We start from the raw sequence: 57,139 nt of genomic DNA, 5'->3' as shown, positions 1-57,139 counted from the left end.
TGACTCATGATGAACCCTGTTCCATGGCTCCAGATGACAAACATGATCTCATATCAGGGACTTGTTCGCACCTTCCTTAGGTGAGAGGGGTGCGCTTTATCTATATATATAAAAACAATCCCTCTCAGCTGTGCACCTCAGCTCTAGTGCCACCAAAACACCTTCAACGAATGGTCCAATGGAAACCACGGGTAGATAACTGGATCACATGCACCACGACCAGTGGTGCAACCTAGAAAAAATGGCTACTGAGCTATCCTGCCTGGGGGGCGAGTACCGACAGATCTATGAACAATCCTCGCTACGCGAGAATGATAGCCATAGCTATTCACCTTTTCAGGTGAGAGGGATACGCTTTATCTATATATATATAAAAACAATCCCTCTCAGCTACGCAACTCAGTTACCCTGCTGGACCTCAGAGTTTCTCTCGCTCCTGAGCGGTTGGCTGCTCACGTTCGGCCATGAAGTCGGTGCTCATACAANCTGGACCTCAGAGTTTCTCTCGCTCCTGAGCGGTTGGCTGCTCACGTTCGGCCATGAAGTCGGTGCTCATACAAGGCTCATCAAACCACCTATCCCAGGACTCACCTACAGGTGTGATTATGCGAGTACGACCAACCACGACGATCTCAACATGCGTGACCTCATCTGGCAGGGCCACTGCCTCGGGCAGGTAAACCCCCTGGCCACGACCACACTTAAAAACTGTTGATTCCATCACGCGTCCTATGAAGCCAGATACCTTACTAATTATCTTTTAAAAATGCAGCTCTTCTATCCGACACGGTTTTCCGTATAAATAGCCTTGATAGGTGTGACACCCCATACTCTGCAATAACGCGCGCTGGGCTTCTGTTTCAACACCCTCAGCTATGACTTGCAGTTCCATTGAGTCGGCTAATGTTATAACTGCCTGAGCGATGGCCCTATCATTACTGCTATTGATAATATCTCGAACAAACCCTTGGTCAATTTTCAACTGATTTATAGGCAATTGTTTTAAGTAGGATAAGGATGAATAGCCTGTACCAAAATCATCGATTGAAAAAGTCACGCCGTGCTGCTGCAACTCTTTCATCTTAGCTTTAACATCAGGAATGTTATTTGCGAGCAACGTTTCCGTAATTTCCAGCTTTAGCAACTGTGGATTTGCACCTGAGGTTTTCAATGCATTTAAAACAGTCTGAACAAAATTATCTTTGCTAAATTGAACTACGCTTATGTTAACCGCAATGCTTAGGTGTTGTTTTTCGGATTCTAAAGACCATTTTGCCAGAGTGGCGCAAGCTTCCTCTAGCACCCATTTGCTAATGGGCACAATCAGACCTGTTTCCTCCGCTAATGGGATAAATTGCAGTGGTGACACCATTCCTTTTTCTGGGTGTATCCAGCGTAATAGCACTTCAACACCAATACACTGCTCCAAGTGATTGACCTGTTTTTGATAGAAAAGTACAAATTGCTGGCTTTGTATTGCAGAGTATAAGTCGCTAATAATTGCTGCTCTTGAGCTTACTGCAACTTGCATTTGCGGGTCAAAAAACTGCACACCATTTCGACCAGCATATTTAGCCTTGTACATAGCCATATCAGCTTGCTTTAACAAATCTACTCTTGACAGATTTTCACTGTTAAAAAGTGTTACACCAATGCTTGCCGAACTATTGTAAGTTAGACCGTTAAGATTATATTCCCTTGTTAAATTACTCACGATTTTTTGTGCAAGTCTCTCAGCCTGGTTCGCTGCTAATGTTGGTTCATGACTTAAATCTGATGCAATAATAATAAACTCATCGCCGCCTAAACGCGCTACGGTATCACCTTGTCTCACTGAGTTGACAAGACGCTCAGCGACCTGGCACAACAGCAAATCACCTTTGTTATGACCAGCACTATCATTAAGGTTTTTAAAGTTATCTAAATCAAGAAAAAATAATGCTGAGAAGTTCCTTGTACGAACGCTATGATTTATAGCTCCCTTCAATCTGTCCAACAACAGACGTCGATTAGGTAGCAATGTTAATGAGTCATAAAATGCTAACTGGTGAATTTCATTTTCACGTTGTTTACGCTCAGTGATATCCCTGACAACACCGATAAAGTTAACTTCACCAGCCATTTGAACTTCAACTACACGAAGCTCGATTGGAAACATAGAACCATCTTTGCGCAAGGCCTCAAGCTCACGAATACGACCAGTAATGTCACTGACACCGCGTTCTATATAATTTGATAAGTAGCTATCGTGATGCTCTCGATGAGGTGACCCCATCAACATGCTAATATTTTTGCCAAGCGTTTCATCTTCCGTATAGCCGAAGATTTCCTGTGCGGCTTGGTTAAATGTCAGAATTTTACCACGACCATCAATAGTAATAATGCCATCATGCAACCTTTCAATAACAGCTTCCATCTGCCTTGACTTATCACTAAGCGCTTTTTCTGCAATTATTTGGTCATTGATATCAAAGTGTGTACCCAATAACCATAGAGCTTTGCCATCATATGTCCTTGAAGAAATACGCCCTCTGGTGTTTATCCATATCCATTCACCATTTTTGTGTTTCATACGAAGATTGGCTTCATATATGGGTATTAGGCCTAACACGTGCTTTTCAAGAATAGTTGCACAATAAGCCAGGTCATCAGGATGCGTTAACCTCTCCCACGTGCTTCTGTTTGCAGGTAATAACTCAGAAAGTGTGTAACCCAGTAATGCGGCCCATTTATCATTGATAATCAACTCGCCTGTTTGAATATTAAAATGCCATGTGCCTATATTGTTAGCGTCTATTACGGCCTTAAGTAAATTCTGACTGTTCCTTATGAGCTCTTCATCCTGTTTCTCTTTTGTAATATCTGTTTCAATTGCAATATAGCCGCTCAAACTACCACTTTCACTAAACAGCGGGTTACAAGCTATTCTCACCCAGTAGGAATTTTGCGCTTTTGAATAATTTACAACATCAACATTAAAGCCGTTCTGTTGAGCAAGCGCATCTCTCATTATTGCAACAGTGGCAGGATCAGTGTCGGGCCCTTGTAATAACTCCCCAGGCTTTTTACCCTGCATTTCTTCAATGCCATATCCTGTAAGAAAGGAGAAGGCTTCATTAATCCATATAACTCGACCTTTGACATCAGTTATTACCACACCATTAGTTGTCTGCCTTGCAACTTCAGAAAGGCGTCTTATTTCTGACTGCGCTTCAACTTGTGCCGTGGTATTGCGTATGACGACCAATACCTGATTATCATCAATCTTTTTATATCGCGCTTCGAACGATTGATTTGACTTTTCAAACGTGTAGTTATGATGAATCACATCGTTGTTACAAAAGGCTTGCTTGAGGCACTCTACGAGTTGATGACCTAGCTCATTGGGTAGTATCTCATGAACGGTACGCCCCAAAATCGCTTGTTGAGGTTTAAGTAAGTCAGGATGCTCTTTGCAAACCAAAAAATGAAAGTTTCGGTCAATAACAAATACCATATCAGGCAGTGTTGCCAGTATTGAGGTTTTTCTTGCCATGCCTTTTAAAAACTGCTCTTGAAGTCGAGCGTGATATTCTTTGGCAATTTCATACTCAACCATGTCTGCAAATTCGCGCAGTTCTTGCTGCTCTTTTGCTGAAAAGTCTCTGGCCACGGAGTCAATGAGACATAGACTGCCGATGGGTTGCCCACTTGTCTCTCGCAGCGGTGCACCCGCATAAAAACGAATATGCGGCGCGTCGGTTACTAAAGGATTTGACGAAAAGCGCTCATCTTTTGTTGCATCTGAAACAATTAAAATATCCTCATGCAATATCGCATGGCCACAAAATGAGATATCACGGCCTGTTTCACAAGCGTCAAGACCCACTTTAGATTTAAACCATTGCCGGTCACTATCCACCAAAGAGATAAGGCATATTGGCACTTTAAATACAGACGCTGCTAATCTTGTAATGCGGTCAAAGCGCTTCTCTGCTGGCGTATCCAGCAAATTAGTTCGCTGTAATGCAAGTAAACGAGAAGCTTCATCAACAGGGAGTTCAGGTGCGTTCAAAACGTTACTCCAATAATTTGCTGCTTAATCGATTATTATCAATTGTACTGCAAGAATACACTGTACCACTACATGAGCCTTCTTCTCGCTGATTTTCTCCAGCAGGGCTGACGCATCAGTGTTTATACTTTGAACAACCCCATACATTCGAACAAATATTGTTCATTCAGACAGCAGAGCCTGCGCTTGTTGGCCATGCTTAGATTACGTGATTTGTTTTGCTTCAGCATGTTCAGTATCCACTGCCTGATGACCGCTAAGTTTTCCCCAGCGAAGCCCGCTCTGGCCTGAAGTTGATCCTCTCCGAACGCAATATCTAAAGTCCAGTGCAGCAGATTTTCTACCGACCAGTGCGCTCGGGTTGCCTTCAGCGCTGAGGTGGCATCCAACGCTCGGCTACTTATATAAAATCTCACGAAATCATAGCCTTTGCCATTTTCAATTCGCTCAGCCTGCACGGCTATGATCGTCTTCGCTTTCCACTGCTGGCAAACTGGCATGCTTTCATCAACCATCAGAACCCAACAACGTCGATGCTCTTTTCGCCCATGTTCTGAGTCAAATTGTTCAGTAAAGCCGTGCCCCGAAACATCGGTTTCATTCTTATCCCAATACGCTTGGAACTGTTCTTTTACTTCAGTATTGAGGCTAGGTTGGTTGTCTTTCACTGCAAGCAGGTAATCACCCGACTTTTTGAGGATGGTGTCGGCGATTTTTACCTGTGTACCCATCGCATCAATACTGACTAAACACCCTTTTAATTCAAGAAGTTGGAGTAGCTCAGGTATTGCCGTGATCTCGTTAGATTTGTCAGCGACTTGTTGCTGGCCAACACACATCCCCAGCTCAGTTGACCAGACATTGACCATATGAACAGCGTTGGCACCTCGCCCTTTAGCGGTAGCACGAAGAGCTTTACCATCAACCGCTAAATAGCTGTTCCGAATAGTAGATCACCGGAGGAAGGGAACTCAGTCCAGTTTGTGCGATCTGATTAGTCGCTAAACAAAACAAGCCACACCCAAAGGACTGAGTTGATGCCTATCCTACCACCTCTGCCACGACCACAACGGCGCCGCATTCACAAAATCATCCATGCCACCCGTGATAAAGGACATGCTCGTCGCTTGATGGCCATCTTGCTGTTACATGAAGGACGCACGATCACCGATGTTCATCACCTTACCGGCGCTGCGCGCTCGACCATCGGTCGTTGGCTTCGGTGGTATCGAGATGAAGGCATAGATGCGCTAGAAGCCTTACCGGCTGGCCGTGCCCCAGTCTTACCTATCGCCAAGATTGTCACCTTACTGGTGCTGCTCATGCAGTTTTCTCCGCAAGATTTTGGTTATCAGCGCAGCCGTTGGTGTACTGAACTATTGGCTATAAAAATCCATCGGTTAACAGGGCTCAATGTGGCAGCCTCCACGCTCCGCCGATGGTTACCTCGTATGGGCATTGTCTGGCGCAGGCCCGTGCCGACCTTGCGGATAAAAGACCCAGCCTATCAGGAAAAAATGGCGAATATCGACGCCGCGCTGGCCCGCTGTGATGCCGATAATCCGGTGTTTTATGAGGATGAAGTCGATATAGACCTCAATCCCAAATTAGGAGCCGACTGGATGTTCAGAGCGCAGCAAAAGCGGGTTGTCACACCGGGGCAGAATGCCAAGCATTATCTGGCAGGCGTTCTCCACGCAGGCAACGGAAGGGTACTTTACGTCAGCGGGATCAAGAAAAACTCATCGCTGTTTATTGCCATGCTGGAAAAGCTGCGCCACCACTACCGACGAGCCAAAACCATCACGTTGATCCTCGATAACTACATCATTCACAAAAGCAAACAGACCGAGCGATGGTTGAAGAAGAATCCCAAGTTCTGCCTGGTGTTCCAGCCAGTTTACAGCCCTTGGGTTAATCACATAGAACGGCTATGGCACAAGTTACATGAAACCATCACGCGCAATCATCAATGCAGAGGGATGGCAAACCTGCTGGCCCGAGTGAAACACTTCATGGATACCGTGTCTCCTTTCCCGGGGAATGGCTATGGCACAGCGAAGGTGTAGCACTATTGGGATCAGTTATTTAGTTCAGCCCACACCCTTATGACGACTCTCAACATCCCTCAAGATCCACTGAGTGCACATCTCTGGATCGTAGCTGGCGTAGCTCCTGGCATCATTCATCGACTAGCTGAATTGATGAACACAGATTCAGGTTTGATATGCCGCTTAGCAGGCATTAGCCGGAGCACTGTTGCTCGCAAGCTGAGGATTGAGGCTCCCCTATCAATCTCGCAGGGTGCCAGGGTATACGGCGTTGTACAGGCACTCGAAGCTGTTCTCTTCCTCCACAGAAACAATACCGCCAGAGCATTGTCATGGTTACATCGCCCAGCTTGGGGCTTAGGTGGTAAACGGCCAGCAGAGGTGCTGTCGACAGCTTTAGGGGCTCAGGCAGTAATAGTACTTGTAGGACGAATCCAACATGGGGTGTGCACCTAGAGCGAGGTAGCTGATAGGCTAACCCCCCCTTAAGAACGCTTCAAAAATAACCAACCTCATCTTTTTTCGAACTTTTTTCATTTACCCCACTTGAAAAAATCGAAAAACTGTCCATTTACTATTATTGAGAACAATTAAAAAATTTAAGAATTTCAACATTCCGCTGCTTCGCAGCGAAGATAATCCAGATTTTTAATTCCTTCGAGCTAGCTTTCCTTAAAGTAAGAAAATTGCACTTACAATAAGAAATTACTAAAATATAGTGTGTCAACACTCATTTTTTGAGTGAATTATCTTTTGTTAAAGTAATTAGCACACCTAACTCAGCAAAATCTAAATGTAGTGCGTGAGAGGCAATGATTATTTTCACGTTTTAACACGCCTCTCACACTGTCGACAGCTGTCGATTACAAATAAAAACTCAACACAAAAGATAAAGAATATCTTTTCTAGTTAATCCCGCCTTAGTCATATGAGCCGTGATATTCAAATACGATTCAATCATCAAAATGTTCTTGACATAGCTTATCTACGACTCGCTGAGCCTTGTGATGCAAGACCATATCTAGGATTGGTAATGTCAGTGCAGGAAAAGACTGCCCTTGAATTATGAATGTATTCTTGTCACTACCCGCAAATACATCATAAGTTGTCGATGTATCGACCTCATTCAGTAGGTCATACCCAATACACTCTGCAAGAAGTACCCATATCCAACAACGATATAAGTCCTCTTTTTCATAGTTGCTAATCAACTTGTGCATTGCATTGATAGACCCTTTTAATGCGGCTCTAATCCACCAGTAATGTGCATGCTGCATATTTCCAGCATCTTCGCATTTGACTGCTACAGTTTCATGATACGTGTAGTCTTTTAATACAATCATATATAAAGAAACATCAAGCCGATGGGTTGACAGTAACTCTATAGCCTCTATGTCAAACCTCATAGCTGATTTTTTCAAGTGCTGGAGCCAAAGCGAGTATCGTTCTCTATCATTATCAACTAATCCGCCTACATCTGTATCATTAAACTCACCAGCCAGTTTATAAAATTCTTGATGAAGCTCGTATTGTGGGAACGATGAAGCATTTCGGTCTGCAAATGCACTTAACTGGACCAATCCCTGGTGTACTAATGGCGAATTAAATTCATTCTGTTTAAACATATTCATTAATTCCCCAGCATAATGGTCTGAGGAGCTAAAGCGGCTAGCAGTAGTCGAATTAGGAGGAAGTTGACCATGCTTAGTCATGTCATCGTCGTTAACACGACGCCTTAAAATCTCTCTTACACGTAGGCTTATAATACCCGCCTGCACTAACGATGTGGCCAACTTCTGAGCGATAAGCTCAGGAATACTAATACCCAGAATATTAGCTCTAGCCTCAATTGCACTTACATCCAACGCAACCTGCCATTTCGTATTACTGAGCAGAATCGCATCAGCTTGCAATGACGCGTAAGTACTGTAGCCATAGGCCGCAGCAATCATCTCGTAGATATGACTACGTTTGAGGGAGATGCCTAGTACATCTTTGAGCTCAAGTTGGGTTGTGTGGACGAACGCTTTGATGGTCATGATCCAATCTCCTAGTCCTACCCTGGGGTATACATCGCACGTTTAATCCATCCAAGGTGAGGATTTGAGGTTGAGATCATGTTGCTTGAGAGTAGTAACCATTTTGACTCGTGCGAAAGTCTGGCCGGTCAGCCGAGACAAATCATAACCTAGTAAGTGGCACTGTCCAAGAGTCCATTCTCGCCCCGAGCCTCTCCGACACCCAGTAGACCAGCCCTGTGAGTTGTGGAATGAGCCGAATGAGGGCTATTATCGGTTCATACCGTGAGCCGAATAAGGTGTCAATTCGGCTCATTTGTGGCATTGCACTGCTTGCCCGCGACACAGAATCAACGAGGTTATCGATGGCAACAGACTGGAGCAACTGGTGAAAACCTTAATCCAGAACATTTCAAGGCTCACCCAAGCCAGATCCACTTGAGGCAAACCCTCACGAACCCCACGAAATGTGGGGTTCTTTATCTCCTCAAAATCTCACGTCTTCACTGTCATTTTTCGGCACTGTCTGTAGTGGTCTAATCATCCCGGACACCATTTTAGGTGGTACAGTCGCCACCCAACAGGTCAAAATCAAATGCCTATCCGCCTCGCACCAAACGGACATGATAATAGTGAAACCTAACGTCGAGGTAGACGCTACCACTTTTGAAGTCAACGCTCCACGATGTGTGACCATAGTCGGAACTGTGCGAAGACGACCAATATCCACTAGGTGACGTATTGGGAAATATTTGGCTATTAATTGCAGGGTGATGACAGCGGTATTCAATAATTGAAGCCAGTTCATTTTTATTAGGCAAACGCCAATCACTATAGCCTGCAAATAGATTATCTCTCGCTTGCGGGGCAGACGCTGGCCAATTGTAAGTCGTTGCATCATCCACACAATAACTGCCATCCCACGTTTGCCCCAAACTGCAACGCTGCCAGATTAGTCCAGTGGTTAGATGGGTGACAGTGCCATCGCCGTTATCGGTAAAATCACTGCTCGGTGTAGTCGCTTGAATAGCCGAGTTTTCAATACCAGAACAGAGTTCGCTAGCATAGACTTGCGTTTCCACAACAAGCAAAAACATCCAAATCAATAACTTATTAAAGTTGAGCATTAACATGTTTCCTTAAACAAAAGCATCCTGTTTTAGCACTACTACGAAGCTAGATACGTTATGATACCTTTTCCACTTGCTGTAACCTTTTGACAAATAACATCTATGTTACTTACAGCACGCTCAAATAAAATCCATTAATATTTACTGCTCGTTACGAACTAGCCGTACAAAATTGTTACCACTGCGATACATTGCGACACCACCATAAGAAAACATGACCATCCATGAATCTCCTGCGTTTGGAGCATTGCGTACTGAGGTCCAATATGAATCAAACGGTGTGGTGTTAGGGAAATTAGGGAAGTAATCTAAATCAATTGCAGGATTTGCTATTCCATTATGAACAATACTCATCAATTCTTTGACCGTTGGTATACGCCAATCGCTGACACCACATAGCCCTTGGCTATTGACCATATTGACAAAAGCATAGGTATCACAAGCGCTGCCGTGGCAGGTGCCACCGTTTTGCGTGCCAGCATGACCACCATTTGTGCTGTTATCGGGGTTATACCAGCTGTAGGTATGGTTAGCATCGCGCAGGCCGCCACTGCCAGCGGGTTGTTTCACTTCCCAAATTAGGCCGGTGTGGTTATCGAGCACGCAGCTCCATTCGCTGGCGCTTTCGGGTAATGGGTTACCGCTGTTATCGAGCTTGGTAAAATCAAAGCCTGCCGCACCACCACCCACTTTTTGCAACTGGCCGCTGCGCGCAAGCACATCGCGGCCATGCTCGGCATCTTGGCCCTCATAACCTTGTACAGGGCAATCCAAGTAGTTATTGCTGCCATCTGCGCACCAATCGATACCAGTATCATTAAGTTTGCCAGTGGGCTGGGCGACTTTGCGGGTAACGAGTTGCGCTTGATTACTTAAGGGGCTTTCTTTATGTGCGCCTTGGGTGGTGGCCACCATAAAATACTCGGTATCCGCCGTTAACCCAGTAAAGCGGTACTCAAATGCGCCTTTTACCGATGTGCGCCTTGCACCTTTTAAACTGGCGTAGTTGGCAATATCGTTTAAGTCGGTAAAGCTTTCTTCGGCGAGATACAGATTGACTGTGCTGCCCTGTTCAATATTGCGCCAATTGAGGGTAATGCTGGCGCTGCCATCGGTTTCAATTTGATAACGTGGTTGCTCAAGCATTGGTGTACGTAGGCGCTCACCCACCGCAACTGTTTGGCTAACCGTGGTTTCAATGCCCGCTTGGGTGACAACGGTTAAGGTAACGGTAAAGCTACCTTCGGCGTAGATATGTTCGACCAGGGTTGAACTGGTTTCTAACACAGCTGAGCCATCACCAAAGTCCCAACGATAGGTGACAATCGGGTCAAGGTTTGACTGCACTATTTGAGAGACATCAAACCCAATCACATAGCCACCGTTATCCACGGGCAGTTGTACAGTACCAAAACCGACATTGCTTACGGCTGGCACAAAACTAATTTTGTGGGTAATTGCGTTAGTTGAGTGGCCATCAATTAGAACCAATACGGGTTTATCCCCTTCGTTATAGCTGTGGCGATAATTCACAATAGAAGTGGCACTGGCCAAATCGGGTTTTAGCCGCAGCGCCTCAGGCAATACATCATTATTTTCGTAAAGGGTTGACCCTGCTTTGCTGCCATTAAACCATTCTTTAGCATATCGCTCGCCCGCACCACAACGGTTTTCATGGGCATCGGCGGTGGATGTACTGCTGATGTTGTAATCGACATACTCCAAGTCATTGAATAAGGTTCGGGTACATAAAAACCGAGTGGCGTACCCGCGATCATTGGTATCGAGGACCTTGGCTTCATAGAGCGGCTGAGGTGGTATATTGCCACTCATCAACCAGGGTGAGCGCGTTTCATCAAACATGTTGCTTCGTGATAACGCGACTTCGATGTCTAACTGGTCTAAATGATCAAGAGCCAGCACCGTGTCTTTAAGAACATCAGTGCTGCTTAGTTGCTTGAGCAGTTCACGTGAACCATCTTGCGCCACGCGATAGACATCCACCCGAGTTTGCATTGCCCCTAGCGGGTTAAGCTTTCCTTCAACCAAAGAAATGGACATTTTTCCCGGCGCCCAAGCCAAATCCCATATGAATGGCAGTAATTTATTGGCAATGCTGTTACCGATGGAGACGCCTTTTTCCCCTATTTCGGTATACTTGCCCATTTTTCGGATCAGGTGGAACGAACTGCGTCTACCATCCAGTCCTGTCAAACGTTGCCAAGTATATTTCGCCAACACCGTGGCATCAGCAGGATCTTCAAATAAATTTTCAATAACTAGAGCACCGGCCTGAATGCCCATTTCGATGATAGTTCCAACAAACTTTTCGGGTTCGGACTTAAGGTCTTGATATAGGTTCTGACCATTCAACACTATTGAAGACATCAAAATGACAGCTCGAGCTTGGTTTAAATGTTTAAGCTGCGATTCTAATGATTTGTACGCTGCTGCCGGCTGATCATCTGCTCTGGCCTTAACAATTTTTCGGCGTAAGTCTTGCTTATAAGCTGCCAACGCTTGATTTAATGGCTCCATGATGTATTTGGCAATAATAATTTCTTTTGCCTCAGCATCAGCCCCGTCTAACTCCTTCTTGAGCTTTTCTGCGGCAAATTTAATTAAAACATCAAAAGAATCATCAACGACCCTACCAGCCTCAATATCAGTTTTAAACAATCGTTTGTATTGTTCTTTTATCATTCCCTTTAATTTATTTTGGACATTCAATGGCTCAAAAGAAGTCACACTTTGCAGTTTTTCTATTGAGGAAAAAACTATTTCCGTATCATTAATAAAAAACTCAAGCCAAGGAAAATCAGCAGGATTTACATTGGCTACCTCAACAATATTGTTAAGAACCTCACGTTGTAATTTTATCATGTCAATAAATAATGCATGCTTGTTCCAAAATTTTTGGTCGTGCACTTCTCTTATCGAAATTGCAAATTCAGCAAACCTATCCAGTGCTTTAATCTTTCCACTTAGAGCCCTATCTCCGGGCTTTTCATCAGGTTCCAGGGAATACCAAGAAGGTTCCTCACCTGTCACAGTATTAGCGGCGATATCAACCACCACAAGGGTATTGAGCGCAAACAAGGCGAGCATATCGGCAAAGTCTTCACCGGCCATCTTTTCGCTGTCAGTAAATTCCGTGGCTAAACCGACCAGGCTTGTGCCCCTTAGGTTTAAATCTACATTTTGCCAACCTATTTGCGTTGGCACTGCCTCTGTTAACGCAAGCTCGGTGGCTTCATACTTGCGCTGCGGCAGTTTAAAGTCCGCTTTAGGTAAAAAACCATCCAATTCTATATCGGCAACATCGAAGTCGATACTTTGGCTAGAGGCATTGACTAAATGCCGTCCCGTTTGATATCCGGTTTTAGGATCGTAACCGCGCAATAAATAGTAGGTGAGATAGCCGCTATTTACAGTCAAATTACCTGAAGAATCTAAGCTAAAGTTAATATCATCGTTTAATCGATAATGGCTTTGAGCTTGGACATTGAGCGCCGCCAAGCTGACGGTCAAGGCACAGAGACTGGCCACGAATTTTGGTTTGATTCCTTTCATGAGCATTACCCTGCAACCAGCAAATCATCAACACTCAGTGAGCTAGCGATACGCTCAGCAATAATGGCAGCTACTGCACTACAACTGCTGTCCATCGGGCAAGGATTGCCATTTTTTAACTGCTCACCTAACTCACTCACCAATAGCGGAAACTTGTCATGCGCTTCAATGCGGCGGCTGAGTTCAGCACGGTCATTGAAGTTTGCGCCATAAAATTGGTTGCTGCGTAAGACAAATACCACTGCACTGCTCTCTAAGGTAACTTCGACGTTTGATTGATTGGCCAGTTTTAACCCCATTAATAACGGCTCACCAGTTTCGTCGGTTAGGGATAACAACTGATTTTCTGTTGGCTCTACCGCCATGCTGATGTCGGTCTGTTTGTCTAAAGGTTTGGCGTACTCACTATTGACTAAAAACAGTGGCTGCACTTGCAACTCTGCGCTGAGCACTTGGGTAGAAACATGGATATTCGTAATATTTTTTGCCACAGCAAAAAATGCTCTTATTGCACAGGTTTGGGTTGGTTTATTGACCAAATAAACATTACCATTTAACTCACCACCACAACCGCTTACAGTATCAATCTGATACCCGCTATCCGCGGTAATGATAAATGTGACCGATTCGCCCTTTTCGACAGTGACCTTTTGTGGGGTGATGGCACCACCTTTGTTATTAGATGTAGAGATGGTTATCTTTGTCTGATCTTGAGTACTACTTGACTCACTATTTCCCTCTACGCTGGCATTGCTTCCTCTCGTCTCTACAGTGCCTTCACCACAACCACCTAATAAAAAGAGAAGTAGCGAGCCCAAAATGAAGAGAATAAAGTCTCTATTAAATTTAAACACTTTATATTCCTTTTGATTTGCCATGCCGGAATTCCGCTTTGTGTGAAAAAAAATAAAGGATGTGTACCATGATGACAACCCGCTTGGCGTAAGAGTGCAAAAGATTGGCGCATAAGTACGAGTTAGTAGTACGTTGATTATTTAGGTGATAGCAGCAAGGGCGGGCAATAGACTCATTACTGACTACGTGTTGCATGGATAGTCCCCATTGAGGTGATGATGCTCATGAACGCGGCGACACAAGGACTCATTCAGGAATGCATGAGTGCACCTGGAATGTAGCTTTACGTGTGGTAGGGAACGTCAGGACCTAATGACTGGTTTCGGCAACAACAGCCGCGCAGACCAGACGGCGCCGGGGAGTATCATCACATCATTAAAATTTATGGTTACAATTACTACATTGATGGAGCGCATAACTAATGCGGTGGGGTATCAATTTTTTATTTATATTTATTTTATTCTTGTTTGGTTAAAGTTAACATATGTTTAGCATGGCAACTCAATTTACTCTAGGAGTGAGTGTGCGTTAGATTGAGTAGCTTGTGATTAAAATATGGGTTACGGTATAGTCAAAGGCGTAAAATATGCTCTCCAATCTTAGTATATTTAGTTGGTTGTTACTTATTATTTCCGCTGGATGCATTATCCTGGCTGGGGCCGCACTGAGAATTCGTTATCAAGATGTAACGATATGGTTTGTTGGAATACTGCTAGCGTACGCAGTACAAGCTTTTGGCTATGCTTTTGAGCTAACAAGCGATGAACTAAACTCAGTTAAATTCTGGCTAAATATTGAGTTTATTGGCGCTTGCTTCATTCCTACATGTGTAGTCTTATTTGCTGTGAGTTATAAGACCCGATTACCCCCACCTTTGTGGTTAGCTAGCAGTACGCTTTTAATCAGTTTTTTGGTTTTATTTGGTCAGTTAACTAACGATTTTCATGGATTGGGTTTTAACATTACAGGATTAAAGAAAATAGATGGAATCACTGTTACTGTAAATCATTATGGCATCTTGTATTTAGCCTATTCATTATATGTGCACCTTGCAGCGATTGTTAGTATCATCATTTTTTATCGCAGCATGAAAAACACCCACGCGGTCTTAAAAACTCAGATTTTATTAATTTTAGTTGGAATTACGCTAACTTGGCTCAATTATATTTGGACCCTTTTCGGTTACACCCCTTATGGCCTCGATATGGGGACGTTTGGTTTTGTTTTTTGTACTATAGCTTTTGCAGTAAGTGTATTCCGTTATGATTTAATTAAGCTTACTCCCATTGCAAGAGATCAGATTTTCAATCAAGTTGAACACGGCTACATCGTAACCGATACAGAGTTTCGATTAATTGACTATAATCCAAAAGCAAAAGTTTTCTTCCCCGATTTGTCGACAGAACAAATTGGAAAAATCATTTATAACTTTATTGACCCCACTCTATTTGTTTATGATAAGACTAATGTAGTAAAACTTGGCAATGGAAAAAGAGTTCAAGTACAGTGTTCTCTAATAGGGAAGAATATAACAATGGCTATAGGTAGTGTGATTATGCTATCTGATGTCACGGAAAAGGAGTTGCTATTTGAAGAAATGGAAAGAGTAGCCAATACAGATGTTTTAACTGGCTGCTATAACCGTTATGCATTACATAACCAACTTAAGCAACAGATTATTGAAAGTCGCCTTAACTCAAAGCCTCTTTCGCTCCTTACTCTGGATGTACAAAAGTTTCGTAAACTTAATGAACTCCATGGTTATACTATTGGCGATATGAGACTGAAACAGCTAAGTCATATCCTCGGATATCATCTACCAATTAATGCTTTATTGAGTCGCTATATTGGCGACATATTTGTTGTTATCTTACCAAGTTACCACTTAGAGAGCGCAAGCCAAGTTGCAGAACAACTGGTAGATAAAGTCAAGCAATTAACTACACTTTCTATCAATACTTATTGCATCCAACATCTGTCAGAAGAAAGCGATCGGCAACTGATTGATCGTCTGTTGAACGAAGCGATGTTAGTAAAAAAAGTTAGGTCTGATATGGAGGTTTAGTTAACACATCTTTTTTGAATTGGCTGGGTGTAATACCATATTCTGTTCTAAAAACGCGGCCAAAGTAATTTTGACTTGAAAAACCAGCATAGTACGCAGCCTGTTTAATTGTATGTCCAGATACCAAAGCATCTTTGGCTATTTGTAACTGGGTATTTTTTAAATATTGGGTGTATGGTATACCAAACATAGCTTGTATACGCCGCTGTAATGAACGACTACTAGTATTTAATTGCTTCGCGACAAAATCAACAGTTAACTCTTGTGAGGTAATGTTATTGTCGATAACCAACCTTAGTTTTTTGGAGAATTGTTCATCAGGGGTATCATGCGCGATCACGGATGACGTTGGTGATGATAATTGCAATGTATTTTTCACCAATGAAGGCGACAACATCTTTTTTTGTACTAGACGTCGATTTTCTATTAATGCATTTAATCTCATTTTAAGAAGTGCAGGAAGTGTGTTCTTACTTATACAATCATCAACATAACTCTGCCAGGCTTGTAAATATTCATTTGGTTCATTATTAGTGGTTAACATTACAAAAGGAATTGTTGCATACTCAGGCTGTTGCCTTAGTCTTGATAACCACTTTATAGGACTATCATCACTTAATTGTGCATTACATAGAATTAGTTCAACAGATTGTTCATCTAAGTCATATTGTGCCCCCTTGCATGTTTGGCACAGTGTTATGCGAAAGTCAGATGACAGCTGATAGTATAGCCAGTCCATATATTCGGGATCGCTTTCAACAATAATGATTCTTGCCTTGGTTTCATCGGCAATGTTAATATTGCCATGACGTGGTTTGAATTTAGGAAATTCATGAAATTTCGCAGGCAGAAATAAATCAAACTTTGTTATTATTTTTGAACTGAGTTGACAACATAGTGCCCCTCCATTTTTTTCAATTTGCTTTTTTAAAAGAAAGTAACTTGTTTCGGTGCATTCATCACCACCTAGGCTTGAGGCTGACTCACAAGTTAAAGAGAAATGCAATCCTTGCTTACACTCAACTCGGAGACTATAAGAACAGTCAGAACCAGATAATTTAATATAACTTAAGAAATTATCAAAAGCCTTTTCTAATAGGTCGATATCGGCGTGCACAATTGAATTTGGTATTTCACTAACATGGATGCTGAATGACTTTTTGGTTTTCCCTCTCTCTATAAACAACTTATTTTTTAACCAGGGTTGTAAAAGTATTGGGGTGTGCGAAGAAACTCGAGATGGTTCGCAGCATACTTTTGCATTTTCTAACAATTGGCCAATTCGTTTCAGTAATATATGGATATCTTCACCGTATACGCTTGGAGTGACTATGTACGTTGATAGCCAAGATATATCCTGCTCTATTTGGTTAATAATTCGTCCATATACCGTCTGTTCGAGCGAATATCTTGTTGAAAGTTCGCATCTTAAACGAGACTCAATCTCAACCTTTTCATTAAGCTGTTTGACTTTGTACGTATTATTAACATACAAGACTGTCAATACAGCCAAAGATAAAAACATACTAGCAATCAATACTAATACAAACAACAGTGTCTCCCCCCATAGTCTGCAAGATGCAAGTTTGGCTAAACTACTATTATGCGTAATGATTAAAACATGCCAAACATATTTATGTTGCACTATGTCACAGAACATTATGAAAGTTATGTCCAGTTAACCTGTAACCACCACCTGCATGCATGGATCAAGCAGTAGGCAGTCTCTGCTGAATAACAGCACGAAGAGTCAGTCTTTACAAGCCGAGATCCGATGCCTGAAACCAGTCACCGTAGAGGTAACTGATTTACGAAATTAGCCAATCAATCCCAGTCTAACAATCGTGTTCCCAGCCAGTTGTCAATCAGCCCTGTGAGTTGTGGAATGAGCCGAATGATGGCTATTATCGGCTCATACTGTGAGCCGAATAAGGTGTCAATTCGGCTCATTTGTGGCATTGCACTGCTTGCCCGCGACACAAAATCAGCGAGATTATCGATGACCGTAGACTGGATCTGGCAACACGATGAGTGGCCCAATTTTTGCTGGCAAGACCGGCAGTTACTGCCAAGGCTACGTCTGGCGCACCGCAATCTGGGACTACTCCAGGGCCTTCATTTATCAGCTCACAGCACAACACTGGCGCATCAGACACATGCCCTAGATACGCTGCTGGTCAATATCGTCGCGTCCTCGGCTATCGAGAATCAGCAACTGAACGCGCAGTCGTTACGTGCATCTCTGGCATGTCGCCTCGGGATACTGGAGCAGTCCCCCTACCCGACCTCAGTTAGATCCGAGGGACTGGCCGCGATGATTGTGGATGCAATTAGCAGCGATGAGCAGTTGACGCTTGAACGCCTGCTACAATGGCATCGCTGGCTTTTTCCCGCAGATGACCGGAGATCGCATCAGATACGTGTTGGCCAGCTGCGTGGTGATGAGCCGATGCAGGTGATATCCGGAGCACGAGATCGACTGACCGTGCATTTCGAGGCACCACCACGAGAGGGGCTGGAGGAGGCATTGGCGACATTTGTCGACTGGTTCAGAAGCAGTCTCGATGAGCCCTGCCTAGATCCATTACTGCGAGCCGCCATCTGCCACATATGGTTTGTCACTTTGCATCCGTTTGATGACGGTAACGGACGGATTGCCCGAGCCCTCACCGATCTTGCACTCTCTCAGGCCGACAACCAGAGCATCAGTCTGTATGCAATGTCGACCGTGATTTTCGAGCGTCGAGCTGATTACTATCGCGCTCTGGAGCAGACCCAGAGAGGTGGTCTGGATATCACCCCTTGGCTGGTTTGGTTTTTGGACACACTCAACGTCACGCTGGAACAGGCACAACAATCATGCACCCAAACTCTGGCCCGGCAACGTTTCTGGCAGCAACACGCTAATGACCAATTGTGCCCTGAACAGGTAATGATCCTGAACTATTTGATAGGCAGTGATGATGATCGCTGTTTGCAGAGCATTAGTGCCAGTCAGTATCAAATTATTGCTCAGGTGAGCAAATCTACAGCCACGCGCCATCTTACTGATCTACTGGAAAAAAACTGCCTAGAAAAAGAGCCTGGTGGAGGCAGAAACACACGATATCGGCTCAAATTGACACCTGAAAAGTAAGCCAATTTATAATATGAGGTGGGTGATTACTGGATTTGCCCCATAGAGCCAGACACTTGCACCTTGTCCATGAATGCTAACTTGTAGGGGGGAGTGCCGATCGGATTCTCGCCTTCTCAGTTAGTTCCATCCCGAAGCATCGATTTGGGCAAGAACGCCCCGCATCTTTATTCATCACACCGAAAGAGCAAGCAGAGTTCGCTCTATTTTGCAAGATCACTCGAGCACATGATGAAAATACTTCTCATTTTGCTGTTCAAGCTATCCTAAGGGTCCCGTAAGAAATCACTAATCTATCCTCACAGAGTGAACATCTTCAGGTGATAGAACCTTTACTCGTGTATACGTGAACTTTATCATTAGGCACATCACACTTTAAGGTAGCTATTTAATTTAGTGATTTTACTTAGCTGAAGCATTACTGTTGGAGAGAATAAATGGCAAGGAAAAGGCGGACATCAAAGAAACTTGGAGATTTTTATCTAATTATACTTGCCATCGTCATCTTTATTACTATCAAGATAATTGAAGCTATTAAAGCGGTTCCTTGGCAATTTTGGGTGGGTGCATTCTGCGTTTTATTTCTTTTTTTCACATACCGTTACAAAAAAACCACCGACAAACCAGAAAAACCAACAGTTACAGCCACACCTCATCCAACTAAGCACACTTCACCAGTGCATCGAGAGCCGCCGAGGGCAGCTTTCACGCCATCACATGCCCCCAGTCATTCGAAAGCTATAGCCAACGCGGATACAAAGATGCAACCAGAGGCGTTACCACACCAACAACCGAATCCAAACACTGAAGATCTGATCAAGGTATCGGCCTCTGACCTCATGATTTCTGGAGTATCAACCCCTTTTGAGCCCACGACCTTGGATGCAAACTCTTTTGCCAAGACAAAGCCAGATCCAGCTATTGATGCGCCACCAGCCTCCCTTGATTTTGATGACGATGTTTTTACTGTTTTGTCCCTGACAGATAACGATACGGAACTACCCGCGCCCGAGTTCAGCATATCTTTTTCATTCAGAGAACGCAGCCCATCCGTTGTGCCTTCTGAGCAAAACGTACTCTTCACCTCTTCTGAGCTAATGCCTGCGGGGCCCTGCATGGTTGGCCGCTGGATGTCCCCAGGTGAAGAGATCACTCTTGCTGGTCTCAAAATTAGCGGCGGTATGTTTTATGTCGGCAACACCAGGCTGGATGGAGGCCTCTTTGAAGAGCCATCACTTATCGATCCACAAGCCCTTGTTACCATCAAAGATGCGCCCTCAGATCTTCCTCTGCATGGATATTATCCGAGCTATAAAAATCTCACTGCCGACGCCAAGAAAAGATATTTGCAATGGATGGCGAATGGGCGCAAAGACCCCGACGTCGCAATTGGGTTTGTTTTCATCTTTTTCTATGGCCTTGAGCGCCGGTATTTTATTGATGCCAAAAGAGGCGAGCTAGCCAAAAGAGAGATGCCATTTATTCTTGCCGAAATAGCCAGATTGGTGACCATCTATTCGGCGCACCCCTCTTTCACAAGATATGCCACCAATTTTCTCGAATATGGGATGGCGAAGAACATCAGCAAGGAATATTACCTTTTCCCCGCACAAGAGGCCGATCCGCTCAGCTACCACGTCCCTATTTCGCTGAAAATCTGCCTCGGGCAACTGGTTAGAGACGGCAAGCCGGTTCCTGCCGATTGGGCTTTGCTCTGGGCGACCTGTACCCCGACAATTTCCTTACGGACCCCCGCGCAGCGCTGCTTTGATATCTTCAAGGCTATGTTCATCGACACCTATAAACGGGAGTATGGCGATGGCATCAAACTGAAAGAGCTCAAATCCCGTGTCGAGGTTTCCTATGCGCCGTCTTCTTATGCCGTCAGCCAATTCATTGAGCGCTGCGTCACCAATCTATCTGATGTCTCCTTCTCGCAGCCATACATCAAAAAGCTGAGTAAGGTTGTTGACCTTTGCACCTCCTTGCTTGAGCCATATAGCCGGTATCTAGGGAGAAATGTTGGGGCAGAAAACACCTTGGAAGCTTTGCTTCATCTGCCATATCAGTATTGGCCAACAGCCATGAAACAAACGTTCGTGACGCTGGCAGAGGTTGTTGGTGTTGATGCCATGCTCCTGCCTTGGTCTGACCTTGCAGCGCGTATCAACATCAACAGCACGGGAGGCCTCAATAAAGCGCAGTATGAAGGTTTGGCTAACATCTTGGCTCACCACCATATGAGCATCGAGCCTCACCCAGAGGGAAGCAATAAGCGCCCGAAGGGAGACGAGCCTGTTGTCATCTATCCGATAAATCCGCAAGAGACGCTGAACAAAAATCAGAGCAGTGTGGATACTGTGTCCGCATTTGTAGATCTGGCCTGTGTTGTCCTGAATACCGACGAAGATAAATCGGAAGTCACGATCGCTTTCCTCAAGGAGCAGATCGGTTCAATGAACTTCCTGACCCACTCTCAATCAGTTCGACTGATCGCAAAAGCGCTACTGGGCACTCAGGCACCTCCTACCCTGTCGATCGTAAAGAAAGCCATCGATGCCTTGGATGGTGAACAAAAGGCATTAGTCGGCAAGCTGCTCGTCGCCTTTGTGAAAGCTGACAACTCGATCACCCCAGCCAAAGTGAAGGTACTGGAGCAGCTGTATAAGCTGATCTCTTTGGATGTGAAACAGGTCTACTCAGACCTCCATTCAAATGAGGCCAGGATCGTATCAACGAGCAAATCTGGCAGCGTGACCAAGGCTACTGGCAGTGCCTCCAGTTTGGATATGGCTCGGGTGGCACAGCTCAAACAGGAGACCTCTCAAGTCACTGCAATGCTTGCATCCGTGTTTACAGAGAATGATGGTGAACATGATGATATCTACCAGCCACAACAGGCCAAGACAGAAGCGTCATCAGATCAAGCGGACGAGCCGACAACCCTTGGGGACACTCGTTCTCTATTTGGCCTTGATGATGACCTAAGCCAATTCCTCAGGGCTCTGCTTGCCCGTCCGGAATGGGCTCGTGATGATTTGTCTGCACTTGCCAACACCATGGGCCTGATGCTCGATGGTGCACTTGAACAAATTAATGAAGCCATGCTCGATCACTTTGATGAAATGCTGATCGAGGGTGATGACACCATTGAATTGAACACTGACCTTCTGGAGCAAATTCCTCATGAGTAAAATCAGGCCAAAAGAGCGTGACGCCGTCATCCAATCCTTAAGAGCGGGTGTCGTGCCCAAGGTGGGTCAGCATCTCATCCAAGTTGGCCGCAAAAACGAAATTGACGCCTTCATGACAGACATCAATCGCGTTGCCGATACAGGTTCATCATTCAGGATCGTTGTCGGGGAGTATGGTGCCGGTAAAACCTTCCTTCTCAACCTTGTGCGAGCAATCGCGCTTGAGAAGCAGCTTGTTACCGTTCACGCCGATCTCAATCCCGATCGCCGACTGCATGCCAGCGGCGGCCAAGCGCGTTCCCTCTATTCTGAGCTCGCCAAGAATATGTCCACCCGCACGAAACCTGATGGCGGTGCACTTGCGGGTGTAGTGGAGAAGTTCATCGCTCAGGCGAAAAATGAAGCCAAGGCGAATGGCTCACAACCTGAAGCGGTCATCCGGAAGAAGCTGGAAGATCTAGCCGAGATGGTCAATGGCTATGACTTTGCCGAGGTGATTGCCGCCTACTGCAAAGGGTTCCAAGATGGAAATGACCAGCTGAAGCATGACGCCATCAGATGGCTTCGGGGCGAATTCTCAACCAAGACCGATGCCCGCATAGCGCTGGGTGTCCGGACCATCGTTGATGATGCCACCATGTATGATCAGCTCAAGCTGATGGCCCGTTTCGTTCAGCTGGCAGGCTATTCAGGCTTGCTGGTATGCCTTGATGAGATGGTGAACCTCTATAAGCTTGCCAACACCCAGGCTCGCAACTCCAACTACGAACAAATCCTGCGGATCCTCAATGACTCCTTGCAAGGGACGTCGGTCGGGCTCGGGTTCATCCTTGGCGGCACTCCCGAGTTTTTGATGGACACCCGACGCGGCCTCTTCAGCTATTCAGCCCTGCAATCCCGTTTGGCCGAGAACAGCTTTGCTCAGGATGGGCTGGTGGATTACTCAGGGCCAGTACTGCGCCTCTCAAGCCTGACCCCTGAGGATTTCTACGTTCTCCTTGAGAAGTTGCGGCATGTCTATGCCTGTGGTGATGAAACCCGTTACACATTGCCAGACGAAGCGTTACCGGCATTTATGGCCCATTGTGAGAGCCGGTTGGGGGAAAGCTATTTCAGAACCCCCAGAACGACGATCACCGCCTTTGTGAACCTGCTGGCCGTCCTAGAGCAGAACCCTGATGCAAACTGGAAAGAGCTCATTGGCTTTACTGACATCAAATCTGATCAGGGAGCGGAGTTAGAATTGGCAGTGGAGCCCGATGATGAATTCACCTCGTTCCAGCTCTGACTCCCGACATTTTGAACGGCTGGATGAGCGGATCCGGCGCTGGGTGTGGCAAAAGGGGTGGACCTCTCTTCGTGATGCGCAAGAGCGGGCGATACCGGCATTATTGGGGGCAGATACAGACGTGATCATCGCTGCTGCCACTGCTGCGGGTAAAACTGAAGCTGCCTTCTTGCCGATATTCACGGTGCTACTGAACAGCCCCGAGCCCGCTACGGTTCTATACATCAGTCCTCTCAAAGCGCTGATTAATGATCAATGGGGACGGCTCAACGAGCTCTGTGACTCGTTGGAGATCCCTGTTACTGGCTGGCATGGTGATATCGCCTACAGCAAGAAGCAGAAGTTCTTGAAGAGTCCCAATGGGGTGTTGTTGATCACCCCTGAATCCCTGGAGGCCCTCTTTGTGAATCGGGGGTCATCCATCCCTGGGATGATGGCCAACATCAAGTACATCGTGATTGATGAGCTGCATGCCTTCATCGGCTTTGAGCGAGGAAAACAGATCCAATCCCTGATGCATCGTGTTGAGCTGGCCATCGGTCGTCAGGTCCCCCGCGTTGGGCTCTCTGCTACTCTCGGGGATATGTCGCTCGCGGCAAAATTCTTGCGCCCTTCCCTACCTGATAGCGTCCAGCTCATCGAGTCAAAGGATGGTGGCCAGGAGCTAAAGGTCCTCATCAAAGGCTATCTCGAAGGTAAAACGGAACCAGACGAAGAACGAGATGAAGACGACCCAACATCTCCCTATGTAGCCATCAGTAACGACTTGTATCGTGTACTCCGCGGGTCAAACAACCTGGTATTTCCCAACTCCAGATCGAACGTTGAAAAGTACACAGACCGTTTACGTCGCCTTTGCGAACAAGATAAGGTCCCAAACCAGTTCTGGGCACACCACGGCAGTTTGTCGAAAACATATCGTGAAGAAACGGAACAGGCTTTGAAGTCGGGTGATGTGCCAGCGACAGCGATTTGCACCAGTACGTTGGAGCTCGGGATCGACATTGGCTCCGTTAAAAGTATTTGCCAAATCGGTCGACCACCTGCGGTGTCATCATTGCGGCAACGTCTTGGTAGGTCCGGACGCCGTAAGGGAGAGTCCGCAATCCTTCGCGGCTACATCATCGAGCGCGAACTCTCCCCCAATACAAGTATCTCAGATTCACTACGTGAGGACCTGATCCAAACTATCGCCATGGTCAGGCTACTGATCGGTGGTTGGTTTGAGCCTCCCCTTGCTGGTGGCTTGCACGCCTCAACTCTAGTTCAACAGATCCTTTCTGTTATCAGTGAGCGCGGCGGCATCATGGCCAGAGACCTTTGGCATAGTCTGCTCTCCCCTGGTGCGCCTTTTGAAGGATTCACACCTGATGACTTTATTGGGCTTCTCAAGCAGATGGGCCGCTTGAAATTGATACAACAGGACTCATCAGGTTTGCTGCTGCACGGTGAAGTAGGCGAAAAACTCGTTAACAATCACGAATTCTACGCATCATTTGTCAGTGATGAGGAATACCGGCTGATCTGCGCCTCTACTCAGGTTGGGTTGATCCCGATAAGCAGGCCTCTGATTACAGGCCAGAAGATCATTTTTGCCGGTCGCCGCTGGCAAGTTCTCGAAGTGAATGAAGAAAAGAAATTTATACTTGTGGCCCCCTCAAAAGGAGGGACTCCTCCTGTCTTCGATAACTGCTTGGCCACTGTTCACGAAATAGTCAGGGTTGAAATGCGCAATGTGCTTGCTGGTGGCTTTGATGTTCCATTTCTTGATACCAGAGCAAAAGAGCTACTGTCCGAAGCAAGAGAAAACTTTAAACGCTTTGACCTTGACTCGACTACATTGATTGAATTGGGCGATAATTCCGTACAGCTGTTCCCGTGGTCCAGTGATATTGCACATGATGCGTTTGTTCTGTTGATGCAAAAAAATGATATTGATGCTGTTAATGAAGGCATTTACATCTTAATTAATTGCAGCAAAGAAAAAATGCTGAATGTTATCGTCAGCATTAAAGACTCACATGTACTATCGACAGACCTACTGGACGGAGTCCGAAACTTAAATCGAGAAAAGTGGGATTGGGCACTTCCTGATAGAATTTTGCGTAAGTCATTCTCCTCACTTAGGTTGGATCTGGAAGGTGCATTAGGAATATGTAAGAAGGTCATACTCATGCATGGAAAATAATTTTTCTACTAAACTGGCTAAATAGCTATTCCGAATAGTAGATCACTGTACTCGTACCGCTTCTACAGGTGACATGGAGCACACATCGTCGATGAGCCTTGTCACTTCAGGTGTTGCATGTTAACCAGAATATGCCAGCGGTGTGACTGTGGATCGTTTGCCGTTGAATAACGGCAATTAAAAATAATTGGTTAATCATTGTTTAAGCCACCTAATCAACCTAAACCCCACATTCGTAGGTTTATTTTCGCTAATGGTTAGATGGTTAATTAGGTTCGCTATAAAGCGATAAGTATATTGACAGCGTTGAATTATACTCATCCATACCTCACAATATTATTTTCATTGAAATTACTTAACCACCTAACCATAACTATCACTCAATCAGTAATAATGTGGCTTACGGATGGTTAGCAACATCATAATGCTCACTTAACCAGAATATAATACATTAACCATTAGTCGCATCTTTTGATAAAAACACCCGACTCAGTGGCGGGTGTTTTTTTACTTTATTACTTTATTACTTTATTACTTTATTACTTTATCTATCCTATTTGTTCCAATCACTGGCAAACAGTATAGAGTTTGATTAGATCGGCCTTTTTTGCTCTTTATTTTCCCCTCGCTCGCAAGCATCCTGAGTGCCTTACCACAAGATGTTGCCATATTGACCTTCTCTCCATGTAGCTTGCACAATTCACTCGCAACAACCCATTTAGTATCATTATATTCCCCTGACAGATAATTATGGCAAATAATATCGTACCAAGCCCCCTTATCAGTGTGAGCATCGTTTACAGACGCAGCTTGAATGACTGTCGTTTCATCCAGATACCAAGAGCCCCCATCATCATATTTTGCCTTTACCTCCAACCAAAACTGACGTAATTTCTCGGGTTCGGTGTGACGCACTCGCCCCTCATCCCAACTCCAACCAAGAATTTCATTAAGAACATCCATATTTGCTGGTGACGCCAACTCGATCACCGCAAACCGCGAACTCCCAGTAGCATCTTTCAGGAAACCAGTGCCGTTAACCGTGCCAATAAAACTAGTTTGACGCCGCTTAACAGTGAAATTACGCCCATACGGCACTCGAAAACGGTCATGATCTCTCGTTAAAAACGCTTTCAGGCTGCCAGCCTCATGCCTGGTGGTACTCTCAAGTTCGGCCAATTCTACCACCCACGCGGAAACTGCGCGTCTCACATCATCAGGCACATCGGGATTGATGGAGCAATCCAGTGTTGACCCAGGTACCACAGTGGCAATATGGCGTATCCATGCAGATTTTTTGAATGATTGGCCACCCGCGAGGACCGGAACCAATTTTGATATCCAATTGGGTTCATATAATGCAGCAACACATCCAATCAACCATGGATTTATTACCTGAGCGGCATAACCTGGGTTGACCGCACCTAGGGTGGCTATCACCTTATCCACTCGTAATTGACCATCCCACGGCATCCCGTCCTCCAGCCAACTACGTACAGGATGATAACTATGCTGTTCACAAATCGCTGTCAAATGATCATCAATTGCCCTGTCTGACAGATGTGCATGCTGGCAGGCATCAACCAGCGCAGATCGCTGACCTGCATCAGAGAGACCTAGGCGCTGATTATCAGAATTAGCGACCTCTGGTTCAGCCGTCATCTGGTTGAAACGCGGGATCCAGTTTTTGTGTAAAATAATAGCATGCAGATTACGGCTAGTCCTCATCGGTCGGCTATTTGGCAAAAGGTCCGGCAACGTCAATTGCTTGCTGTTGTCCATGACTTTCGCGAAAACTACATTTTTTTCCTGCTGCTCATTATTTTTCTGATCTTGCTGGTCGTACGTCAAGAGTTCACACCCAAATATTTTTTCATTGCTTTGCTTCATTGTTATTATCCTCGGCCTTATAGGCCTGATTTTTATATATACTATGCATTACCACTTGGATTTCATTTTAATTATAACCAAAATTAGCCTGTTATAAATCACGCGTGAAATATCAAAAGATGCTTTACCTTTAGTTTATTCCAATGAGACCAGACATGCTTAAACTGTGCTTCGTGTACAATGTCACTTGTAACGACCATATGAGTATAGTGCACAGGAATTCAGAGATAACATTTCAACAAAACCAGTAGATTACGTTATATCTACATAGGCCAACCAGTCTATGTGCCGATGAAGATATGACTATTTCCATCAAAGATCAATAGGACGAAAAAAATAAATTGACATTTTGTGAAATTTATTTATTGAGCCTAATAATTGCACCTAGAATTACAACAAATATATATAAACACTAATTCCTAGTGACGAAACATGGCTATTTAAACTACCAGGTTATCGATAAATTTCCGAACGTCGCAGTAGTTATGGCCGCACAGCTAGAGCAGTTCTCGGCATGTCGCATACTGTCCAAAATTGCAGCGGCTGAAACCACTACAGAGGAGAGACCAATCGCCAGCATTGTAGATACAGAACTGGATCACATGCACCACGACCGGTGGTGCAACCTAGAAAAAATGGCTACTGAGCTATCCTGCCTGGGGGGCGAGTACCGACAGCTCTATGAACAATCCTCGCTACGCGAGAATGATGGCCATAGCTATTCACTTTTCAGGTGAGAGGGAAGCGCTTTATCTATATATATAAAAACAATCCCTCTCAGCTTCGCAACTCAGTTACCCTGCTGGACCTCAGAGTTTCTCTCGCTCCTGGGCGGTTGGCTGCTCACGTTCGGCCATGAAGTCGGTGCTCATAGAGGGCTCATCAAACCACCTATCCCAGGACTCACCTACAGGTGTGATTATGCGAGTACGACCAACCACGACGATCTCAACATGCGTGACCTCATCTGGCAGGGCCACTGCCTCGGGCAGGTAAACCCCCTGGCCACGACCACACTTAAAAACTGTTGATTCCATCACGCGTCCTATGAAGCCAGATACCATGTGAACCGAACATAGCTAATGGGCCCGGTATGTCAACTGACAACGGATGCACACGTTATGCAATACGGCTATACTGTATATAAAAACAGTAACCAGTGAGCCACCATGTTCGCCATCCCACATCCAACCCCGGACGCTCTAGAGCTGCCGCTTTTTCTGTCCCCTGTAGTTTGCGGCTTTCCTAGCCCAGCACAGGACTATATTGAGCAAACCATAGATCTGAACCAGATCTGCATTGAGCACCCCGCAGCAACGTACTATGTCAGGGCCAGTGGCCAAAGCATGGTGGAAAAGGGCATCAATGACGGGGATCTTTTGATCGTCGATAGAGCGCTCAAGGCCCGCCACGGCGCTATCGTTCTAGCCTGCCTTGATGGAGAATTCACTGTCAAACAGCTGCAAGAACGCCCGTTCCCTGCCCTGCTACCCGCCAATCCAGATTTCCAGCCCATCCATCTATTGGACGGGCAAGAACTAGAGATTTTTGGCGTCGTAACCTATGTACTCCACAAGACCAAACTGGGGTAAACCATGCCCAACGCCATTGCCCTCGTCGATGTGAACAACTTCTATGCGTCCTGCGAGCGCCTGTTTAGGCCAGACCTCAAGGGGCGCCCGATCGTGGTGCTATCGAACAACGACGGCTGCGTTGTGGCTCGCTCGGCAGAAGCCAAGGCGCTTGGCATCAAGATGGGTGTTCCCTACTTCCAGATCCGTCAGTTCTTCGAGGCCGTAGGCGGTGTTTGGTTCTCGAGCAACTACGCCCTCTATGGTGATATGTCACAGCGCGTAATGACCACGCTGGAAGGCATGGTGCCAACTGTCGAGGTGTACAGTGTTGATGAAGCGTTTGTTGAACTGAACGAATCCTGGGCGGGAGACCTAACAGCATATGGTCGTCAGATCCGTGAACGAATACAGCAATGGACTGGACTCACAGTCGGCGTCGGGATCGGGCCAACCAAAACACTCGCCAAGCTGGCAAACTACGCCGCGAAGAAGTGGCCTGCGACTGGTGGAGTGGTTGATTTGCGTGATGAGGCACGTCGAGCGCGTTTGATGGCTATCACTCCGGTCGGGGAAATATGGGGAATAGGTAGAAAACTGACCACCAGGCTCGAAGCGCACGGGATCAATAGTGTGGCGGACCTAGTCGCTGTCGATGGTAAAAACCTACGGCATCGTTATGGGGTCGTTGTTGAGCGAACCGTGCTAGAGCTACGCGGCTACCCATGCGCCAGCCTGGAGCAGGACACACAAGCCAAACAGCAGATCATCTGCTCCCGATCATTCGGTGAACGGATCACACACATGAATTCCATGCATCAAGCACTCGCAGGATATATGGAACGTGCAGCTGAAAAACTCCGGGCAGAGGGAATGTGCTGTCGCCATGCCACTCTATTCATTCGCACCAGCCCCTTCAATGACAAAGAGCCCTACTACGGCAACCAGGTGAGCACCAAGTTGGCTGTACCTACTAACGATACTAGGGCGCTGCTGGGACTGATCCACTCACTGCTCTCTCATATCTGGCGGGATGGGCACCGCTACCAAAAAGGGGGCGTGATGCTAGCCGACTTCACTCCTATCGGCAGCCAGCAGGGAGATTTGTTCGACCATCATCAACATAAGCCCCGCAGTCAGGACCTAATGCAGATGATCGACCGAATCAACCAGGGACGATTAGGAAAAATTCATTTTGGATCTTGTGGGAGAGACAACAGTGATTGGATGATGAAGCGTGAAAAACTCAGTCCCCGCTATACCACGGCATTAGACGAATTACCCATTGCAAAGTGACAACCCGGATTTGCACTCAGCAAGGCGCTCTTGCGCCATCATCAATTCGCAACCGGTGATTCGGTCAACGCCTTTCACGTCACGCATTGGTGGTTTAATCACATGTCCGTTGAGCATTCCAGTTAGCATCCACTGCCGCAGTTGGCCCAATGAGAGCCCCAATTGCCTGGCAGCATCCAGCATTCGCCATGACTGCTTAAATTGCAGATCGTCGGACACAGGGTCAAAGTTTCCAGCCTGCAATTTTAACAAAGCCCGGTGAGCAAGGGTCTCTGCCATTGATCCAAACCGCGCTTCGCTATGGGACTTTCTGCCCTAAGTAGCTTGCCTGCCACAGGCCACGAGATGGTTGAACTGTAACGCTACCGGAACTAAATGGTTTACTCATTACACACTCTATCCTCTATAAAGGCCCAGTATGAGCGACTCGGATTGTCTCAAGCCCCTATCCGAGTCGCTCAGTATATACATTTCAAATTCTGCATAAAGACTATGCCCATCCGGCTCGACTTGGAGCTAGTCCGATGCCATATCGGCTCTTGAAGCTGGCTGAGGGTCATGGAAAAGGTTAGTTTATGTTGTTTTCTCGGTAGAATACAATTAATCTGTACGATTAATGGACTAAAAACGGTCGTTTTTTGGGGGGGGATGTGAACATTGTAGATGCTCTTGTTCTTAAGAAGTTAATGAGCGTTGGTGATGAAACGGTTCTGTCGATCTTAAAGTTTTCAGCGTATAGCGGAGTGTCAACGCTCGAAGAACTGGTACACCATTCCTCCAATCTAAAAATCTCAAATGTTAAATCTCGAGCAGCTCTCGAAAGTTTCTTCAACGCTGCGAACTTCCAGGCTCTCAGGGACGAAGTACAAGCTGAGATTGATTCGTTCAAAAATAAAGGAGTTGAGATTGTTCTCTTCGGTTCGAAAACCTATCCAATCTCGTTATACAATCTCCCGAAACCTCCTCCCTTTCTTTACTGCAAAGGCAATCTGAAACTCTTAGAGAATAGGCTTTCTATAGCTGTTGTAGGAACTCGTGAAAACACCCCCAAGGGTGAAACCATAACGATTAAAACTATTCAAAAGTTTGCGACTTATGGTTTCACGATAGTCAGTGGACTTGCACTGGGTATCGATACAATTGCTCATCGCGCTGCATTAGACGCCAAAACCTCAACGATTTCTGTTCTTGTCGATGTGGATTCTATTTCTCCCACAAGTAATCGAGAACTCGCTCAGGAAATTTTGGATACGGATGGACTTCTAGTTGCGGAGAATGCTCCAGGAACCAAAGCAATACCTGCGTTCTTTGCTAAGCGAGACAGGATACAAGCAGGTTTATCTACTGCCGTCTTTGCTATTGAAACTTCGATAGATGGTGGGACGATGCACGCAGTCAAATCTGCTCTCTCTATGGAGCGTCCTGTCTTCGTTCCTGACGCACAGAAAGCTAGGTATCCAGATCTTACTATCAAGGCAATTTCAGGAACGCAACATCTAGTTAACGAAGGAAAGGCGATACCCTACACGAGCGAATCTTATGAAGATATTCAGCTTCAATTAAAAGACATCGCGAGTTCATTTAGATCGTTGAAATCAAACGGTGGCCTGCTGTGATAAAGGTCATCGTCCTCGATCTTGATGACACGCTTATTGATACATCAAGCCTCGAACCATTTCGGTCAGCTGGCCGATGGAGAGACATACACAGGTACTTTAATGGTTGTGCCGTTTATCAGGGCGTTGTCGGCCTTGTTACAACGGCTCGGTCAGTTGGAATCAAGGTTGCTATCTTCTCGAATGCGCCTTCGAATTACGTTCAGGGTCTACTCAAACACTTCAGTATCTCTGTTGATTATGTAGTAGCCTACCATGATGTAACGCAGCATAAGCCGAGCCATGAGGGCGTTACTCGTATTCTCGAGTATTTCGGTGTTAGCGCCGACGAGTCAATTTATTTAGGAGATAGCAACCTAGATCGAGACGCTGCTTTCAATGCAGGAGTTGAGTTTTTCTCAGTAGATTGGGGTTCTGCCTCGGAGATCGATTCGTCACATAAGGGAGTAAGCAATCTCTCCGAGCTTATTGGAAAAAACTCGACACCGAGTTCCGCAACAACGGGACGTTCTGAGTTAATACAATCTGGAAATAAACTTCATCTGGGATTCTATTTAGATGGTGTCAAACAGGAAGTTTGGTCTTTCAAAGATAACAAGAATCCTTCTGTACGCCGCTGGGTTAACAAGACTGTTGAGCTAGCTCCTTCATTTCCAGTTATAGATATTGTTGTTCGAGCGTTAGGTCACGCTGAGCTTAGGGCTGAAGATGGCGATAAAGCATTAGATACCTTGGGCAAGTCGCTGGCTGTTGCTTTAGGGGCTACTTACCAACCTAAGATATTAGAGAAAAAGCACGTATTAGTTAAATCGACTAATTGCAGTGCAGTACAAAGACGACAGCAGGTCGGAGGGGCCTATAAAGCCGAAGTTGATTCAATAGAAGCGAATTCAAATCCGACATTTCTTATCGTTGACGACGTATTAACTTCGGGGGCTACAACTGATGAGATAACACGCTGTCTATCTCAAGCTTTCCCGAATTCAAGTATTTACATTTTTACGTTGGTCAAAACTCTCTATAGATTAGAGCTAAGTACTGACAGCATTGAACAACAGCACAATAACCAACTATTTTCAGATTTGTACAACCCAATCATCGACTCGCTGGCGGATGAAAGTGAACTATCTGGATATGTCAGGCCGAAGTCTAGTCGTAGGCTTGTAAGCAAGAAGTTTTCTGCTAACTACGCGAGAACCAACCATAACTTCATTTTCCATAATCTTCTCAACTATTCTATCTCGTCTGAAGTGGCGTCTGGTCAGCTATTTGGAGCAATTCAAGTTCTTAAAAACATACTTCAGAGAGGGAAGCCTACAATAGCCTCGCGAAAACTGAGGAAAGCATTTGGCATTGAGCTGGAACAGAGCGCTCTTAATACACCAGCTCAGGCTCTTTTGTCAGATAAGTCAGTTTTTTGGAACAGATTAATTCGAGGCAACAAACAGTCTGGAAGCTACCCAGCGAAAAGGTTTTTTGATGAGCTGATTCCGAAGTATTTCGGTAAGTACATTTTTGTAAAACAGCTAATGCTCCCTGAAGTCCAGATTTACGATATGACTCAGGTCTACGTTGAACAATTCCAGAACCGACAGGTAGATTTTTACATTCCTCAAGTTGGTTTAATTATTGAGATAGACGGTCAGCAACACCAAAATTCTCAGCAGTTAGATGAGATGAGGGATTTGTTTACTGAAACCCAGGGACTGAAGACTGTTCGGTTCACTGTTCAAGAACTGGCATCTGAGAACCAGTCATTTATCAGTAAGATAAATTCGATTATTTCTCACATTCAGATCGTAGATGGCCTAGAGCGTGACGGTGTCCTAACGCCTCCTAATGGTATTTCTTTATTGAATTACCAAGAGGTTTATGAAAATGGAGCTGATGTTACCGACCCACGATTGAGGCTGACCTCGGCGTTGCGTTTCCAGTTACTGTTATTGGAGCTTCTTGAACGCGGTCAGATCAGACTAGGAGAGTTGAAAAAACTATTCATAGTCAATCGTGATGGCACAGATTTTGCTGAAGCGGCACTAGACGACCTGAACGATTTGTTATCGAATCTCTTGCGTCTCATTGGTATTGAAGAAAGGCGAATTGAAGTAGCGCTGATCGAATCAGATGAGCTTCCGAGCGAACGGTCTGGTGAAAATATATTCATCGACTTCAGCATACTGGAGCGTTATGACGATTCCTTTCAAGTTAACAAAGACGTCATATATTCACGTACGGATTACTTCGATTTCTATCGATACTTCGAAGATTCTGATGCTGTTTCAATAGAAACCAGTCAATTAATTGACTATGACTTCTTCGAGCTTTCATGCAGTGATCCCATTGCCTACAAGCTAGATCTTAGCCCAGGCAGCGAGCAGCGAGAGTCTCTGAGATACTTCCTCAGCAACCTGTTTCTACCATACCTAGAGGATGTAGATTTCAGGGAAGGGCAGGTTGGTATCATAGGATCTGCACTTTCGAGAAACGGCACAATAGGATTGTTGCCTACAGGTTCGGGTAAGTCGATTTGCTACCAGCTGTCTGCGGTTCTGCAACCAGCTGTTAGCTTTGTCGTGTGTCCGATAAAGAGTTTGATGTATGACCAGAAAGCCGATTTGGATAGCATCGGCTTCACTCGAAGCAATTTTATTACTAGTGATTTGAAGGCAGGAGAGAAGGCCAAAGTTCAGAGCGATTTCGGACGTGGTAAGTACTTCTTCGTTTTCATATCGCCTGAGCGATTCCAAACCCATGCGTTTAGAAAAGAGATGTTGGCTATCGGACTAGATCTCTCATTTGCCTACGCGGTGATCGATGAAGCTCACTGTTTGTCTGAGTGGGGGCATGATTTCAGGACGTCTTATCTTAACCTGGCAAATACAATTGGACGGTTTGCTCCCAGTGCAATTTATATAGGCCTAACTGCAACCGCATCAGTTAACGTCCTAAAGGATATTCAAACAGAGTTTGATATCCCCGATGATTTTGTCCGCACACCCATGGACTTCACTCGCGAGGAACTCTCATTCCACGTTATCGACGATAAAGGCCGCAAAGTTGATGCAGCCGTCGAACTTGTTTCTGAAATGGAGCGTAAATGGAATTCCGACGGGGAATATGGCAATAAGGCGGGAATCATATTCACTGCCACCGTCAACGGGTCTAAGGGTTGTCATAGCTTAGCGGGCCGAATTTCAACACTCTTGAATATGGATGTTAGATATTTTTCGGGGTCTGCTCCGAAAATGGGGGTATTACAGGGAGAGGCTTTCGATAGATATAAGCGCCAAGTTCAAGACGATTTTAAAGAAAATAAATACCGCCTACTTACTGCTACTAAGGCATTCGGAATGGGCGTGAATAAGGGGAATATTGCCTATACGGTTCACTTCGGAATACCTGGGTCGATGGAAGCCTTGTATCAGGAAGCAGGCAGGGCAGGGCGAGATAAAAAATTATTCAAGGAAGTACCCGCAGATTGCTATGTGCTTCTCACAAAAGAGCCCAATTCAGCTATTCTCGACAAGATTTGGGACGCTAGTACGAACGTCAAAGATCTGAAGGAGTACGTGAAGTTATTGAGTCGAGATAGCGACCTGAACACAAATCTGTTCCTGATGACAAACAGCTTGGACACAATCAATGATGAGTTCAAGTTGATGGCAAACGTATACGAATTCTTTAAGTACAATCAGGAACACAACACGGTGACCATTACTGCCAGGCAGTTTGGTACGGAAAAGTATAAATTGGAAAAGGCTATCTACCGTCTTTCTCAATTAGGTATTGTTTCTGACTGGGTAATCGAAGACTTTTTTAATGGCACGCTCTATGTCGAGTTCCAGTGCCTATCGGAAGAAGGTCTTGAAAATAAAATTGAGCATACCGTCAGAAAGTATGATCCTGAGTTCAAACTCGCGGATGTGTTCAGTAGTGATAACCAGTACTACAAAATTCTCTGCGACAAGTTAAGAAAAGGGTCTATCGATAAATCGCAATTTATCTTTCTTGTTCTTTTACTCTGGTCCTATGACCATTTTGTCTACAACCGTCGCCAGTCACAGAAGAACGTTTATGAACAATGTAGTTTATTCGCTGAAGGCAGGATGGACGACAAAGAATTTAAGGAGAAGCTAGAGGGTTATTTCAGGCACGACAAGTCGAGCCAACTTCTGCTCAATATGGCTGAGAATTCTGTGTCGGCGAAGATATGGCCATCAGTATTTTTTGAAACTGATGAAGAAGAGCGCACGGAACATCTAGTAGGCAGCGAGAAGATGACGCTCCTACGAGGTCAACTTTCTCGATTCCTAGAGTCATACAAAGATAATGCATTCTTGAACTACTTGAGCGGTGTACTGCGACTAGCTTCCGATGAGTTTGATGATGCAGATGGAGAGCGAAGAATGGCAGCGTCTTTTGATCGATTGATTAGTGATAATAGGGATGAAGCACTAGAGCTGGTCCGAAAAACTATGCAGCTAAAGCCAATGTTCTCTGAAAATGCGCGAAGCCGCTTTGCTCGTTTGGTCCATGAGAAATTTGATGATTTGGATGTTCTTGGGGAGGTAAATGAAGAGCTAGGGGATCCGTTCTCCTATCACACTTTGTTAGCTCCACTAGCAAATAGGCTTGAAAAACTTACCAGCCAATACAAGGGGATTAATTGGTGAATGACATACAGAAACTACACCGAGTAATCGATTCACTCGAAGAGCAATCGGCGCAAGTGGCAGAGTTTAATGGCCTGTTAAGCGCAGTTAACGATGCAAGAACAGAGATAGAGGCTGCGAAATCAACCCTCGCAAATCTAGCTACTGAACAGGGTGAATGGGTTACGAAGAACTCGAATAAATTTGAAGAGTTTGAAGGTCGCCTGACGTCACTTAATGACCTTCTAGGCCAGATCAAAGATGAACAGTTTAAACTAAGGCGTGACGTAGCAGCCTTGACGTTCGTAACACCTGATCAGTTTGAACAAGGCCGCGCAGCAATTGATAGCTGCATTGCTAAACAATTTGGCGAATTGAACAGTAAGTTAGAGGCTGTGGCGGAGTCTCAGAAAAGATCGATAAGTGGGCTACGAGCCATAGTTGTTTTAGGTATATTGGTGTTGGCTGGAGGTATCGGACTTCTGACTATGAACATGGTTTAATTTTCAGATTACCATTCAGTTTTTAATTGTAATCAATAAGTTGGCTTCGGCTTTGCCAGTGGCGCACCTCGCAGCCAGTTGCAGGAGTTGGCCAGCCTAGCTTTTATAGAGCGTAGCGAAAACATAGTGCTGCTGGGCCCAAGCGGAGTGGGCAAGACGCATCTTGCCATCGCACTGGCCTATCGGGCTCTGATGGCTGGCATCAAGACCAGATTTATCAGCGCAGCAGACCTGATGTTGCAGCTGCAAGCAGCTCAACGACAGGAGCGGCTTAAAGCCTACTTCAGCCGTGTCGTGATGGGGCCGCGTTTACTGGTGATCGATGAGATAGGCTACTTGCCGTTTGGGCGTGAGGAAGCAAACCTGTTTTTCAATGTGATCGCCAAACGTTATGAGAAAGGGAGCCTGATCTTGACGAGCAATCTGCCCTTTAGCCAGTGGGCCAGCACCTTTGCCGATGATCAGACACTGACGGCAGCTATGCTCGATAGACTGTTACATCATGCACACATCGTTCAGATCAGCGGTGAAAGCTATCGTTTGAAAGAGAAACGCAAAGCGGGGGCCACACCCAAAACCAATTAACCCCATGTCCGGGTGGATCACTTTTCAATCGGCGAAATTAGCCAGAGTGGATCAGTTTTCGGTCGGCGTTGACACGTAACAAATTTTTATATTTACCTTTAGCTTTATCTCGAGAGGCTTTTTCTAACTTACTTTGTTTAACATTCATACCTTCAGTGCAAAAGTAAAAAAGAACTCTCTCAGCACAATATAGGTCACATTTCTCTTTTTCTGAGAAAGGTACTTTTTCATTGCTTCTTTTCAGGGCATATAAAAGCAGATCAAGTATCTCAGATAGACATCCTTTCTTACGAAAACGCTCCACTTTCTCATACTCTATTTCATACTCATCCTTCTCTACGCTACATTCCTCAACCATAGGAATAGCATCAATAATCACACCAATAAACTCACCGACTTTCCGACCCGGTATAAAACCATAGCAATCACTATACTGCTCATCGTCGCCTTTACTACGCTTAATCACAGGAGAACCACCAAGGAACCCACGCCTCATATTTTCCATATAAGCGTACTGGACCAGTCGTTGCTGCTCCTGGACCCATAGCTTTGCATTTTTTGCGTCAGCCTCGGTTAACTCTTTTATAAGTAAAAAGTCAGAATCTACATCAACTGTACCTAGGTGAACATTTACAGCCCTATACCTACGAACACATTTACCTGAACTGAGCTCCAGCTCTTCCAGTACACTCACGGTTTTGCTAAATGATACTGTTCTAAGATTTGCATTCAACCTCATGTTAGCCATGCCACACCTCTCATTATTATTGTTATTTTATGTTTTTTTCTTTGGTTTGTTCGTGTGATATGGGATCCCCATACCAATCAGCAATCCATTCATTGTTCGTCAAAATTTCATTCTTAAGTTTTTCTCTGTCTAAGAAAAACATGTTTGGCTTATCAATAGTATCTTTCCCTGAGTTAATATCTGGGACATATCCATCAGGAATCAATGCGTTTGATCCTACATGAACGCTCTCCAGCCCTTTCCTAAAAATTGTAGCCAAAACGTCCTTCAACAGTGCTCGTGCATTTGATATAAAACTATCCGATGGTTCTTCGATTGATAGCAAAACAAAATCCAATCTTAGAAGCCGGAAAGAGAATGACGATGTACCATATGTTTTTTTATCCACAAATGACGGCACCACTTTTTTCATCTTCGCATATTGTTTTTTAGTGCAACGAATCAATGCAGTAAATAGTATAACCTTAAGCTCGCTTAATTGATTTGATTCACCTAATTGCAAATTTAAATCATCTCGCCGAGGTGAATATTCAATGCCCTGGTCGAGCAGCTTAGACCAGGTAGCCCGCAATCTCTTAACCTTAGACCCTGATATCCATTTCTTACCGTCTATACTATAACAAATACCTTTTGGCTCGTGATTATCTGCTCTCCTCACCCTGACCATTACATTATGCTCACGCAACCCAGTGACAAATTCAGTCATGTTGTTCGGCTGTTTTTTAAAAACCACGTCCATTGCATCCCTGATAATACAAGCGGGATCATGCATAGCATGAAAGCTCCCTCTACCACGGCCATTTTTAATATTTACTATGCTATACTCATGACCGAAATTTTTTTCAGGGCTTTTACAGATCGACAATCCCAATTCCATTTCAATTTTTCGAGCAGCGTCAACTCCACGAGCGTAGTCATTACTATCATCAACTAAGGTTCTGTCTAGTTTTACTCTACATGCCACAACATGTACATGTAGAGACCTTGTATCGCGGTGTATAACAGATGTCCATCGAGTATCGCTACCATATCCCAATTCACTCATTAGCAGCCTAGCTGCAACTAGACATTGATATGGCGTTAATGATTCATCGGGGCTCAATGATAGTGAATAATGTGCACATAGTTGGTTTCCTGTGCCTGCATACAATGATGCCTGCATATTCAACTCCATGAGTAGTGGCCCGATGTCATAATCAGAGACCTCACCTCTTTCATTCAATGTAATATTTGGTCTATTAATTACACCACCACCGAGATGATAAACCTGTGATGGCATGGATTTTCGTTTCCTACCAATATGTATAGCTCGGTAAATATAAGACAGTCTGTACTGGAAGTTTTGGCCGAACCTGTGTTTTTCAAAATTCATTTCAACTTTACTCCAATCAGAGCTTTTTCAATTCCTATAAACAGAGAATTTATAGATGAGAAAGCCTGCATCACTGGAGAGTTATCACTACTGTCAGTAATAAATTTATAAACGTCACTACCGACCTCAGCTTGTCTAATCAACAAAATGATTTGATTTAAATTCGATGATATATTGTATACCCCCTCGAGCAATCTCACACGATCATCATATGAAAAATCTGGTGAGATAATACTGTCTGGTTCCCTGAGAGCCAAAAACCGAATCAGGCTAGACTTTTTGGGAATGCCATAGGTTTTACTATGCTTAGTTAAAACACGTTGCTCAGCTGCATTAAATGAGATTCGGAGTATTAAGCTGCGTTTTTCGTCAGCTGATTTTTGGGGTCTACCTGAGCGTGGTTTTATGTTCATTACGTGCACCTTTATAATAATTATTAGTAGTGTTATGCGTTTTGTTTTTCAAACCAACCTATTTAATAGACATTAAAACATAGCTGGTTTAGAGTTTTTTCAAAAAATATACAATAAATTTATACGAAGTCACATTCAGAAATGAGCTAAATTATTCGGTGATATTTAATACTCACTCTAATTATAGTATTGCAAACACTAAATATAATATCAACAATTTTTTGAGCTAAATTATTAATTTAACGACTAATGTTATCAATGGCATTGGCGAAAGTTAATATTTAAAATATGAAATTAACTAGACATACATGGTGAATTTAATTTTCTTCCGTGAAATTAAAACTATGACATAGGCTGATTAAAGTTATATAAAAAGGCATGCTCTCATCCTATGAAAGACATACCTTTTCTAGATCTGGTCGAACCAATGATGTCATGTAAGCTCAAGGCTATGAGATAAAAGCTTCCCAAATGATTGATCGTCAACATAACCCGCATGATCATTTATACGCATATTTTTTATCTGACTCAGCACAGTAAAAAAGCACTCCTCACATAGATGCACCTCATATGCCGTACCATCATGTTTCGAACCATAACCCCATTTTGCAGTCAGTACTCCAAACTGTGGATCATACAAATTTGGGTTCATATGTGGGGTTGTGCTTTTATGACATATGTCGCATTGAATATCAGCTATAACCTCCACCTCTTTTGTGGTCATTATTTTCATTGTAATACTCGCTATACATGTAGAGTAATTGACGGGTAGCATGAACAAAATGGCTCATGCCACCCTAAGCAAAATTTATTATAGTAGAATGAATAAAAAAAGCAGCCTTACGGCTGCCTTCAAGACTACGATAATTGTGGATTAGATCAGATAATCCTCTAAGGACTTTCCGCTAGCAACCCCCTCAGCGATGGCTTTCGGCATACGGCCCTGACCTGTCCAGGTTTTTTCTTGGCCATCTTCATGATACTTGTACTTTGCGGGGCGCGGTGCTCGCTTGGACTTTTCCATTCCGTCAGCTTTCGACGGAGCAGCACTACCAACCAGTTCGCTGGGGTCAATCCCTGCGTTTTTCAGCATCTCGCTGAACTCCGCCAGCTTACGCAGACGTTCAGCGTTTTCTTCCTGATATCGGAGCTCAGCAGCCTCACGCTCTGCAAACACCTCATCAAATTTGCTCTTAATCTCGACCAGTTGTTCGAATGGCAGTTCACGCAGAGCAGCCCGGAGACTACGAATGTTCAGCAGTGTTTTGATAAAATCATTCATGGATATCACGCCTAAAAAGTTATTTGTTTATCGCTTAGCATTATCTCCTAGCTGTAGTTTGGTGCCAATATTTTTCGATAAATTATTTGAGTTGCACAGGGAGGGTATGTTTGTTCGTTCAATGTGTACTGTATGCAATCCTCTCACCGGAGATCGACCTTCAACGGTTTCCATTAGTTACTGCTAGGGAAGGTGCGAATAAGTCACCAAACATAAAAATGCGCCTTTGTAAGTATTTGAATTTAATAAACTAATTTTTTCAGTTTCGTTGTGGAAGGTGCTTATTCGCACCCTCCCTAGACTAGTTTATTCATGCTGGCAGGGATCTGGTGATGACGACAATCATTCTGCTAATCGTAGCCCTCAGTACTCATGGGAGGTCCCATGAGATGCCATATGAGGTTTGTGATGCATTTATTGATGATGCAGTTCGGTATTCACAAATGGATAAAATGCATCTAAAAACATTGCGCTCACAAGTTATGGCTGCGAAAGATCTAGCGTTTTTTGAACGGTTGTTTTCGACGACATCAGACAAATTGCTCCGTGCCTATTCTACCCATAGCATCGAACAGGCTCGTGAGATGGCTTTTCGCGATACACGGCAGTGGGAGCTGTTGTTGTTAGATATAGGTATTAAAATGAATGGGCGACCCGTTAGCGAGTTGTGGAGCACGTATTATCTGGCCTGCCGAGAGAAACTACTGTGACACTAAGTTTGATCTCAATTACATTATCCATAGCGTGCAAATGGACAAAGCACCCCTACCACTACTGGAGAAACTGCTGGCGGCAGAGCCGCTGCAAACACGAAAAGGAGCTCCGTAAGAAACCCAACATAAACGTTTCTGCACATACTGGTGATATTGGTCATAAATGTAGCAGTCAGAGCAGAGTATGAGGTGAATCAACATAACGATGGTGGGGGCGCGGTAAAAACTGGAAGTTGAGCCAACTTCTGCCTGAAAATGTGACATGTGAATTTATACACCCATTCCAGTTGTCATGAATTAACTGTATATTGGCTCCACTAGAATCTTGCTTCCAGATTAACAATAAGTAGTCGCTTTGAAGCGGGGACCCATATGACACTTTACAGCTGGGTTTGTGCCTCCATCGTCGAGGGTCCAGTTCGAACAGAAACAAACTGCATTTAATAAAGCGAACAATAAATGAGCTGTTTTAGCGTGAGTGCACGCTGCAACTGTTGATCGCTTTAAAATTTCTTATTGAGAGCGCTTTAACTCACATGAATGAATCACTCACTCAACACAGTCAATCTCCGGCATCATTATTCCAAATTCGTAAGCCACGACTGACCCTTGATAAGGATGTGATTTTGACATCCCTGACAAGACGTAAGTTAGATGAAGCGATTGGTGCAATGAAGTTTCACACAACCATCTACCATGACTGGGGTTTTGGTGCCGTTGACCCGATGGGGCGAAACATGGTGCTCAACCTTTATGGTCCCCCAGGGACAGGCAAGACACTTGCCGCAGAGGCGCTGGCTGGAACGCTAGGACGTGAATTCATACACATTGGCATAGCAGAGCTAGAAAGCAAATACGTTGGAGATACGGCAAAGAACATCGCTGCCGCTTTCGAGATTGCTCGAACTGAATCAGCCGTCCTCTTCTTTGATGAGGCTGATACCTTGTTGGGTGCTCGTCTTTCTTCAGTGACCCAAGGCATCGACAACGAAATTAATGCCATGCGTTCTACTCTACTGATGGAGTTGGAGCGTTTCGATGGTGTGACCATTTTTGCCACCAATTTTGCCAAAAACTATGACCATGCGTTTGTCAGTCGTATTCGCTATCACATTGAATTCCAACTCCCAGACCTCGATTGCCGTAGACAATTGTGGCAGCGATTGCTGGTACCGGGTGTTCCGTTAGCAGAAGACCGGGATAACCTTATCAGACGTTGCGCCGAAGAATCACAGGGTCTCTCAGGGCGCGAAATACGAAATGTTTTGCGTACGGCGTTTCCTAAAGCACTGATGAGCGGCGATGCCGAACCCAAAGTGTTATGGGAGCATTTAGCGTCCGCCATCCAAGAGGTCCATGTTGCAAAGCTGAATGTTGGAAAACATCAGCAGCATGAGACGCAGTATGGATCCGAAGAGTCAGTAAAGGCTGGCGTCAAGATGCTTGGACTAGCCAATTAATACACTAAAGAGTAACGAAGGAAGCGATATGGGATTTTTTAGTTTTTGCCGCTCTGTCGGAAGTGCGATTTCTCGTGGTGCCAGCGCATTGTATAACAAAGCCAAAGAAGTGGCGGGAGAAGCAATTGGCTGGATGGCAGAAAAAGCTGAAGGATTTGTCCAATCGACTAAAGCAGCATGGCAAGTCGTTAAGCCTTATGTGCAGAAGGCCCAAGAATTCATACGGGCAGCAGCAGCTGAAGCCCCCCTTCCCTGGCTTAAATCTGCCCTGTTAGCATTGGACCGAGGGATCACGGCCCTCTTCGCATTTGAAAACTCACCAATTGCTAAAAAAATTGATTCAGCCATCAAATGGGCCATTGAGCTCGCTAAACGTTGGCAAGCTTCCCGGCAAAAGGCTCAGCCAGCACAGCAGCAACATAGTGCTGAGCAGGAGGATGAGTTGACGGATGAAGAATTAGCCACCGCCCAAAAACATCAAGCGACCTTCCGTAGTATCGAGATTGAACTGGACGACGAGCAAGCGCGAGAGACCTGCGAGTTGGCGGCGTCTATCAACGACTTTAAAATCGCCAAAACCCTCTTGGCTAAAGCACTAGAGGGTGATCCTGCTGATTTTGAACATTACCTGCGGCTTCGTGCGACACAAAAACTGCTGAAAATGGCAGATGCGACTTTTCAAAATGCGAAGACTATCGATGATATAGGCACGGACGTTCTTTTCTTAGTGCGGACTGCATCCAACTTGGTAAAGGTCAATCCTGAACTAAGCATGGCAGCAGCTAAAAAGCTTGATGTCGTACTGAAAGAGCAATATGGGACTACCCTAGCTCCCTTTGTGTTTGAGGAAATGGTGGGCTCTTGGGGAGCGATGGCAAAAGATCTGAATGCACAATGGGCTGAGGCTAATAAAAAACGTGCCCAGATGAATGTGGCATTTAAGAGCCTCACGTTGAACAAACAGTTGCAGGGTCACTTGGCCCCAGACGAAGAAGAAGAGATGACAAGGCTACAAATTGAGCTTCCAGTAGCCCAAACCAAATTACATGACCTAGACATCCAACGTAATGACATCGCTCGTTATGTAGGGGCTATTGAAGGGTTCCTGCAACTCCTAGAAAAATCGCAAGAGGAAATCGAAGCCAATGGCCATAGCTACCTGTTTAAGGATGGGGCCAAGGTCGGCATGATCCTGATGCGTTGCGCGCAAGAGGGACTTGCATTCAATGACCTGGAGCTTGATGAGCAAGACTTGATCACCGATTACGCCAATATATTCAGTGCCGAAGCGGATGTGCGCATGGAACGCGTGTTGGAGATTGCCGTATGATTTTCAATGAAATCGTAGATTTTCTGTTGCCTGATTTTGGTGATCCCATCCAGGTTGCATTTATGTGCATTTTGCTGCTGATGATCTTATCGACCATTATCAGTACCCAGTTAGTAGCGAAGCCATCGTCATGGGAAAAGAAATGGCATCAGGGAACCCCGGATGATGACAGCGATGATCTGGATATCGAGCACGGTTCCGTAACCGACCTATGGCATGCGGTGGCCACTGCCCCGGAGAAAGTGGCCGATATTATGCCGGGCATGCTGTTGGTGGTGGGCCTACTGGGCACCTTTCTCGGACTTGGTATGGCACTTAACCATGCCTCCAACATCTTGGGGCAACCAGATGCAATGAGTGCCAGCGGCGCTGCCAATAGTATGCATGATCTGCTTGGCCTACTTCAGGGATTGGGCACCAAGTTCAAAACCTCTACGTGGGGTATTTGTGGTTTCGTGTTCCTCAAAATCACATCAGAGTTGACTCGTTTTGATGAGAAACGGCTTACTTGGGTTATTCAACGAGTAAAAGTACAGCTTAATCAACGGAAGCTGCATAGTCTCGACAACGAGCAATATAAGCAGAGGCAGCTCTTTGACCAGATGCAAAACATTACTAATGGAGTCATAGACGGTCTTACCAAGAATGTGGCACTGCTGCTGGAACAAAACAAAAACCAACATGTATCGTATGAAAAGGAACTGCAATCATTTAATACCCATATAGTAGAACTGAAGAACAACAATCAGGAGATTGGGGCATCTCTCAATAGAGCCATCAATGCACAGTCACTGACTCTCGGCAAGAATCTGCAAGACATTCACAGTAGCGTGAAAAGGCATCAAGATACCCTGCAACAGGCGCTGCAAGCACAGACATCCACACTTGGTGAATACTTGCAGGGTATTCAAACCAGTACGACCGATACTATGGATGCCATGAAGCACTTTACTAAAGGCACCGAAGCGATAGTAAACAACATGGCTAATACTGCGGACAAGATGGCAAATGGTGCAGACAGGGTTGGTGGCGCAGCTGAGCAATTGGTAGGTGCTGTTGATCTATTTAAGACCCAGTTTACCGATGTCCTAGATAACGTGCGCCAGGATCTGGGGTCTGCTATTACTAACATGAGTAGCCAGGCCTCCGATACCTTAGAACGGGGCAGTCAGCAGCTTGGTGATGCTACCAGAGAGATCTCTGCGGCTCTTGCACAGTTGTCGAACGATGTGAAGGGAACGATGAATACTGTACAAGCGTCAATCACTGAGGCTTTGAGTATCCAGCAAGCATCTCAGGAGGTATTCACTGTTTCCACCAAGACTTTGACCGAAAAAATCGATGCCTCGACAGGGGTTGTGAATTCAATGAAAGCAAACATTGATAACGGTCTTCGAGCGATTTCTTCCACTAACCGGATCATGATTTCAGCCTGTGAAGTAGTAGAGGAATCGAATAATTACCTGAGAGAGGTGAGCGGAACGCTTGTTGAATTGCCTGACTTATTGAAACCACTATCGCATCTTGCTGATGCGCCCGAGCATATACAAGTCATCAAGTGGTTGCTAAATAATGTGGTGAAAAATCAGGCTGAATTGGCTGCGGCGATTTCCCCAATAAAGCAGTTCGATGAAGTATTACCTCAATTCAAGGCCATCTTATCCTCATTGAATGAGCTGAGAACTGACCTAGAGCCCATACATTTGTTGGCTGACAATACCGGTAAAGCTGCATCCAACACACAAATGATTGCAACTGTGTCAGATAACACTCATGCAATGCTGCATGTGCTGAAAGAACTGCGGAACGATATCCATGTCGCGACTAGTCATGAGGCAGCCCCAGAGATGGCCAACTAACGAGAAGGCACGACCATGAAGGATAAACCAAGTGAATGGATCGCTATCTCTGACTTGATGGCAGGCGTCACTGCTGTCGTTATGCTGCTACTGGTGGTCGCCGTTCTGCAAAAGAGTGTCAGTGAACTGCATTACCAACAGGAGTTGGCGAAAGCGGCAGAGGAGGCAGAACTGGAGCGCAGTCAAAGGAAGGACCCAACGGCGCAGCTCAAGCAAGCCCTCAAGGCAATGATGAACGACGAAGGCACATCAAGCCTGATGGTGCTGGATTCTAAGTCTAATCGTCTGACCCTGGCGGACAGTGTGTTTGAGCGAGGGAGCGCGTGTTTGCATGATGAGGTAAAAACCGCTGTCGGCTCCGTGCAGGCAAAATTGGTGAGTTTTTTGAGGGAAAATCCCAAAGCTCAGATCTTTGTGGAGGGGTACACCGATAATCTACCCGTCAACCGGCCCGTGACGGACTTCCAGCGATTTTGCACCGTCTATGACGACAATTTTACGTTGTCAGCGGCAAGAGCCAGGGAGGTGAGGAAAGCCATTATTGGTGAGCTTGATGATACCTCTGCTAAGCGGATTGTTGTGGCCGGTTACGGCGACTCAAGACCCCTCAGCAACATCGACCCTGCGGACCCTAGAAATCGCAGAGTGGAAGTGAGGTTTCTGGTTGAAACCTTAGATGATAAGAACAGCCCCTCCATCTAATTAACCTAGTCATTTGTTCAATATCAGCGGCATATACATGCCAAGTGATCTGTTCGCACCTTCCATAGAGAAGGTGCGAATATATAAGTCCGACGATAACCCCTCAGAAGGCTTACAGCTCTGTACCTTGAGAACAGCACTGTTCGACGCTCAACCCAACTTGGCATCATAACTCGCCCCGGGTTTGCCACTGAACTTGCAGCTCGCGAAGCTGAGTTGGTTCACAACTATACCGAGCCTGGCGTTGAGCTTCGATACTGGTGTTTTGCACATGTAGTATTTTCAGCCGAATGCAGATATGGCAGAAAGTCTGTGATCGATGCTGCTCCCATCAATATCTAACAATGGTAGGCTAAGCCAAATGGAACTTTCTTGGGGAACGTCATGCCTGTACCACCACATCCATTTACCTTTCATTGCCCCCACTGCGGCTGGCACAAGACTGTTGCTCCCAAGAGCGACGTTATGGTGCGTGGCCATACCTGGTTTGAGGCCTGTCCCGAGTGCCACCATGCCCCACTGGAAAAATCGTCGGCCACAATGGTGGAGCTGGCCATCGCTAAGCTGAAGGATGTCCTCCGAAAGTAACCGCTGTTATTACCCTTTGCTATTCCAGCCAGTTCGTAACAAGCCTGTTGAGGTCGCAGTAATTCCGTGTGCAGGGGGCATGGTTACAGAAGCTGGCTATTCATCTGATTGAGAAGGAGATCATCGTTGAATTTTGAACAGTTGAAAACCCGTCACCGGACGCTGCGTGAACACTCTCCCAGCAACCTCAACCTGCGAGTTCATCGTGCCTTAAGCTGGCTGCAACGCGCTGAAATGGCCGAAGATGAAGATGGCCGCTTTATCTTTCTCTGGATTGCGTTCAATGCGGCTTATGCCACTGAAATCGATGACAATCGTCGCCTCTCCGAACAGGAGACCTTCAAAGGCTTTCTGGAGAAACTGTGCGAACTGGATGAGCACAAGCAGATCGAGCAACTCGTCTGGCAAGAATTCTCTGGCAGTATCCGCATGCTGCTGGACACCCCATTTGTGCTGCAAGGCTTCTGGGATTATCAGAGCGGCAAGATCAGCGAAGCTCAGTGGAAGGAGCGGCTGGCACAAGGCAAGAAGATGGCAACCCAGGCCCTCGCCAGCAGCAACACCCCACAGTTGCTGGGCGTGGTGTTTAACCGCCTCTATACCCTGCGCAACCAGTTAATTCATGGCGGTGCGACCTGGAACAGCTCGGTCAATCGCAAACAACTGAAGGATTGCGCCAACCTGCTCGGCAAACTGGTGCCGGTGATCATCGAGTTGATGATGACCCATCCCGATACCCTGTGGGGAGATGCCTGTTATCCGGTGGTGGAAATGACAGGTTAATTCGTCACTAAGGGGTTATGGATCTCATCTTGATCAGCTAGGTAAAAGGCTCCCGCCAACATGCCATAGACAATGCAAATCCGGATATCTGCGCCTAGTAACACACCAAGCAGGGCTTCTCCATCTCGCAATGTGTCGCTATGCCAGAAACACCAGAGCGCAGCTTCGACCACATCGAGCCAATTACTTCGGCCAAGTTGATTACGTGATTTTCGGCGCCAGCTCCCCCTCATCACAGCGCCGGTGTTGGGGGACTTGGCGGCCAGTGCTCTCTGCTCCATAGCACTAAGGGTGAGTCCGTCAAGCTTGGCCTGTGCACTACCACGGCTTCCCCTCAACAGCTTGTCGAGTAACAATGCCAATAACCGCATAGCATCACCACATGCAAGAGTAGTATCGTCATCCAGTAATGCAGCTGCGCCTGACATTAGTTGCTCCCGCCCTTGATAGATGGGCAGAACCGTACGATCCAACCGATACCGATCAATATGCAAAGCCAAACGTACTAATCTGCGCAACTCAGTACAAGGAAGCGATCCCCCGGTTTCCTTTAATAACACAGCATCATACCTGTTCTGTTCTTCTGCAATCACGGCTACTGCATATTCCGGTCGAAAATGAACACCTATTCCGGTTTAAAATGAACGCTGATTCCGGCTTGCGTGTACACCGATTCCGGACACCTCAGTGCACGTACTCTGATGTCAGATGAACCGTCCTGTTCCAACGTCTTGGATCCACAACTGCCGCGCTGCGCTTGGCTGCTGGCTTGTTCAGTGAGTCGAAAAGATGCCTCCCCTCAAAGCTCAGCTTCTGCTCGAAGAATCCCTGTCCGCATACTTTCCGGAAATGGTGTTCACAGATTCCGGAATCACTGTTCAACTTCACCGGAATACGCAGCTACAAGTTCGCCGACGTGCTTGGCCGGCAACAGGCAACAGATCCCCTTGATCAGTGGCATTGCCGCCTGACCCAATATCAGCGTTGAATTCATAGAACCTCAGTAACGATGGCGTTTGAAATGAGTAATGCTGTTGCTGACGGTAACGATCGCCCCCTCCGGCAGGTCTGGTAGTAGCAATGCTGGCATTTGCATTTTTGGGTATCAGATCACCCCCTGCTTGCAGCCCACCTAGCACTGTGTGCTCCAAATAAGCCACTTGTCGCTTTGGTAATAATTGTAGTTGTTAGATATGAGCAAGGTGCCGCTGACTGTGACGCCATCCCCTCCCAATGGCAAAAGACTTGGAATTGACAGGTGATAACCAGCTTGCCATGCATAACCTACTCCCCTGACACCGCTTTATATGGACTCATTATATGTAGCCTGTATACTCATGCCGATACTGGTTACATAAACATGTCGCATTTTGGATCACGTATGGCACCCAAAGAGCTCACCTGGGATCAAACCCTGCGCTTTCGTCTGCTGGAGATCGTCTTGCAGTGGGAAGGACGGCTGACCACCAATCATTTGATGACCGCCTTCAATATCGGTCGCCAACAAGCGTCACGGGATATCAACCACTACTTGGCCCACTACTCACCGGAAGGGTTGGTCTATGACAGAAGCCTGAAGGGATACAAACCCACAGAGCACTTTTTCCCGCGCTTTAGTGAGGGAAAAGTGGATGAGTACTTGATGCTGCTACACCGTGAAAAGCAGCACCAGCGACAACATGAAGCGGGCCTGTTGACACTGCCGCTGATGGATCTGCGCTACGGCCACATCGAGATCCTGGATGTGCCAAACCGCCATATCGACCCGAAAATCGTGCGTGGCTTGGTGCAAGCGGCGCGCGGCCAACTGCGGGTCGATGTCGATTACGTATCCCTCAGTTCAGAGGAGCAGAGTGGCCGCAATATCGTGCCTCACACTTTGGTCTATGACGGGATCCGCTGGCACGTACGTGCCTACTGCGAGAAGAAAGGGGAATATCTGGACTTTGTGATGAGTCGTTTTCGGGGCGAACCGGATCTGCTGGATGCCTCCCCTCACGGCCGGGATCAAGATCTGGAGTGGAACACCCAAGTGACCGCTGTAGTCGTTCCGAATCCAGGCCTCAGCGAGGGACAGCAGGCCATCATTGCCAGAGACTATGCCATGACCGGGAACCAGCTATTGCTCAGCCAACGGATCCCCTTAGTACATTACGCATTGGAACGGATGCAGGTGAGCTATAACGGTGAACACCAACAACATCCCTTGCTCTACCCGCTGGTACTGGCCAACCGGGAGGAACTCATCGAGCAAGGCTGTACCTTCAAGCTCAAGAGTGCAGATTTGTTTAATGTCGTGGTCAACTAAAATCGCAACCAAGTTCTAGGACAAGGTGGAGTTTCCACTGTCTATGTCGTTAACAAAGAAAAGAGCTATACGATAACCTAATGTCAGTCAGCTCAGCTTGGCTGAAATTGTTTTACTGACTGTTTTCACCGCCCCACTTCTGTGATCCAACCGTAACAATTCATCGATAGCTTCAAGATTCAACAGCAATACCTCATTCCGCGACCATACACCTATCACCACATCAATCTCACACCATTATCGGTAGTGAGAAATGGAACAACGCAGCTCTCCTACAACTGGTACAGCTGCTGGCGGCATAGCCGCAGCAAACACAAAAAAGCTCCATTGGAGCCCGTGCATAGACACCTCAGCCCACACAGGTGATACTGATCATATTCATATTGCTCGGAACTTAGCCACTTACGTTCAGCGCAAAATGACTTTGTCAGGACCCAGTCCATCGAGTGCTCTTTTGAGGTAGCCATGGCACGCACGCTTGACGAAATATTGACCACAGAAATGCCCGACGTTGTCACTCAGGCCAGGGAAAAAGCAGAGCAAATGCGACTGGAGATTCATCTCACCCAACTCCGTGAAGTGCTGACCCAGGCTGGCACCGAACCCATGATTTGCGATCAAGATCCATCTATACAGGACGTTACACTGATGGACCTTAAACGCTGGGTCGAGGCTGCTGGGGGAAAACTACAGCTCAATGTTGAAATGCCAAACGGATCTCAGATCTCGTTTGCCGTTTAACTAAATATGGATCTCAGAACACCGTAGCAATTGTCGGCTGACAACGGAATGATCAACTCATCAGGGCCCGCTGGCATTCGCATTATAGGTATCGTGAAATGGAAATCTGGCTTCAGCGAACTCGATTGTCAGCTGACAACGGGGTGATCAGCTCATCAGAACCATCAGGCATTGGCGTTATCGGTAGTGTGAAATGGAAATCTGGCTCCAGCGAACTCGATTGTCAGCTGACAACGGGGTGATCAGCTCATCAGAACCATCAGGCATTGGCGTTATCGGTAGTGTGAAATGGAAATCTGGCTCCAGCGAACTCGATTGTCAGCTGACAACGGGGTGATCAGCTCATCAGAACCATCAGGCATTGGCGTTATCGGTAGTGTGAAATGGAAATCTGGCTCCAGCGAACTCGATTGTCAGCTGACAACGCGGTGATCAGCTCATCAGAACCATCAGGCATTGGCGTTATCGGTAGTGTGAAATGGAAATCTGGCTCCAGCGAACTCGATTGTCAGCTGACAACGCGGTGATCAGCTCATCAGAACCATCAGGCATTAGCGTTATCGGTAGTGTGAAATGAAGTCCTGGCCGCTGCCCGATAATCTGCTCGGCACTCTCTGTCAGCCGCATTATAGGTATCGTGAAATGGAAATCTGGCTCCAGCGAGCTCGATTGTCAGCTGACAACGGGGCGATCAGCTCATCAGAACCATCAGGCATTGGCGTTATCGGTAGTGTGAAATGAAGTCCTGGCCGCTGCCCGGTAATCTGCTCGGCACTCTCTGTCAGCCGCATTATAGGTATCGTGAAATGGAAATCTGGCTCCCGCGAGCTCGATTGTCAGCTGACAACGGGGCGATCAGCTCATCAGAACCATCAGGCATTAGCGTTATCGGTAGCGTGAAATGAAATCCTGGCTGCTGGCTGACAACGATTGTCAGCAGACAACGGGGTGATCTGCTCATCAGGGCCAGCAGGCATTCGCATTATAGGTATCGTGAAATGGAAATCTGGCTCCAGCGAACTCGATTGTCAGCTGACAACGCGGTGATCTGCACCTCAGTGGTCGCTGGCGATGACATTAGCTGTTTATTTATATTAGTATTTTTATATAATGCGCGCACGTCCCAGTGGCACAGCTGGATAGCGCGCGCCCCTCCTAAGGGCGAGGTCGCAGGTTCGAATCCTGCCTGGGACGCCATCTCGTAACCTCATTTCACCACCCAATAATGCATTTGCGCATGCGTTGCAAGCATTATTTTGCGCTATTTCAGCGCTATTCAAATCCAAAAATGCACTTAACTCATTGTTTTTCAACAATATTTTTTATTTAAAACCTCTTATAATCATCCCCTCCTAAGGGACAGGCCACTGGTTCGACTCCAGTCGGGAGCGCCATATAAAACAAGGGGTTAGCATCATCATGATGCTAACCCCTTGGTCATTTTTGGCCCCATACCCCTCTCCGTACCCCTCCAACGAAGTTCATTGTCTCACTAAAAGTGACCGATAAGAGATGCTTATTCACGCGCACTTAAACATCAAATGATTATCATTATAATAATTTACAGATATATATTATCTCCATGAACCTACCCAAGGGACTGCTCTGTGCAGTCCCTTTTTCATTGGAGATTTCTCATGGCTCACCTGATCGATACGATGGCCTACACCGGTCAAACGCCCTGGCATGGCCTTGGCAATGTTTTGCCCCCGCAACAATCTCTCGATATCTGGCTGCAAGCAGCCGGGATGGATTGGACCATCGAGCAGAGCGACGTGATGTTTAACGTCGCCTCCGATGCACTGCATATCCGTCCCTACAGCGATAGCAAGGTACTTTATCGCTCCGATACCCTCGCCCCCCTGTCGGTGGTCTCAAGCCGTTACAACGTGGTACAGCCTCACGAGGTGCTGCACTTCTACCAAGACCTGGTGGAAGCCGGTGGCTTTGAGCTGGAGACCGCGGGCTCGCTTAAAGGCGGCCGCAAGCTGTGGGCACTGGCCAAGACCGGCCAGGATCTAAAACTCAAAGGCAATGACTTGGTAAAGTCCTATCTGCTGTTGGCGACCAGCTGCGACGGCACACTCTGCACCACGGCGCAGTTCACTTCGCTGCGGGTGGTATGCAACAACACCCTGCAGATGGCACTGCGCGGTTCGACCGGTGCCATCAAGGTGCCCCACTCCACTCAGTTCGATGCTGCTGCCGTCAAAGAGTCGCTCGGACTAGGACTCTCCCATTGGGATGAGTTCAAGGTCCAGACCAAGGCGCTGGCACAGAGACCCGTGGCCCCTGAAGAAGCGCTGCGCTTTTTCAGCGACCTGCTGGCGCAACCGCTGGATGAGGAGAGCATCATTCTCACCAAGCCGGTACAACGGCTGCATGAGCTCTATCAGGGCGCGGGTATGGGCTCAGAGCTTGCCAGCTACCGCAATACCGCCTGGGGGTTGGTCAATGCTGTCACCGAATACGTGGATCACCACCGCCGAGCCCGCAGCCAAGATCACCGGCTTGATTCCGCCTGGTTTGGTCAGGGCGCCCAACTCAAATCCCAAGCCCTGAATCAGGCACTCACTCTGCTGCAGTAATTCCGCTTTCCCATTCAAACCGCATAACGAACTCACCCGGACTGGCACAAGCCAATCCGGGCGTAGCCATTTATGCCGTCAACAAGGAATAGTCATGAAAGCAAAAGCCAAATACGGCCGAGCCCTGCGGCTGGCCTCCACTACCCAATTAACCCGCGAGCAGTGGCTCGCTATCCGCAAACTCGGCATTGGCTCCTCCGATGCCGCCGTGGCAGTGGGGCTATCCCCCTATAAATGCCCGCTCAGCCTATGGTTGGAGAAGACTGGCCGCAAGGAGCCGGAAGATATCTCCCACAAGGCAGCGGTGCTGTGGGGCATTGAGCTAGAGCCGGTCTTGGCGCAGGTCTACGCCAAACGCACCGGCTTTCGTGTGCGCCGGGTCAATGCGGTGCTGCAACACCCCGAGCAACCCTTCATGCTCGCCAACCTCGATCGGGAGGTAGTCGGCCACCCCGATGGGCCTGGCATTCTGGAGATCAAGACCGCCAGCTATCACAGCGCCCCCCAGTGGGAGGAAGGGGTGCCGGTGGCCTACCAGTGTCAGGTACTGCATCAGCTGGCCGTTACCGGCCATGCCTGGGCCGAAGTGGCAGTGCTGATCGGCGGCCAGGATTTTCGGATTTACCGCATCGAGCGCGATGAGGAGAAGATCCTAGATCTCACCGAGCGGGAGGCGCAGTTCTGGCAGATGGTGCAACAAGACCAGCAGCCCGAGCCTGACGGCTCCAGCGATGCCGCCAATGCCCTGAGCTGGCTGTTTCCGCGTGACGATGGCCAGACGGTGGATCTCTCCGATTCTCCCGAGTTCAACCAGCTGTTTGGCGAGCTGCTGCGCTTGCGTCAGCAAAAGGAAGCCGTCGAGCTGCAGGAGTCACAGCTCAAACAGCGGCTGCAAGCCACCTTGGGTGAAGCGACAGCCGGGCTGTTTGCCGACGGCAAGATCACCTGGAAGCGCAGTAAAGACCGGCTGGCACCGGATCTCGATAAGCTCGGACAGGATCATCCCGACTTGCTCACCCGTTACGTTAAACCGGTGCCCGGCGTACGCCGTTTCACCATTCAACCCTTGAGGCAAACACCATGATCAAAGGACTGGCGATCACCCCGCCCGTGATCGGGCGGATCTGCATCGGCAAGCTGGTGCAAAAACAGGATAAGTGGGTGCCGGAGAAGGACGACAGCTTCACCCTCACCACCCAGGTACAACAAAAAGGGGGATGGTTGCTCCATCCCCTGCATCAACACTACTCATCGCAGAAAAGTGGCCAAGGGCAGGAGCAAACCAAGATCCGCGCCATTCCGGTGCGGGTGCTGTTCAACGACAGCGACCTGAACCTGCGAGCGGAATACAGCGCCTTTGACCGGCAAACCGGCAGGCCGCTCTGTGTCGGGAATGGGGAGGTGGCAAGACGCGTGGGGGCGCAAGGCATGGAGGAGGTCAGCTGCTCTGGACCAGAGCGCTGCGCCTTTGCTGGGCAACAGGGCTGCAAGCTGTACGGGCGACTGAACCTGTTTGTGGAAGGGCAAGGGGATGAGCTGGGCAGCTTTATCTTCCGCACCACCGGCTACAACTCGGTACGCACCCTAGCGGCACGGCTCAAGTATCTGGAGGCTGTGAGCGGTGGCCATACCCGTTATCTGCCGCTCACCCTGCGGTTGCGGGCCAAGAGCACCACCCAGTCCTACCGCACACCAGTCTACTACGTGGATTTAACATTGCGGGAAGAGACCAACCTGACCGAGGCAGTCAGGCTCGCACAGGAGGCGGCCCTGCGTGACCAAGAGGCAGGCCTTGCCATCGACCAGATGGAGCAAGCTGCTCGCGAGCTGCTGCGTAACGGCCAGTTTGAGGATATTGATGAAGAGGTGCCGATGCTGCTGGAGGAGTTTTATCCTGAGCCAGAAATAATAGCGTCATCTTCCACCTCACAGCCTTTGGCAACCGTAACAGCACCAAAACGCCTCAGCCCTCGTTCCTCGCCCCTGACCAGTAAACTGGGTAAAAACGCGGCCTCTTCACCACCTACGCCTGAGCCACAAAGCCAATAACTTACGTTGGCATCTTGTTACATCCAATCAAATCAATCAGTAGCACAATATTCTGCTACCCATCACGACGGGACGTTTATCACAAAGCGTCCCGTTATTTCTCTCCATCGCTAGTTTGGAGTCAATAGATCAAGCCCTAGTGACACTCACGAAATCGGCACTCATTTCATCTATTTCCCTCCATTTTCAGGTCAAGAAGGTCTCTTCGAGACTTTTGACCATGGGGGTCAGTGTACCTTGCCCTATTGACCGGGAGGAGACCATGGCACTGGTAGGTTACGCACGTGTTAGTACGGGAGGTCAGAGCCTTGAAGTTCAACTTCGAGCGCTGGCCGAATGCAATAAGGTTTTCCAAGAGAAGGTTAGCGGTGCCAGTGATGATAGGCCACAACTTGCTCTCCTCTTGGATTATGTGAAGGAGGGGGATGTGGTGATGGTTACCAAGCTGGACCGTCTGGGGAAGGTGCGAACAAGTGGATCGCACCTTCACCACGAACTCTTTGTCCGCATTTGAAATGCCCATCACTCCAAAAAACTG

At 46.5% G+C, this 57,139-nt stretch carries 40 protein-coding genes, 1 tRNA gene and 3 pseudogenes; 26 read left to right on the top strand and 18 right to left on the bottom strand.

Annotation, left to right across the window (positions count from 1 at the left end; genetic code table 11):
• Positions 1-493 precede the first annotated feature (493 nt).
• From vapB (BSP75_RS19370) to BSP75_RS19360, 3 genes and pseudogenes are all read right to left on the bottom strand, one after another.
• Complete coding sequence (vapB, locus tag BSP75_RS19370; RefSeq protein ID WP_139474410.1) at positions 494-721, bottom strand: type II toxin-antitoxin system VapB family antitoxin; 228 nt, start codon at positions 719-721, stop codon at positions 494-496.
• Between the two features lie 39 nt (positions 722-760).
• Positions 761-4,054, bottom strand: coding sequence for an EAL domain-containing protein (locus tag BSP75_RS19365; RefSeq protein ID WP_075114276.1), 3,294 nt, complete (start codon positions 4,052-4,054; stop codon positions 761-763).
• Positions 4,055-4,176: 122 nt separating this feature from the next.
• Positions 4,177-4,986, bottom strand: a pseudogene (locus BSP75_RS19360) (ISAs1-like element ISKpn9 family transposase); the annotation flags it as partial.
• Positions 4,987-5,091: 105 nt separating this feature from the next.
• Here BSP75_RS19360 and BSP75_RS19355 point away from each other — a divergent pair.
• Both BSP75_RS19355 and BSP75_RS19350 read left to right on the top strand, forming a co-directional pair.
• A complete protein-coding gene (locus BSP75_RS19355; RefSeq protein ID WP_075114274.1) occupies positions 5,092-6,123 on the top strand; it encodes an IS630-like element ISAhy2 family transposase in 1,032 nt (343 codons plus the stop codon).
• A gap of 39 nt (positions 6,124-6,162) precedes the next feature.
• Entirely contained in the window at positions 6,163-6,561 is a 399-nt protein-coding gene (locus tag BSP75_RS19350) for an antitoxin Xre/MbcA/ParS toxin-binding domain-containing protein (RefSeq protein WP_075114273.1), read from the top strand.
• A 497-nt stretch (positions 6,562-7,058) separates the two neighbouring features.
• On the opposite strand, the gene BSP75_RS19345 is transcribed toward BSP75_RS19350, so the two are convergent.
• The 4 genes from BSP75_RS19345 to BSP75_RS19330 all read right to left on the bottom strand — a co-directional run bounded on the left by BSP75_RS19345 (position 7,059) and on the right by BSP75_RS19330 (position 13,704).
• Positions 7,059-8,144: a hypothetical protein gene (locus tag BSP75_RS19345; protein ID WP_075114272.1), complete on the bottom strand. Its 1,086-nt coding sequence runs from the start codon at positions 8,142-8,144 to the stop codon at positions 7,059-7,061.
• 578 nt (positions 8,145-8,722) lie between these two features.
• A complete protein-coding gene (locus BSP75_RS19340) occupies positions 8,723-9,250 on the bottom strand; it encodes a DUF1566 domain-containing protein (protein ID WP_075114271.1) in 528 nt (175 codons plus the stop codon).
• Between the two features lie 144 nt (positions 9,251-9,394).
• The gene (locus BSP75_RS19335; RefSeq protein ID WP_075114284.1) at positions 9,395-12,826 is read right to left on the bottom strand and encodes a DUF1566 domain-containing protein; all 3,432 of its coding nucleotides are present in this window, start codon (positions 12,824-12,826) and stop codon (positions 9,395-9,397) included.
• A 5-nt stretch (positions 12,827-12,831) separates the two neighbouring features.
• Positions 12,832-13,704 (bottom strand): hypothetical protein, encoded by an 873-nt coding sequence (locus BSP75_RS19330; RefSeq protein ID WP_075114270.1) that lies wholly within the window; start codon positions 13,702-13,704, stop codon positions 12,832-12,834.
• Between the two features lie 563 nt (positions 13,705-14,267).
• Between BSP75_RS19330 and BSP75_RS19320 the strand changes: the two genes are divergently transcribed.
• Positions 14,268-15,746, top strand: coding sequence for a histidine kinase N-terminal 7TM domain-containing protein (locus tag BSP75_RS19320; protein ID WP_075114268.1), 1,479 nt, complete (start codon positions 14,268-14,270; stop codon positions 15,744-15,746).
• Here BSP75_RS19320 and BSP75_RS19315 read toward each other — a convergent pair.
• A complete protein-coding gene (locus BSP75_RS19315; protein WP_171971608.1) occupies positions 15,724-17,298 on the bottom strand; it encodes a helix-turn-helix domain-containing protein in 1,575 nt (524 codons plus the stop codon). The two genes, BSP75_RS19320 and BSP75_RS19315, sit on opposite strands and share 23 nt — an antisense overlap.
• A gap of 342 nt (positions 17,299-17,640) precedes the next feature.
• Here BSP75_RS19315 and BSP75_RS19310 point away from each other — a divergent pair, with 342 nt between their 5' ends.
• The 4 genes from BSP75_RS19310 to BSP75_RS19295 all read left to right on the top strand — a co-directional run bounded on the left by BSP75_RS19310 (position 17,641) and on the right by BSP75_RS19295 (position 25,552).
• The gene (locus BSP75_RS19310) at positions 17,641-18,882 is read left to right on the top strand and encodes a Fic family protein (protein WP_253186653.1); all 1,242 of its coding nucleotides are present in this window, start codon (positions 17,641-17,643) and stop codon (positions 18,880-18,882) included.
• A gap of 437 nt (positions 18,883-19,319) precedes the next feature.
• Entirely contained in the window at positions 19,320-22,076 is a 2,757-nt protein-coding gene (locus tag BSP75_RS19305; protein ID WP_083617242.1) for a TerB N-terminal domain-containing protein, read from the top strand.
• The gene (locus BSP75_RS19300) at positions 22,069-23,364 is read left to right on the top strand and encodes an ATP-binding protein (RefSeq protein ID WP_075114266.1); all 1,296 of its coding nucleotides are present in this window, start codon (positions 22,069-22,071) and stop codon (positions 23,362-23,364) included. The genes BSP75_RS19305 and BSP75_RS19300 overlap by 8 nt, the downstream gene beginning before the upstream one ends.
• Positions 23,339-25,552 carry a DEAD/DEAH box helicase gene (locus BSP75_RS19295; protein ID WP_075114265.1) on the top strand — a complete coding sequence of 738 codons (2,214 nt, stop codon included), beginning with the start codon at positions 23,339-23,341 and terminating at the stop codon, positions 25,550-25,552. Before BSP75_RS19300 ends, BSP75_RS19295 begins: the two co-directional genes overlap by 26 nt.
• Before the next feature lie 531 nt (positions 25,553-26,083).
• Here BSP75_RS19295 and BSP75_RS19290 read toward each other — a convergent pair.
• Positions 26,084-27,442, bottom strand: a complete 1,359-nt coding sequence (locus BSP75_RS19290; RefSeq protein ID WP_075114264.1) for a VapE domain-containing protein — start codon at positions 27,440-27,442, stop codon at positions 26,084-26,086.
• A gap of 809 nt (positions 27,443-28,251) precedes the next feature.
• A complete protein-coding gene (vapB, locus tag BSP75_RS19280) occupies positions 28,252-28,479 on the bottom strand; it encodes a type II toxin-antitoxin system VapB family antitoxin (protein WP_148140776.1) in 228 nt (75 codons plus the stop codon).
• 132 nt (positions 28,480-28,611) lie between these two features.
• On the opposite strand from vapB (BSP75_RS19280), the gene umuD reads away from it, so the two are divergent.
• A complete protein-coding gene (umuD, locus tag BSP75_RS19275) occupies positions 28,612-29,034 on the top strand; it encodes a translesion error-prone DNA polymerase V autoproteolytic subunit (protein WP_040096555.1) in 423 nt (140 codons plus the stop codon).
• A gap of 3 nt (positions 29,035-29,037) precedes the next feature.
• Positions 29,038-30,309, top strand: coding sequence for a translesion error-prone DNA polymerase V subunit UmuC (gene umuC / locus BSP75_RS19270; RefSeq protein WP_075114262.1), 1,272 nt, complete (start codon positions 29,038-29,040; stop codon positions 30,307-30,309).
• On the opposite strand, the gene BSP75_RS19265 is transcribed toward umuC, so the two are convergent.
• Positions 30,292-30,588, bottom strand: coding sequence for a hypothetical protein (locus tag BSP75_RS19265; RefSeq protein ID WP_216219198.1), 297 nt, complete (start codon positions 30,586-30,588; stop codon positions 30,292-30,294). The two genes, umuC and BSP75_RS19265, sit on opposite strands and share 18 nt — an antisense overlap.
• 371 nt (positions 30,589-30,959) lie before the next feature.
• Here BSP75_RS19265 and BSP75_RS19260 point away from each other — a divergent pair, with 371 nt between their 5' ends.
• The 4 genes and pseudogenes from BSP75_RS19260 to istB form a co-directional block, all read left to right on the top strand.
• Positions 30,960-31,925 (top strand): DNA-processing protein DprA, encoded by a 966-nt coding sequence (locus BSP75_RS19260; RefSeq protein ID WP_197930941.1) that lies wholly within the window; start codon positions 30,960-30,962, stop codon positions 31,923-31,925.
• Positions 31,922-36,598, top strand: a complete 4,677-nt coding sequence (locus BSP75_RS19255) for a RecQ family ATP-dependent DNA helicase (protein WP_075114261.1) — start codon at positions 31,922-31,924, stop codon at positions 36,596-36,598. The genes BSP75_RS19260 and BSP75_RS19255 overlap by 4 nt, the downstream gene beginning before the upstream one ends.
• Positions 36,595-37,080, top strand: a complete 486-nt coding sequence (locus BSP75_RS19250) for a hypothetical protein (RefSeq protein WP_075114281.1) — start codon at positions 36,595-36,597, stop codon at positions 37,078-37,080. The genes BSP75_RS19255 and BSP75_RS19250 overlap by 4 nt, the downstream gene beginning before the upstream one ends.
• Before the next feature lie 45 nt (positions 37,081-37,125).
• A pseudogene (gene istB, locus BSP75_RS19245) lies at positions 37,126-37,665 on the top strand (IS21-like element ISAeme17 family helper ATPase IstB); the annotation flags it as partial.
• 37 nt (positions 37,666-37,702) lie between these two features.
• Here the strand turns inward: istB and BSP75_RS19240 are convergent.
• From BSP75_RS19240 to BSP75_RS19225, 5 genes are all read right to left on the bottom strand, one after another.
• The gene (locus BSP75_RS19240; protein ID WP_075114260.1) at positions 37,703-38,413 is read right to left on the bottom strand and encodes a hypothetical protein; all 711 of its coding nucleotides are present in this window, start codon (positions 38,411-38,413) and stop codon (positions 37,703-37,705) included.
• 22 nt (positions 38,414-38,435) lie between these two features.
• Positions 38,436-39,692 carry a relaxase/mobilization nuclease domain-containing protein gene (locus BSP75_RS19235; protein ID WP_171971607.1) on the bottom strand — a complete coding sequence of 419 codons (1,257 nt, stop codon included), beginning with the start codon at positions 39,690-39,692 and terminating at the stop codon, positions 38,436-38,438.
• 89 nt (positions 39,693-39,781) lie between these two features.
• Positions 39,782-40,198, bottom strand: a complete 417-nt coding sequence (locus BSP75_RS21670) for a hypothetical protein (RefSeq protein ID WP_141116462.1) — start codon at positions 40,196-40,198, stop codon at positions 39,782-39,784.
• Between the two features lie 433 nt (positions 40,199-40,631).
• Positions 40,632-40,931: a hypothetical protein gene (locus BSP75_RS19230; protein ID WP_075114279.1), complete on the bottom strand. Its 300-nt coding sequence runs from the start codon at positions 40,929-40,931 to the stop codon at positions 40,632-40,634.
• Positions 40,932-41,072: 141 nt separating this feature from the next.
• Positions 41,073-41,480 carry an H-NS family nucleoid-associated regulatory protein gene (locus tag BSP75_RS19225; protein ID WP_069785062.1) on the bottom strand — a complete coding sequence of 136 codons (408 nt, stop codon included), beginning with the start codon at positions 41,478-41,480 and terminating at the stop codon, positions 41,073-41,075.
• 332 nt (positions 41,481-41,812) lie between these two features.
• Here BSP75_RS19225 and BSP75_RS19220 point away from each other — a divergent pair, with 332 nt between their 5' ends.
• The 6 genes from BSP75_RS19220 (at position 41,813) to BSP75_RS19190 (ending at position 48,915) form a co-directional block, all read left to right on the top strand.
• Positions 41,813-42,190, top strand: a complete 378-nt coding sequence (locus BSP75_RS19220; RefSeq protein ID WP_075114258.1) for a hypothetical protein — start codon at positions 41,813-41,815, stop codon at positions 42,188-42,190.
• 629 nt (positions 42,191-42,819) lie between these two features.
• Positions 42,820-43,653, top strand: coding sequence for an ATP-binding protein (locus BSP75_RS19215; protein ID WP_082189352.1), 834 nt, complete (start codon positions 42,820-42,822; stop codon positions 43,651-43,653).
• 28 nt (positions 43,654-43,681) lie between these two features.
• Positions 43,682-44,983, top strand: coding sequence for a hypothetical protein (locus tag BSP75_RS19210; RefSeq protein ID WP_075114257.1), 1,302 nt, complete (start codon positions 43,682-43,684; stop codon positions 44,981-44,983).
• Positions 44,980-46,842, top strand: a complete 1,863-nt coding sequence (locus BSP75_RS19205) for a hypothetical protein (protein WP_075114256.1) — start codon at positions 44,980-44,982, stop codon at positions 46,840-46,842. Before BSP75_RS19210 ends, BSP75_RS19205 begins: the two co-directional genes overlap by 4 nt.
• 15 nt (positions 46,843-46,857) lie before the next feature.
• Positions 46,858-47,544, top strand: coding sequence for an OmpA family protein (locus tag BSP75_RS19200; protein WP_069785385.1), 687 nt, complete (start codon positions 46,858-46,860; stop codon positions 47,542-47,544).
• A gap of 714 nt (positions 47,545-48,258) precedes the next feature.
• Positions 48,259-48,915 (top strand): HEPN domain-containing protein, encoded by a 657-nt coding sequence (locus tag BSP75_RS19190; RefSeq protein ID WP_075114255.1) that lies wholly within the window; start codon positions 48,259-48,261, stop codon positions 48,913-48,915.
• On the opposite strand, the gene BSP75_RS22010 is transcribed toward BSP75_RS19190, so the two are convergent.
• Both BSP75_RS22010 and BSP75_RS22100 read right to left on the bottom strand, forming a co-directional pair.
• Entirely contained in the window at positions 48,912-49,508 is a 597-nt protein-coding gene (locus BSP75_RS22010; RefSeq protein ID WP_253186652.1) for an ADP-ribosylglycohydrolase, read from the bottom strand. The genes BSP75_RS19190 and BSP75_RS22010 overlap by 4 nt on opposite strands.
• Positions 49,509-49,786: 278 nt before the next feature.
• On the bottom strand, positions 49,787-49,909 hold the full coding sequence (locus tag BSP75_RS22100; RefSeq protein WP_290439307.1) for a hypothetical protein: 123 nt from the start codon (positions 49,907-49,909) through the stop codon (positions 49,787-49,789).
• A 387-nt stretch (positions 49,910-50,296) separates the two neighbouring features.
• Between BSP75_RS22100 and BSP75_RS19180 the strand changes: the two genes are divergently transcribed.
• The 7 genes and pseudogenes from BSP75_RS19180 to BSP75_RS19150 form a co-directional block, all read left to right on the top strand.
• Positions 50,297-51,223, top strand: a complete 927-nt coding sequence (locus BSP75_RS19180; RefSeq protein ID WP_075114254.1) for a WYL domain-containing protein — start codon at positions 50,297-50,299, stop codon at positions 51,221-51,223.
• A 465-nt stretch (positions 51,224-51,688) separates the two neighbouring features.
• Positions 51,689-51,964: a hypothetical protein gene (locus BSP75_RS19175; protein WP_075114253.1), complete on the top strand. Its 276-nt coding sequence runs from the start codon at positions 51,689-51,691 to the stop codon at positions 51,962-51,964.
• 1,120 nt (positions 51,965-53,084) lie between these two features.
• A tRNA-Arg gene (locus tag BSP75_RS19170) sits at positions 53,085-53,161 on the top strand.
• A gap of 440 nt (positions 53,162-53,601) precedes the next feature.
• A complete protein-coding gene (locus BSP75_RS19165) occupies positions 53,602-54,552 on the top strand; it encodes a DUF932 domain-containing protein (protein ID WP_075114252.1) in 951 nt (316 codons plus the stop codon).
• A gap of 94 nt (positions 54,553-54,646) precedes the next feature.
• The gene (locus BSP75_RS19160; protein ID WP_075114251.1) at positions 54,647-55,636 is read left to right on the top strand and encodes a lambda-exonuclease family protein; all 990 of its coding nucleotides are present in this window, start codon (positions 54,647-54,649) and stop codon (positions 55,634-55,636) included.
• Positions 55,633-56,601: a hypothetical protein gene (locus BSP75_RS19155; RefSeq protein WP_075114250.1), complete on the top strand. Its 969-nt coding sequence runs from the start codon at positions 55,633-55,635 to the stop codon at positions 56,599-56,601. Before BSP75_RS19160 ends, BSP75_RS19155 begins: the two co-directional genes overlap by 4 nt.
• 262 nt (positions 56,602-56,863) lie before the next feature.
• A pseudogene (locus BSP75_RS19150) lies at positions 56,864-57,058 on the top strand (recombinase family protein); the annotation flags it as partial.
• Positions 57,059-57,139 lie beyond the last annotated feature (81 nt).

The sequence above is a fragment of the Aeromonas sp. YN13HZO-058 genome (assembly GCF_001921245.1).
GTDB lineage: Bacteria > Pseudomonadota > Gammaproteobacteria > Enterobacterales > Aeromonadaceae > Aeromonas > Aeromonas allosaccharophila.
Note: the sequence above shows the minus strand (reverse complement) of the source record. Positions and strands in the feature narration are given on the sequence as shown.

Bases quoted from the DNA above. Each gene is read 5' to 3' on its own strand.
- vapB (WP_139474410.1), bottom strand. From the start codon at position 721: ATGGAATCAACAGTTTTTAAGTGTGGTCGTGGCCAGGGGGTTTACCTG.
- BSP75_RS19355 (WP_075114274.1), top strand. From the start codon at position 5,092: ATGCCTATCCTACCACCTCTGCCACGACCACAACGGCGCCGCATTCAC.
- BSP75_RS19350 (WP_075114273.1), top strand. From the start codon at position 6,163: ATGACGACTCTCAACATCCCTCAAGATCCACTGAGTGCACATCTCTGG.
- BSP75_RS19345 (WP_075114272.1), bottom strand. From the start codon at position 8,144: ATGACCATCAAAGCGTTCGTCCACACAACCCAACTTGAGCTCAAAGAT.
- BSP75_RS19340 (WP_075114271.1), bottom strand. From the start codon at position 9,250: ATGCTCAACTTTAATAAGTTATTGATTTGGATGTTTTTGCTTGTTGTG.
- BSP75_RS19335 (WP_075114284.1), bottom strand. From the start codon at position 12,826: ATGAAAGGAATCAAACCAAAATTCGTGGCCAGTCTCTGTGCCTTGACC.
- BSP75_RS19330 (WP_075114270.1), bottom strand. From the start codon at position 13,704: ATGGCAAATCAAAAGGAATATAAAGTGTTTAAATTTAATAGAGACTTT.
- BSP75_RS19320 (WP_075114268.1), top strand. From the start codon at position 14,268: ATGCTCTCCAATCTTAGTATATTTAGTTGGTTGTTACTTATTATTTCC.
- BSP75_RS19310 (WP_253186653.1), top strand. From the start codon at position 17,641: ATGATGGCTATTATCGGCTCATACTGTGAGCCGAATAAGGTGTCAATT.
- BSP75_RS19305 (WP_083617242.1), top strand. From the start codon at position 19,320: ATGGCAAGGAAAAGGCGGACATCAAAGAAACTTGGAGATTTTTATCTA.
- BSP75_RS19300 (WP_075114266.1), top strand. From the start codon at position 22,069: ATGAGTAAAATCAGGCCAAAAGAGCGTGACGCCGTCATCCAATCCTTA.
- BSP75_RS19295 (WP_075114265.1), top strand. From the start codon at position 23,339: ATGAATTCACCTCGTTCCAGCTCTGACTCCCGACATTTTGAACGGCTG.
- BSP75_RS19290 (WP_075114264.1), bottom strand. From the start codon at position 27,442: ATGAAGCAAAGCAATGAAAAAATATTTGGGTGTGAACTCTTGACGTAC.
- vapB (WP_148140776.1), bottom strand. From the start codon at position 28,479: ATGGAATCAACAGTTTTTAAGTGTGGTCGTGGCCAGGGGGTTTACCTG.
- umuD (WP_040096555.1), top strand. From the start codon at position 28,612: ATGTTCGCCATCCCACATCCAACCCCGGACGCTCTAGAGCTGCCGCTT.
- umuC (WP_075114262.1), top strand. From the start codon at position 29,038: ATGCCCAACGCCATTGCCCTCGTCGATGTGAACAACTTCTATGCGTCC.
- BSP75_RS19265 (WP_216219198.1), bottom strand. From the start codon at position 30,588: ATGGCAGAGACCCTTGCTCACCGGGCTTTGTTAAAATTGCAGGCTGGA.
- BSP75_RS19240 (WP_075114260.1), bottom strand. From the start codon at position 38,413: ATGGCTAACATGAGGTTGAATGCAAATCTTAGAACAGTATCATTTAGC.
- BSP75_RS19235 (WP_171971607.1), bottom strand. From the start codon at position 39,692: ATGCCATCACAGGTTTATCATCTCGGTGGTGGTGTAATTAATAGACCA.
- BSP75_RS21670 (WP_141116462.1), bottom strand. From the start codon at position 40,198: ATGAACATAAAACCACGCTCAGGTAGACCCCAAAAATCAGCTGACGAA.
- BSP75_RS19230 (WP_075114279.1), bottom strand. From the start codon at position 40,931: ATGAAAATAATGACCACAAAAGAGGTGGAGGTTATAGCTGATATTCAA.
- BSP75_RS19225 (WP_069785062.1), bottom strand. From the start codon at position 41,480: ATGAATGATTTTATCAAAACACTGCTGAACATTCGTAGTCTCCGGGCT.
- BSP75_RS19220 (WP_075114258.1), top strand. From the start codon at position 41,813: ATGACGACAATCATTCTGCTAATCGTAGCCCTCAGTACTCATGGGAGG.
- BSP75_RS19210 (WP_075114257.1), top strand. From the start codon at position 43,682: ATGGGATTTTTTAGTTTTTGCCGCTCTGTCGGAAGTGCGATTTCTCGT.
- BSP75_RS19205 (WP_075114256.1), top strand. From the start codon at position 44,980: ATGATTTTCAATGAAATCGTAGATTTTCTGTTGCCTGATTTTGGTGAT.
- BSP75_RS19200 (WP_069785385.1), top strand. From the start codon at position 46,858: ATGAAGGATAAACCAAGTGAATGGATCGCTATCTCTGACTTGATGGCA.
- BSP75_RS22100 (WP_290439307.1), bottom strand. From the start codon at position 49,909: ATGAATTCAACGCTGATATTGGGTCAGGCGGCAATGCCACTGATCAAG.
- BSP75_RS19180 (WP_075114254.1), top strand. From the start codon at position 50,297: ATGGCACCCAAAGAGCTCACCTGGGATCAAACCCTGCGCTTTCGTCTG.
- BSP75_RS19175 (WP_075114253.1), top strand. From the start codon at position 51,689: ATGGCACGCACGCTTGACGAAATATTGACCACAGAAATGCCCGACGTT.
- BSP75_RS19165 (WP_075114252.1), top strand. From the start codon at position 53,602: ATGGCTCACCTGATCGATACGATGGCCTACACCGGTCAAACGCCCTGG.
- BSP75_RS19160 (WP_075114251.1), top strand. From the start codon at position 54,647: ATGAAAGCAAAAGCCAAATACGGCCGAGCCCTGCGGCTGGCCTCCACT.
- BSP75_RS19155 (WP_075114250.1), top strand. From the start codon at position 55,633: ATGATCAAAGGACTGGCGATCACCCCGCCCGTGATCGGGCGGATCTGC.